This window comes from Methylobacillus gramineus (genome assembly GCF_020532675.1).
GTDB classification, from domain to species: Bacteria; Pseudomonadota; Gammaproteobacteria; order Burkholderiales; family Methylophilaceae; genus Methylobacillus; species Methylobacillus gramineus.
In genome coordinates this window covers 1-57,671 of sequence record NZ_JAJAVE010000001.1, presented here as the reverse complement: position 1 = coordinate 57,671, position 57,671 = coordinate 1, and the positions used below count along the sequence as shown (strand labels likewise).

At 47.9% G+C, this 57,671-nt stretch carries 48 protein-coding genes and 1 rRNA gene (1 of these 49 running past the window's edge); 17 read left to right on the top strand and 32 right to left on the bottom strand.

Going from position 1 to position 57,671, the window contains the following annotated elements:
• The 3 genes from arfB to LG201_RS00235 all read right to left on the bottom strand — a co-directional run.
• Positions 1 to 124: the 5' end (the start) of an alternative ribosome rescue aminoacyl-tRNA hydrolase ArfB gene (gene arfB / locus LG201_RS00245; RefSeq protein ID WP_449810936.1), read on the bottom strand. 272 nt of this gene lie to the left of the window's left edge; 124 of the gene's 396 nt are visible here — the first part of the coding sequence; it begins with the start codon at positions 122 to 124; its stop codon lies off the left edge, out of view.
• Positions 125 to 267: 143 nt separating this feature from the next.
• A complete protein-coding gene (locus LG201_RS00240) occupies positions 268 to 1,020 on the bottom strand; it encodes a PEP-CTERM sorting domain-containing protein (RefSeq protein WP_226770187.1) in 753 nt (250 codons plus the stop codon).
• 160 nt (positions 1,021 to 1,180) lie between these two features.
• The gene (locus tag LG201_RS00235; RefSeq protein WP_226770186.1) at positions 1,181 to 2,635 is read right to left on the bottom strand and encodes a M17 family metallopeptidase; all 1,455 of its coding nucleotides are present in this window, start codon (positions 2,633 to 2,635) and stop codon (positions 1,181 to 1,183) included.
• A gap of 197 nt (positions 2,636 to 2,832) precedes the next feature.
• On the opposite strand from LG201_RS00235, the gene aceE reads away from it, so the two are divergent.
• The 6 genes from aceE to LG201_RS00205 all read left to right on the top strand — a co-directional run bounded on the left by aceE (position 2,833) and on the right by LG201_RS00205 (position 11,606).
• Positions 2,833 to 5,487, top strand: a complete 2,655-nt coding sequence (gene aceE / locus LG201_RS00230) for a pyruvate dehydrogenase (acetyl-transferring), homodimeric type (protein WP_226770185.1) — start codon at positions 2,833 to 2,835, stop codon at positions 5,485 to 5,487.
• A 93-nt stretch (positions 5,488 to 5,580) separates the two neighbouring features.
• Positions 5,581 to 6,915, top strand: a complete 1,335-nt coding sequence (gene aceF, locus LG201_RS00225) for a dihydrolipoyllysine-residue acetyltransferase (RefSeq protein WP_226770184.1) — start codon at positions 5,581 to 5,583, stop codon at positions 6,913 to 6,915.
• A gap of 16 nt (positions 6,916 to 6,931) precedes the next feature.
• Positions 6,932 to 8,695 (top strand): dihydrolipoyl dehydrogenase, encoded by a 1,764-nt coding sequence (gene lpdA / locus LG201_RS00220; RefSeq protein ID WP_226770183.1) that lies wholly within the window; start codon positions 6,932 to 6,934, stop codon positions 8,693 to 8,695.
• A gap of 380 nt (positions 8,696 to 9,075) precedes the next feature.
• Positions 9,076 to 9,732, top strand: a complete 657-nt coding sequence (locus LG201_RS00215; RefSeq protein WP_226770182.1) for a cytochrome b/b6 domain-containing protein — start codon at positions 9,076 to 9,078, stop codon at positions 9,730 to 9,732.
• Between the two features lie 67 nt (positions 9,733 to 9,799).
• Positions 9,800 to 10,939: a DUF6607 family protein gene (locus LG201_RS00210; RefSeq protein ID WP_226770181.1), complete on the top strand. Its 1,140-nt coding sequence runs from the start codon at positions 9,800 to 9,802 to the stop codon at positions 10,937 to 10,939.
• Positions 10,940 to 11,132: 193 nt separating this feature from the next.
• The gene (locus tag LG201_RS00205; RefSeq protein ID WP_226770180.1) at positions 11,133 to 11,606 is read left to right on the top strand and encodes a cupin domain-containing protein; all 474 of its coding nucleotides are present in this window, start codon (positions 11,133 to 11,135) and stop codon (positions 11,604 to 11,606) included.
• Between the two features lie 66 nt (positions 11,607 to 11,672).
• Here the strand turns inward: LG201_RS00205 and LG201_RS00200 are convergent, their stop codons facing one another.
• The 11 genes from LG201_RS00200 to LG201_RS00150 form a co-directional block, all read right to left on the bottom strand.
• Positions 11,673 to 13,082 carry an aryl-sulfate sulfotransferase gene (locus tag LG201_RS00200; RefSeq protein WP_226770179.1) on the bottom strand — a complete coding sequence of 470 codons (1,410 nt, stop codon included), beginning with the start codon at positions 13,080 to 13,082 and terminating at the stop codon, positions 11,673 to 11,675.
• Between the two features lie 166 nt (positions 13,083 to 13,248).
• Positions 13,249 to 14,109 carry a c-type cytochrome biogenesis protein CcmI gene (ccmI, locus tag LG201_RS00195; RefSeq protein WP_226770178.1) on the bottom strand — a complete coding sequence of 287 codons (861 nt, stop codon included), beginning with the start codon at positions 14,107 to 14,109 and terminating at the stop codon, positions 13,249 to 13,251.
• On the bottom strand, positions 14,109 to 14,567 hold the full coding sequence (locus LG201_RS00190; RefSeq protein WP_226770177.1) for a cytochrome c-type biogenesis protein: 459 nt from the start codon (positions 14,565 to 14,567) through the stop codon (positions 14,109 to 14,111). Before LG201_RS00190 ends, ccmI begins: the two co-directional genes overlap by 1 nt.
• Positions 14,564 to 15,100, bottom strand: coding sequence for a DsbE family thiol:disulfide interchange protein (locus LG201_RS00185; protein WP_226770176.1), 537 nt, complete (start codon positions 15,098 to 15,100; stop codon positions 14,564 to 14,566). Before LG201_RS00185 ends, LG201_RS00190 begins: the two co-directional genes overlap by 4 nt.
• Positions 15,097 to 17,061 (bottom strand): heme lyase CcmF/NrfE family subunit, encoded by a 1,965-nt coding sequence (locus LG201_RS00180; RefSeq protein ID WP_226770175.1) that lies wholly within the window; start codon positions 17,059 to 17,061, stop codon positions 15,097 to 15,099. The genes LG201_RS00185 and LG201_RS00180 overlap by 4 nt, the downstream gene beginning before the upstream one ends.
• A complete protein-coding gene (gene ccmE, locus LG201_RS00175; RefSeq protein WP_226770174.1) occupies positions 17,058 to 17,525 on the bottom strand; it encodes a cytochrome c maturation protein CcmE in 468 nt (155 codons plus the stop codon). The genes LG201_RS00180 and ccmE overlap by 4 nt, the downstream gene beginning before the upstream one ends.
• Entirely contained in the window at positions 17,522 to 17,713 is a 192-nt protein-coding gene (ccmD, locus tag LG201_RS00170; protein ID WP_226770173.1) for a heme exporter protein CcmD, read from the bottom strand. Before ccmD ends, ccmE begins: the two co-directional genes overlap by 4 nt.
• Positions 17,713 to 18,456 carry a heme ABC transporter permease CcmC gene (ccmC, locus tag LG201_RS00165; protein ID WP_226770172.1) on the bottom strand — a complete coding sequence of 248 codons (744 nt, stop codon included), beginning with the start codon at positions 18,454 to 18,456 and terminating at the stop codon, positions 17,713 to 17,715. Before ccmC ends, ccmD begins: the two co-directional genes overlap by 1 nt.
• 8 nt (positions 18,457 to 18,464) lie before the next feature.
• Positions 18,465 to 19,133 (bottom strand): heme exporter protein CcmB, encoded by a 669-nt coding sequence (gene ccmB / locus LG201_RS00160; protein ID WP_226770171.1) that lies wholly within the window; start codon positions 19,131 to 19,133, stop codon positions 18,465 to 18,467.
• Positions 19,130 to 19,753: a cytochrome c biogenesis heme-transporting ATPase CcmA gene (gene ccmA, locus LG201_RS00155; RefSeq protein ID WP_226770170.1), complete on the bottom strand. Its 624-nt coding sequence runs from the start codon at positions 19,751 to 19,753 to the stop codon at positions 19,130 to 19,132. Before ccmA ends, ccmB begins: the two co-directional genes overlap by 4 nt.
• 147 nt (positions 19,754 to 19,900) lie before the next feature.
• Positions 19,901 to 20,365 carry a c-type cytochrome gene (locus LG201_RS00150; protein ID WP_226770169.1) on the bottom strand — a complete coding sequence of 155 codons (465 nt, stop codon included), beginning with the start codon at positions 20,363 to 20,365 and terminating at the stop codon, positions 19,901 to 19,903.
• Between the two features lie 612 nt (positions 20,366 to 20,977).
• Here LG201_RS00150 and LG201_RS00145 point away from each other — a divergent pair.
• From LG201_RS00145 to LG201_RS00135, 3 genes are all read left to right on the top strand, one after another.
• A complete protein-coding gene (locus LG201_RS00145) occupies positions 20,978 to 23,743 on the top strand; it encodes a TonB-dependent receptor (protein WP_226770168.1) in 2,766 nt (921 codons plus the stop codon).
• Positions 23,744 to 24,105: 362 nt separating this feature from the next.
• Positions 24,106 to 27,024, top strand: a complete 2,919-nt coding sequence (locus tag LG201_RS00140; RefSeq protein ID WP_226770167.1) for a TonB-dependent receptor domain-containing protein — start codon at positions 24,106 to 24,108, stop codon at positions 27,022 to 27,024.
• Between the two features lie 66 nt (positions 27,025 to 27,090).
• Complete coding sequence (locus LG201_RS00135; protein WP_226770166.1) at positions 27,091 to 27,474, top strand: hypothetical protein; 384 nt, start codon at positions 27,091 to 27,093, stop codon at positions 27,472 to 27,474.
• 203 nt (positions 27,475 to 27,677) lie between these two features.
• On the opposite strand, the gene LG201_RS14385 is transcribed toward LG201_RS00135, so the two are convergent.
• From LG201_RS14385 to LG201_RS00080, 11 genes are all read right to left on the bottom strand, one after another.
• On the bottom strand, positions 27,678 to 28,307 hold the full coding sequence (locus LG201_RS14385) for a 2OG-Fe(II) oxygenase family protein (RefSeq protein WP_226770165.1): 630 nt from the start codon (positions 28,305 to 28,307) through the stop codon (positions 27,678 to 27,680).
• Between the two features lie 94 nt (positions 28,308 to 28,401).
• A complete protein-coding gene (locus LG201_RS00125; RefSeq protein ID WP_226770164.1) occupies positions 28,402 to 29,889 on the bottom strand; it encodes an MBL fold metallo-hydrolase in 1,488 nt (495 codons plus the stop codon).
• A 291-nt stretch (positions 29,890 to 30,180) separates the two neighbouring features.
• The gene (locus tag LG201_RS00120; RefSeq protein WP_226770163.1) at positions 30,181 to 30,660 is read right to left on the bottom strand and encodes a c-type cytochrome; all 480 of its coding nucleotides are present in this window, start codon (positions 30,658 to 30,660) and stop codon (positions 30,181 to 30,183) included.
• Positions 30,661 to 30,758: 98 nt separating this feature from the next.
• The gene (locus LG201_RS00115) at positions 30,759 to 31,751 is read right to left on the bottom strand and encodes an SMP-30/gluconolactonase/LRE family protein (protein WP_226770162.1); all 993 of its coding nucleotides are present in this window, start codon (positions 31,749 to 31,751) and stop codon (positions 30,759 to 30,761) included.
• A gap of 79 nt (positions 31,752 to 31,830) precedes the next feature.
• Complete coding sequence (locus LG201_RS00110) at positions 31,831 to 32,493, bottom strand: c-type cytochrome (RefSeq protein ID WP_226770161.1); 663 nt, start codon at positions 32,491 to 32,493, stop codon at positions 31,831 to 31,833.
• A gap of 30 nt (positions 32,494 to 32,523) precedes the next feature.
• Positions 32,524 to 33,204 (bottom strand): peroxiredoxin, encoded by a 681-nt coding sequence (locus LG201_RS00105; RefSeq protein ID WP_226770160.1) that lies wholly within the window; start codon positions 33,202 to 33,204, stop codon positions 32,524 to 32,526.
• Positions 33,155 to 33,538, bottom strand: coding sequence for a hypothetical protein (locus LG201_RS00100; protein ID WP_226770159.1), 384 nt, complete (start codon positions 33,536 to 33,538; stop codon positions 33,155 to 33,157). Before LG201_RS00100 ends, LG201_RS00105 begins: the two co-directional genes overlap by 50 nt.
• 148 nt (positions 33,539 to 33,686) lie before the next feature.
• Positions 33,687 to 35,129 (bottom strand): DUF1501 domain-containing protein, encoded by a 1,443-nt coding sequence (locus LG201_RS00095; protein WP_226770158.1) that lies wholly within the window; start codon positions 35,127 to 35,129, stop codon positions 33,687 to 33,689.
• A 45-nt stretch (positions 35,130 to 35,174) separates the two neighbouring features.
• Complete coding sequence (locus tag LG201_RS00090) at positions 35,175 to 37,526, bottom strand: DUF1549 and DUF1553 domain-containing protein (RefSeq protein WP_226770157.1); 2,352 nt, start codon at positions 37,524 to 37,526, stop codon at positions 35,175 to 35,177.
• A 374-nt stretch (positions 37,527 to 37,900) separates the two neighbouring features.
• On the bottom strand, positions 37,901 to 39,346 hold the full coding sequence (locus LG201_RS00085) for a DUF1501 domain-containing protein (RefSeq protein ID WP_226770156.1): 1,446 nt from the start codon (positions 39,344 to 39,346) through the stop codon (positions 37,901 to 37,903).
• Between the two features lie 41 nt (positions 39,347 to 39,387).
• The gene (locus tag LG201_RS00080; protein ID WP_226770155.1) at positions 39,388 to 41,712 is read right to left on the bottom strand and encodes a DUF1549 and DUF1553 domain-containing protein; all 2,325 of its coding nucleotides are present in this window, start codon (positions 41,710 to 41,712) and stop codon (positions 39,388 to 39,390) included.
• A 487-nt stretch (positions 41,713 to 42,199) separates the two neighbouring features.
• On the opposite strand from LG201_RS00080, the gene LG201_RS00075 reads away from it, so the two are divergent.
• Genes LG201_RS00075 through LG201_RS00065 form a run of 3 tightly spaced genes read left to right on the top strand, consistent with a single transcriptional unit; the run spans position 42,200 to position 48,093 of the window.
• A complete protein-coding gene (locus tag LG201_RS00075; protein ID WP_226770154.1) occupies positions 42,200 to 45,379 on the top strand; it encodes an efflux RND transporter permease subunit in 3,180 nt (1,059 codons plus the stop codon).
• Positions 45,376 to 46,626 (top strand): efflux RND transporter periplasmic adaptor subunit, encoded by a 1,251-nt coding sequence (locus LG201_RS00070; RefSeq protein WP_226770153.1) that lies wholly within the window; start codon positions 45,376 to 45,378, stop codon positions 46,624 to 46,626. The genes LG201_RS00075 and LG201_RS00070 overlap by 4 nt, the downstream gene beginning before the upstream one ends.
• A 6-nt stretch (positions 46,627 to 46,632) precedes the next feature.
• The gene (locus LG201_RS00065; RefSeq protein WP_226770152.1) at positions 46,633 to 48,093 is read left to right on the top strand and encodes an efflux transporter outer membrane subunit; all 1,461 of its coding nucleotides are present in this window, start codon (positions 46,633 to 46,635) and stop codon (positions 48,091 to 48,093) included.
• 26 nt (positions 48,094 to 48,119) lie between these two features.
• On the opposite strand, the gene LG201_RS00060 is transcribed toward LG201_RS00065, so the two are convergent.
• Genes LG201_RS00060 through birA form a run of 4 tightly spaced genes read right to left on the bottom strand, consistent with a single transcriptional unit; the run spans position 48,120 to position 50,930 of the window.
• Positions 48,120 to 48,533 carry a hypothetical protein gene (locus LG201_RS00060; protein ID WP_226770151.1) on the bottom strand — a complete coding sequence of 138 codons (414 nt, stop codon included), beginning with the start codon at positions 48,531 to 48,533 and terminating at the stop codon, positions 48,120 to 48,122.
• An 8-nt stretch (positions 48,534 to 48,541) separates the two neighbouring features.
• Positions 48,542 to 49,201 (bottom strand): SPOR domain-containing protein, encoded by a 660-nt coding sequence (locus LG201_RS00055; protein ID WP_226770150.1) that lies wholly within the window; start codon positions 49,199 to 49,201, stop codon positions 48,542 to 48,544.
• Positions 49,198 to 49,953, bottom strand: a complete 756-nt coding sequence (locus LG201_RS00050) for a type III pantothenate kinase (RefSeq protein ID WP_226770149.1) — start codon at positions 49,951 to 49,953, stop codon at positions 49,198 to 49,200. Before LG201_RS00050 ends, LG201_RS00055 begins: the two co-directional genes overlap by 4 nt.
• The gene (gene birA / locus LG201_RS00045; RefSeq protein ID WP_226770148.1) at positions 49,953 to 50,930 is read right to left on the bottom strand and encodes a bifunctional biotin--[acetyl-CoA-carboxylase] ligase/biotin operon repressor BirA; all 978 of its coding nucleotides are present in this window, start codon (positions 50,928 to 50,930) and stop codon (positions 49,953 to 49,955) included. The genes LG201_RS00050 and birA overlap by 1 nt, the downstream gene beginning before the upstream one ends.
• A 116-nt stretch (positions 50,931 to 51,046) precedes the next feature.
• On the opposite strand from birA, the gene LG201_RS00040 reads away from it, so the two are divergent.
• Together LG201_RS00040 and LG201_RS00035 are read left to right on the top strand one after the other, a co-directional pair.
• On the top strand, positions 51,047 to 52,813 hold the full coding sequence (locus LG201_RS00040) for a glutamine--tRNA ligase/YqeY domain fusion protein (protein WP_226770147.1): 1,767 nt from the start codon (positions 51,047 to 51,049) through the stop codon (positions 52,811 to 52,813).
• Entirely contained in the window at positions 52,814 to 53,401 is a 588-nt protein-coding gene (locus tag LG201_RS00035) for a flavin reductase family protein (RefSeq protein WP_226770146.1), read from the top strand.
• Between the two features lie 33 nt (positions 53,402 to 53,434).
• Here LG201_RS00035 and LG201_RS00030 read toward each other — a convergent pair whose 3' ends face one another.
• Entirely contained in the window at positions 53,435 to 53,758 is a 324-nt protein-coding gene (locus LG201_RS00030; RefSeq protein WP_226770145.1) for a hypothetical protein, read from the bottom strand.
• A 102-nt stretch (positions 53,759 to 53,860) separates the two neighbouring features.
• Between LG201_RS00030 and cysK the strand changes: the two genes are divergently transcribed.
• Together cysK and corA are read left to right on the top strand one after the other, a co-directional pair.
• Positions 53,861 to 54,799, top strand: a complete 939-nt coding sequence (cysK, locus tag LG201_RS00025; protein WP_226770144.1) for a cysteine synthase A — start codon at positions 53,861 to 53,863, stop codon at positions 54,797 to 54,799.
• Between the two features lie 81 nt (positions 54,800 to 54,880).
• Entirely contained in the window at positions 54,881 to 55,957 is a 1,077-nt protein-coding gene (gene corA, locus LG201_RS00020; protein WP_226770143.1) for a magnesium/cobalt transporter CorA, read from the top strand.
• Positions 55,958 to 55,965: 8 nt separating this feature from the next.
• On the opposite strand, the gene msrA is transcribed toward corA, so the two are convergent.
• The gene (gene msrA, locus LG201_RS00015) at positions 55,966 to 56,508 is read right to left on the bottom strand and encodes a peptide-methionine (S)-S-oxide reductase MsrA (RefSeq protein ID WP_226770142.1); all 543 of its coding nucleotides are present in this window, start codon (positions 56,506 to 56,508) and stop codon (positions 55,966 to 55,968) included.
• Positions 56,509 to 56,649: 141 nt separating this feature from the next.
• Here msrA and LG201_RS00010 point away from each other — a divergent pair, with 141 nt between their 5' ends.
• Complete coding sequence (locus LG201_RS00010) at positions 56,650 to 57,417, top strand: ParA family protein (protein WP_226770141.1); 768 nt, start codon at positions 56,650 to 56,652, stop codon at positions 57,415 to 57,417.
• A gap of 142 nt (positions 57,418 to 57,559) precedes the next feature.
• Here the strand turns inward: LG201_RS00010 and rrf are convergent.
• Positions 57,560 to 57,671, bottom strand: a 5S ribosomal RNA gene (rrf, locus tag LG201_RS00005); the annotation flags it as partial.

Below are 57,671 nucleotides of genomic sequence, written 5' to 3'. Positions count from 1 at the left end.
GCAAGGATGACGCCTTCACGTCAAACCGCAGGTGAATAGCACTGGAGACCTTGTTGACGTTCTGGCCGCCCGCCCCTTGTGCGCGGATAGCGCTCAACTCAACTTCATGCAGCGGAATAACCAAATCAAAATAATCCATCATGCCACCGATAATATAAGAAGTCGGCGATAAAGAAAAAGGGCGACAATGCCGCCCTTTTTCTATTCCCCATCCGGTTTCATCTTAATGAAAGCAATTCTGCCGCAGAGGTTAACAAGCCCAGATGTTTAAACGCACTGTTGCATTTTTCTCCTGCGAGCCAGACCGAGGAGACTTAAGCCAGCAAACATCATGGCATAAGCACTAGGCTCAGGCACAGCAGTCACGCTGACCTGAAAATTATCGACACCAGTCCTAGCCAATGTTTGCCTGCATCCAAAAGCACCACTACAAGACAAATTCAACGAGAAGCGAAAACCAAACTGGATAGGAGCTCCTGATGCACTGAAATCTGGGTTAAATTCCACATCGTTATAAGGGTCACCCCAATTACTAGCCGATGTAAATGACCAAGTCAGGGTATTCCAATTGCCAACCGTGACTATAGTGTCAGACGAAGCGACTGAAAAACTGATCCCGTTTTGCAGGATCACTGGTCGCAAATAGGCTGAGACCTGGGTATTGATGTTACTGGAGAAGCCTTTGGCATCAAATGTGAAGCTAAGCGTATCTAACGCACCCGACACTGCAGGATTATAGGCAAACCCATCGTATATATTAGCTACCCTGATGGCACTTAAACCAGGTTGCGAAGTAGCGGCCTTATTGAAATCCAACAGGCTATAGCTGCCGGGATTACCTCCGGTATTATCCAGCGCACTCCAGTTCAAGACTTGTCCGCCAGTATTCTCAATACTATATTGCGTCCACTCTGCATCGGAAAAATCCCCGACACTAAATCCACTATCCGCAGCCATGGCCACGGGAAGCTGCCATACAAAACCAGACACCAGTAACAATCCGTACACTCTCTTGGACATTTTCATTTGGCTTTCCTTCCTGGGTTATGTGCCAATGAATATTTCATATCATCCATTGGATCGGTCAGTGTTTAGTGCCTTTATCTTTATAGTGTTTGCTCACTGACTAACTTCTTCATTAGATAGAAAATAGCGGCCAACTAAAATAGTCCTAACAGACTTATTCGCCAGCCGTTTTAATCAGTGTCAATCCCAGACTAACGCCAAAGCCATTCACATCACTGCCTACAGCCCCCAGCCCTCCCTTACGGTTGTATGAAGACAAGTCCACATGCACCCAGGGCACGTCATTCTCGATAAATCTGGCCAGGAAGCGAGCCGCCAAGACATGGTCAGCCCCTCCTTCCAAGGTACACTGCTTGATGTCCGCGATATGGCTTTCCAGATCCTCTTCATAATCTTCATCAAACGGCAGCTTGCATACCCGCTCGCCCACCGTCTCCCCAATGGCAACCGCTTTGTCCAGCCAATGTTGATGATTGCCAATTACGCCGCTGTATCGATCTCCCAAGGCCACATGCATGCTGCCGGTGAGCGTTGCAAAATCCAGAATAAACTCGGGCTTTTCACGTGAGGCCAGCGTCAGTGTATCTGCCAGTACCATGCGGCCCTCGGCATCGGTATGCACTATTTCAATCGTGGTGCCATTCAGTGCCGTCACCACGTCATTCTGCTTGTAGGCCTGTGGGCCAATATGGTTTTGTGCAATCGCCAGCCAGCAATCAATCCTGATCGGCAATGTAGATTGGCTGGCCGCGAGCAGTATCCCAAGCGCCACTGCAGAACCATTCATGTCCTCATGCATGCCGCTCATATAACGGGCAGGCTTGAGGTTATGGCCTCCGGTATCAAAGCAGATGCCCTTGCCCACCAGCGCCACATGCTGTTGTGCGCCTTTAGGCGCATAGCTCAGATGCACAATCGCCGCATCTTGCGGATCGGATCCCTGGGCCACGGCGACAAATGCCCCTGCCCCCAGTTTACGTAGCTTTTTGACGTCAAATGCTTCATGTTTCCAGCCATGTTGCTTGGCCAGTGCAGCAATCTGCTCCCGATACTGGGTTGGGGTCTGCTCATTCGGCGGGGTCATCGTCAATTGCCGCGCCAGCGCATTGCCTTGCACCAGGGCGGCGACATCGGCAAAACCCGCATCATCTTTCCATCCCAGGATGGAAATTTTCTTCAACGGATATTGTTTGGTTTTAGCCTTACGGGAAGGCAATGCAACCGCATTCACGCTCAATACATAAAACGCTTCTCGTGCAGCTTGCTCACGCTGCACATCATCCCCCAACACCACCACCGTCACAGCCTGTGGTTTATCCTCAAATAGGGCCTTGGCTGCTTTACGTAACAGCGTATGTCGTTGAAAACAATTTTGCTTGCCATCAAGCACCACCCAGCTGGCTACACCGCCGTTGGGGAGGTCTGCGAACAGTGGTGTTTTCGCCAGGTCGGTATATTTGCTACGCGCACGTCTGAGCCTGGCCTCTAGTATTGTCGCCAGTGGCAATGCGGATGGTTTGTTCTTGGGTAGAACAAACAGTATATGACTTGCATTGGCGAGGGATTTCTCATCAGCCAGGCTAGCGATTTGTTTCAATTGCACGGTCATTAAGATTCCTCTTGTTTTTAGCGGGTTAGCCTCTTGGATTCAAGCGCTGGCTGATACGGCAAAACTTGACCTGATGAGTCAAAAAAGCCAATATAGCGACTTCAAAACGGCCTCAAGCCATAACGACATTTCAAGCTTGATGCTGCATCAGGCTGATTATACCCAAGCGAATCATACAAGTTTCCCGGAGATCCTACATGGCATTGACCCCCGATATTGACCCTCAAGAAACCCAGGAATGGCTTGAAGCCATCTCATCGGTACTTGAGAGCGAGGGAACCGAGCGCGCGCACTTCCTGTTGGAAACGCTCATCGACAAGGCTCGCCGCTCAGGTGCATATTTACCGTATAACGCGACTACCGCTTACGTAAACACCATTCCGTCACACCTGCAAGCCAAGCATCCTGGCGATACCGCCATGGAGCGCAAGATTCGCGCACTGATCCGCTGGAATGCGATCATGACTGTACTACGCGCAAATGAAAAATCACCTGGCGTAGGTGGTCACATTGCCAGCTTCCAATCCGCGGCCACTTTGTATGACACAGGCTTTAACCACTTTTTCCGTGCTGCCAATGAAAACTTTGGCGGTGACCTGATTTACTTCCAGGGGCATTCCTCACCAGGTGTCTATGCCCGCGCTTTCCTGGAAGGTCGCTTGACTGAAGAACAAATGTCCAACTTCCGTATTGAAACGGAAGGCAATGGACTGTCCTCTTACCCTCACCCCTGGCTGATGCCTGATTTCTGGCAGTTCCCTACTGTGTCCATGGGTCTTGGCCCATTGCAAGGTATCTATCAGGCACGCTTCCTGAAATACCTGCATGACCGTGGCATTGCTGATACCTCAGACCGCAAGGTGTGGGTATTTTGTGGTGATGGCGAAATGGATGAGCCTGAATCATTGGGCGCCATTTCCCTGGCTGCGCGTGAAAAACTGGACAACCTGATTTTCGTCATCAACTGTAACCTGCAACGCCTGGATGGCCCGGTACGTGGCAACGGCAAAGTGATTCAGGAATTTGAAGCTGCGTTCCGCGGCTCAGGCTGGAACGTGCTGAAAGTGCTGTGGGGCTCTTATTGGGATCCATTGCTGGCAATGGACAAGGATGGTCTGCTCAAGAAGCGCATGGAAGAGTGCGTAGACGGCGAATACCAGAACTTCAAGGCCAAGGGTGGCGCCTACACGCGTGAGCACTTCTTCGGCAAGTATCCTGAACTGAAGGAAATGGTCGCCGCCATGTCCGATGAGGATATCTGGCGCTTGAATCGTGGCGGTCATGATCCGCACAAGGTGTATGCGGCTTATCACTCGGCTGTGAACCACAAGGGTCAGCCTACTGTAGTGTTGGCCAAGACGGTCAAGGGCTATGGCATGGGCCAGGAAGGCGAAGGCCAGAACACGACCCACCAGCAGAAGAGCATGGGCGTAGAAACGCTGAAGGCCTTCCGTACCCGTTTTGATCTGCCTCTGACCGATGAGCAGGTGGAAAACCTGTCCTTCTACCGTCCGGCAGAAGACAGCCCGGAAATGCAGTACCTGAAAGCGCGTCGTGAAGCCATGGGTGGTTTTGTGCCATCCCGTCGTCGTAAAGGTAACGAGCTGACCGTGCCAGAACTCTCTGCATTCGAGAACATGCTGGGTGCCACAGGCGAACGCGAAATTTCCACCACCATGGCGTTTGTACGCATACTTTCGACGCTGGTACGCGACAAGACCCTGGGCAAGTTTGTAGTGCCCATTGTGCCGGATGAAGCCCGTACCTTCGGCATGGAAGGCATGTTCCGCCAGCTCGGCATCTATTCTTCCGTCGGCCAATTGTACGAGCCGATGGATTCCGACCAGGTGATGTTCTATAAAGAGCAGAAAGACGGCCAGATCCTTGAAGAAGGCATCAACGAGGCAGGCTCATTCTCTTCATGGATCGCCGCCGCGACCTCCTACAGCGTCACCGGCGTACAGATGATTCCGTTCTACATCTTTTACTCCATGTTCGGCTTCCAGCGTATCGGCGACCTGGCATGGGCAGCGGGCGACTCGCGTGCGCGTGGTTTCCTGCTAGGTGCTACTGCTGGCCGTACCACGCTGAATGGCGAAGGCTTGCAGCATGAGGACGGTCACAGCCACCTGATGTCTGCCACCATCCCCAACTGCATTTCCTACGACCCGACCTTTGCCTATGAACTGGCCGTGATCATTCAGGAAGGGCTTCGTCGCATGGTGCAAAACCAGGAGGATGTCTACTACTACATCACCCTGATGAACGAGAACTACACTCACCCTGCCCTGCCAAAGGGTGCTGAAGAAGGCATACTCAAGGGTATCTACGCATTCAGCAAATCCAAGGCCAAGGGGCCCAAGGTTCAGCTACTTGGCAGCGGCGTGATCCTGCGCGAAGTGATTGCTGCAGCTGACTTACTGGAAAAAGACTGGGGTGTTGCTGCTGATATCTGGAGCGTGACCAGCTTTACCGAGCTGCGCCGTGAAGGCCTGGATGTTGAGCGCTGGAACCTGCTCAACCCAGAAAAGGCACAGAAAGAAAGCTTTGTTGCAAACAGCCTGAAAAAAGCAGAAGGGCCTGTGATTGCCTCGACCGATTACATGAAGTCCTATGCTGACCAGATCCGTAACTTTATTCCACAACGTTACGTCACCCTGGGCACAGATGGTTATGGACGTTCAGACTCCCGTGAAGCGCTGCGTAGCTTCTTTGAAGTTGATCGCTTCCACGTCGTCGTCGCGGCATTGAAAGCTCTGGCTGACGAAGGAAAACTGCCAGCAGCCAAGGCAGCTGAAGCCATCAAGAAATACAAACTCAACGCGAACAAGCCTAACCCTACTACGGTTTAACTTGTCGCATTCATCATGCATCACCTCTTGTTGATCTAGCTCAGGAGGTTGGGCATGATGATCTTGAAAAGATGAATTTTAAGGAACACAAGCATGGCAATTAAAGAGGTACTGGTTCCCGACATCGGTAATTTTGACAGCGTGGATGTGATCGACATCCTGGTCAAGGCTGGTGACACCGTCGCCAAAGATGACTCCTTGATCACTCTGGAGTCCGACAAGGCATCCATGGATATCCCCGCGCCTTTTGCCGGCACGGTCAAAGAAGTCAAAATCAAGGTCGGTGACAAGGCTGCCCAGGGTGGGCTGATCCTGCTTCTGGATGCAGAAGAGGGCGGTTCTACTGCGCAACCAGCAACTGAGGAAAAACCTGCGCCAGCCCCAGTGGCACAAGCCGCGCCTGCAGCCGCAGTACCTGAGCCCACTCGTCCGGCACCAGAGCCACCACCAACCATACAACCACAAGCTACTCCCAACCCGATTGCCGCCCATGTGGAAACTGCACCGGGCAAGCAGGCTCATGCCAGTCCATCGGTACGCAAGTTTGCAAGAGAACTTGGCGTTAACCTGTCGCTGGTCAGCGCAAGTGGCCCCAAGAACCGTATTGTCCAAAGCGACGTACAGGCCTTCGTCAAGGGTGAACTCAACAAACAACGCGGCGGCGGTATCGCTTCCGCCGGGGGCATTGCCGTAATACCAGCACCGGTCATCGACTTCAGCCAGTTTGGCGGCACAGAGATCAAGGCACTATCCCGTATCAAGAAGCTGTCTGGTGCCAACCTGCATCGCAACTGGGTCACCGCCCCCCACGTTACCCAGTTTGATGAAGCGGATATTACCGACCTTGAAGACTTCCGCAAGTCCATGCAGGCAGACGCCGAGAAGCGTGGCGTCAAGCTCACTATGCTGGCATTCCTGATCAAGGCCTCGGTCAATGCATTGCGTACCTATCCGAACTTCAATGCCTCGCTTTCCCCTGATGGTGAAGGCCTGATCCTGAAGCAGTACTATAACGTCGGCTTTGCCTGCGATACGCCTGATGGCCTGGTGGTACCGGTCATCCGTGACGTCAACCGCAAGGATGTACTGGAAATTGCCGCAGAACTGGGCGAGCTTTCAGCCAAGGCGCGAGAGCGCAAGTTGAAGGTTGAGGAAATGCAGGGTGGTTGCTTCACCATTTCCAGCCTGGGCGGCATCGGTGGCACTGCATTCACCCCTATCATCAATTGTCCGGAAGTCGCGATTCTTGGTGTTTCCCGTTCCAGCATTCAGCCTGTGTTCAATAGCAAGACCAAGGCTTTCGAGCCACGCCTGATCCTGCCACTTTCCCTGTCTTACGATCACCGCGTCATTGACGGTGCTGATGGTGCACGCTTCACCAGCCACCTGCGCATGATGTTGTCTGATGTACGTCGTTTGTTGCTGTAAGAATTAAGGGAAAGATATGAGCAAAATTACTGAAGTATTGGTTCCCGATATCGGCAACTTCGATAGCGTGGATGTGATTGAAGTCCTGGTCAAGGCTGGCGACACCATTGCCAAGGAGGACTCACTGATTACCCTTGAGTCTGACAAAGCCTCCATGGATATTCCCTCCTCCCACGCGGGCGTAGTGAAGGAAGTCAAGGTTAAAGTCGGTGACAAGATTGCCACGGGTGCATTGATCCTGCTGCTGGAAGAATCCGCCAGCGAAGTGACTGCGGCACCAGCAACCGAGACACCAGCAGCAAGTACTGCTGCTGTAACGCCAGCTGTAACGCCAGCTCCCACGCCATCCACTCCAAGCGGTGATCCAGATATCAACACTGAGGTGGTCGTCTTGGGCTCTGGCCCAGGCGGCTACACTGCGGCTTTCCGTGCAGCAGATCTTGGTAAGCAGGTGGTCTTGATCGAGCGTTACACCACACTTGGGGGCGTTTGCCTGAATGTGGGTTGCATCCCATCCAAGGCCCTGTTACATACGGCCAAAGTGATTACCGAAGCGGAAGACACCGCTCATCATGGCGTTAGCTTTGGCAAACCCAAGATCAACCTGGATGAGTTGCGCAATTGGAAAGCCAACGATGTCGTTGCCAAGCTGACTGGCGGTTTGGCGCAAATGGCCAAGCAACGCGGCGTCACTGTTGTCCAGGGCGTAGGTCAATTCACCAGCCCGCACCAGATCGCTGTCACTGCCGCAGATGGCAAGGTCACCACAGTCGGGTTCCAGAACGCCATCATTGCCGCCGGCTCACAAGCAACCAAATTCCCTGGCGCTCCTGAAGATGAGCGCATCATGGATTCTACCGGTGCGCTGGCGCTGGCTGATATCCCCAAACGCCTGCTGGTAATTGGCGGCGGTATTATCGGCCTGGAAATGGGGACGGTATATGACGCGCTGGGTACCAAAGTCAGCGTGGTTGAATTCATGGATGGCCTCATCACCGGTTGCGACCGTGACCTCGTCCGCCCATTGCAGAAACGCATGGAAAAGCGTTTCGAAAGCATCATGCTCTCGACCAAGGTTGCCAAGATTGAAGCCAAGAAAGACGGCATCCATGTCAGTTTTGAAGGTGAAAATGCGCCCAAGGAAACCCAAGTCTATGACCGCGTGCTGGTCTCCATCGGCCGCCGTCCCAATGGCAAGAATATAGGGGCAGAACACGCAGGTGTTGCAGTCGATGACAGAGGCTTTATCAATGTCGACAAGCAGATGCGTACCAACGTACCGCACATCTTTGCGATTGGTGACATCGTGGGACAACCCATGCTGGCGCACAAGGCCACGCATGAAGCCAAGGTAGCGGCAGAAGTCATTGCCGGACACAAGGTCGAGTTCCAGGCATTAGCCATTCCTTCAGTGGCGTACACTGATCCTGAAGTGGCTTGGGCTGGCGTGACCGAAACGGATGCCAAGGCCCGTGGACTGAACATTGAGAAAGCCTCATTCCCCTGGGCTGCCAGTGGCCGCGCATTATCTATCGCTCGCTCAGAGGGCGCCACCAAGCTGATTTTCGACAAGGAAACGCATAGACTGATTGGCGCAGGCATCGTCGGTGTCAATGCCGGTGAATTGTTGGCAGAAGCCGTGCTGGCCATAGAATTGGGCGCTGATGCCCATGACCTTGGCCTCACCATCCATGCCCACCCCACCTTGTCAGAGACGATATGCTTTGCTGCCGAGATGAAGGAAGGCACGATCACAGACTTATATATAAAAAAGAGATAATGAATCACTATAAAAAATCCCGTGTAATGCGGGATTTTTTATGTAACCGTGCGCATAAAACACTATTTTCCAATCCTAGCATCCTGACTCTCAGGTTATTCCGTCCTGCTTATATGCTCATCCCACTCATCAAAAGTACGTGAAGTTCATACAGACAATCCCTTCTTAAAACCCAATTCACTGCACTTACTGCTGATCCAGAAATATCCAACTGCTCAATTTTCAGCAACAACCTGCTTCAAAACAAACAGATTCATGCCCTTCACTCACAAAAAAACTCCTAACATATTGTATGTAAATAAATTTATACCCAGGTACATTATTTGCTATTAATCTCAGAATATCTTGTCACCCATGGTGGCAACGTTTTAGGAGCAAATATGAAACACATCAACACCTGGGATTTTCCCTTACGATTTTTTCACTGGTCCCTCGTGGCGCTTTTTGCTATTGCCATTATTACCGTCAAAATAGGTGGAAATGCTTTGGAGTGGCATGTCATTTCCGGAGAGGCCTTGCTGGCCCTATTGATTTTTCGTGTGCTGTGGGGGTTTGCAGGCGGCACTTATGCCAAGTTTTCGAATTTCATTCGCGGCCCACGCGCGATTATTGGCTACCTGAAAGGTACTGGAGATAAGACTATCGGACACAATCCTTTGGGTGGATGGTCGGTTATAGCCATGCTATTGCTGTTACTGGCACAAGCTGTTACCGGGCTTTTTTCTAACGACGATATTTTTACTGAAGGCCCGCTTTACTCACTGATTGATAAAGATACTAGCGACTATCTAACCTATCTACATACGATCAACCAATACATACTATATGGCCTCATAGGATTACACATTGCAGCTATCATCTATTATCGATTGTTCAAACGTGAAAACCTAGTCAAGGCGATGATTACTGGCCGCAAGCAGGTACATCATTCATTACCTGATACTCATGCAAGCCAAGGTGGGCATGTAATTTTAGGTTCAATATTACTCGCAGTAAGCGCGGGTATCGTCTGGTTTATCGCCACACACTGGGCATAATACAATTTTGCAATAATCCCACTTACTTTAAAATCACCTATTTACACACCATGACCGCTCACAACTCATGACATCCAGGCTAGTCCTTGTACTGATTCTTTTTTCCCATCTCGCTTTGGTTTACGCTGACACCGTGACGCCTGTCACTGAGCGTCAATATACATTCTCATGGCAATTCCAAGACGAATCCAGCTTATCTCCCCGAGGTGGCACAACAACAGGTACAGCAGTCAAACTAGTCACGGAACCAACTGCAGACTGGAAAGCCTTGCAGTCACCCGGCTTGAACAGCTTTGAACGAGACCGGCGCGCCATTTTAGCCATGGCCGGGGAATATCGGGCCACTTTTGACTTCATCGAAACTACTGGGTTTATTGCTGCTTATAAACCCACTCGCCCTTATCGTAGCTGGGGCACAGAAAAGGTATATGTTGTAGAAGACAAAGGCACCTCCATCGTCCTGCAACACTTGTTGGTCATGTCCTTTGTCGATGATAACGGCAAGATTGAAGGCCCATTCGTCACCAAGCATTGGCGCCAGGACTGGCAATATGAAGCGCGGGAACAGCTTGTGTTCCAAGGAAACAACACCTGGCAACGGATCAAGGTACCAGCACATCAACAAAATGGGACCTGGCGCCAGACAGTTTATCAAGTTGATGACAGTCCTAGATATTCTGGGGTGGCCAAATGGCAGCACCTTGGCAATTACTCTAGCTGGGCAGATGAAGATGGCTGGCGGCCACTTCCTCGCCGCGAATACAGCATACGCAGCGACTATGATGTGCTGATAGGCAATAACCGTCATATTATCACCCCAACAGGTTGGGTACATGAACAACAAAACCTAAAGGTCAGGCTCGATAAGACTGGCAAAATTGCAGCCAGCAGTCCGGTGATTGGCCGCGAGTCAGGCTTTAATCGTTATGAGCGTATAGAGGATTTTGACTGGAGCGAAGGAGACCGTTATATTCAGGCGAGCAAGCCCGTATGGGATGCTGTACGCAATAAATGGCAGCAACTTATCGCCGATAATAACCTTCTAGTACTACGTGGGGCTCCAGATAAGGACAATCTGTTTATTCCGCTCTATCAATATGCGCAGGACATTGCCAAAGCAAGCACCCCTATACCCTCTACGCAAATCACCGACAAGGTCAATGCAGCGGTACAAGCTTACCTGGCGGATGAGACAAAAACCAAATAACGCTGTTTTACTCCTCTAGCACCAAGTGTTGGTCGATTGTTGTTCAGACAACTCTACCCTGCATCAATAAAACTAAAATCCCTTATTATTCATACAAGTAAATCCATCCCTCCATTGGCATGACGATTGCTATTACAAGACATGGCTATTTTAAAGGCGCAGTAATACGTCGCATACCAACCGGAGAATCGTAATGAGCACACTGTACAAATCCCTCACCACTTTGACCTTGGCAGGCATACTAGGACTGGTTGTATTAACAGCCAGCATCAGCATTGCAAGTGCAGGAGAAGAGTTGGATCCCAAAGCCATTTCAATCAAGCTGCCTAAAGACATTAAGTGGATAGCTAACCCTAGCGGGTCAGAATCTGCAGTCTTGGTAGGAGATCCTAGCAAACCAGGCTTGTATGTCGTCCTGAACAAATGGAAGGCGAATCACCATAGCCGTCCCCATTCACATCCTAATGATAGGTTCATCACTGTGCTTTCAGGTACTTGGTGGGTCGCAACAGGGGCAGACTATAATCCTGCTCACTTTAAACCGGTGCCAGCCGGCAGCTTTGTCACTCACTATGGCAATGAAATCCACTACGATGGCGCCAAAGATGAAGACACGGTTCTGCAGATTGTCGGGATAGGCCCAGCTACCTCAAAGCGAGTGGAATAAAAGAAATAAGCTTAACTGCCTGCCTGGAAAGTCACGACTGCCAGGCAGGCTGACGACTTAATCAATTTAAGGTTGAGCAGGAATATGAAAATCGCCTGGCAAAGGTGGCTTGACCACTTTTTCACTGCGTAAAGTATTTGTCGGCACCCAGGAATAAGGGATGGGCTGGCCTCTATAAAGCTGGCTGTTGCTGGTTGGCTTGCCAGTGCTGGCATCCTTCCCTATTCGAGGATAAGGATTCACATATTCCCAGACAATATCGCCATCCCAGGTCACCTGGAACAAACGACCTTTTTGTCCTTCATTGATGAAAGTATTGCCGTTAGGCAGCCGACGAGCATTGCTGATGTGCGTACTGCGAAAAGACCATCCGGGGCCACCAGAATCCTCTCCCGTATATTGCCAAACTACTTCCTTTTTGATTGGGTCAATTTCCAACACACGCGACCCACCAGTTACCGATAGCGGCACTGGTGGATATCCTGCCTCGCCCTGGTTATCGAAGACCAAGAGATTACCGGCACCAGGCAACCCTTCCGGAATCAAGTGTGCATCATGTTGACCACTGATCTGATCTACAGGCCTGGGGACATTCCGTGGCTTTGGCCCACTGCCTACAGAGACATAATGTGGCCCCAGCAGCCACACAACCTTTCCACTCTTGCGATCTATAATGGCAATAAAGTTGGCATTACGGGCATCCACCAGCAAGTTGTCAGGATGAAATCGTTGATCTCCTGACTTGTACCAGCGATTGGGGCCCAGTACTTTTAAATTATTGAAATGTAGATAGTCTGCATTTTCTGAGTTTTTCACCAGTTTCAACTCATCCGCACTGAAGCCAAACTCATGCAAATGATCTGCAGCGACCCATTTCCACACGACTTCCCCCGCTGGATTAACTTCATATATCACGTCATCTAGGAGTTGCGGCTGTTTGAAACCAGGTACCTGATGGGCAAGATTAGCCAATAGCAGCGTATTGCCATTAGCCAGCCTCGTCCAATCGTGATGCTGTTGAGCAAGGCCACCTGGAGCTTTTTCACCAAACGACCAGACCGGCTTGCCTTGCCAATCCAACTCGGCCACTGTCTTGGATATCCTGGTCCGATTAAGCCCTGGCACCAGACCTGTGCCCTTGCCATCCACTGTCAACACAGTCACCAGCACATGCCCCAATTTTCCCGCATTCAGCGCTGGATCAATCAGGGTGCTATGCCCGCCAGCATCGGGCCAGGTATTAACAACATTACCATTCAGATCAATAAGCCTGGCAACATTATCCCCGCTTGAGAACAACACGTAGGAGTTAAAAGCCCGGCTCGGATCGTAGATTGTCGTGCCTGTGGGATACACACTTGGGCTGGCCAATGTGAGCGGTAACTGGCACAAGGTTAATAGGCTGATTAGACCCACCTTAAGACAAAACTTGAGTTCTGGATGATAGCGAGACAAGATAGGGGTATTTTCTGGCATGGATAAATTCCGGGTTTAATCACCCCGTACTTTTAGCAGCTACCGTGCCAGCTTAATGCCTCATTCAACCCATTGATTTTGTATTAAATTTCTATTCACACCAATACATCACTGCTGGACTGTAAACAATCAACACACTCTCACAGTTGCGGCTACAACAGTGATATTACCGTGCTCCACTATCAAGTCTACGTGCCTCTTCCAACGCTGTGCTGACTGACACCGCAGCCTCAGAATCTGCAGGTAACTTTTGTAACAAGCGCTCCCACAAAGTGATGGCTCGAGGATAATCTTGACGCTCAAATGCAGCAGATGCTGAGAGCATCAATGCTTTTACCTGCTCAGGATCTAGTTCCAATGCTCGATTCACCAGTGCCTCTGGTTTACCTGTCATATTGTGCTGATTGATAAATGCCAGAGTAATCGCATAATCTACCAGTAGTTGTGGATCATCAGGAATAATGCGGATGGCATGCTCAAATGCTTCTACAGCCTCATCATAGCGCTGAAGTTTGGCATCAGCCCGCGCGAGCAATGCCCAACCTGCACCATCGCTCGGATCCTGCTTTAATTGCTGCCTGAGTGATTGCAATATCTGCTCTATGTTCGCTGGCACATCTTGACCATTGAACTGTTGACTGACAGGGGCTACCTTCAATGCGCTAATTGCATGTGGATTACCAGTGGTAAGATAAATCAAAATGCTAGACACTGGCACTATCAGCAACAGAATAATCGCCAATAACCGGTCTGGCTTCGCAAGCTTTACCTCGTGCTCAATAGGCACAATCAATTGAGCCTCATCCAACAACCGCTGTTCAAGCTCGTGTTTTGCTTCCTGATATTGCGCTGTATTGAGTACATCGCTAACCCTGTCTTGCTCAAGCTCGGCAAACTGCTCACGATAAATTGTCACTGTCTGATTACCGCTATCAGCAATCTCAGCCTGACGACTCAACAAAGGCCGCAAAAGCACAATTAGTGTTATCAACACCAACAGTGCGGCCACTCCCCCAAATATCAGCATTATTGATCCTGCCTTAACAACTCAGCCACCTTGCGCGCTTGTTCAATGTTCGATGACACAGGCGCCATATGACTTTCACGCCTTCGCACAAACACTGAGACAAAAATTACTCCAAGAAGCAATAAGGCAAATGGTCCAACCCACAAAACCGCAGTGCTGGCTTTGAAAGGAGGACGGTAGCGGACAAAATCCCCATAGCGAGCCACAAGGTAATCAACGATTTGCTGATCGCTCATGTTCTTGGCTGCCATTGCACGGATTTCATTCCGCAAATCTTCTGCCAGCGGCGCTGTAGAATCTGCCAAAGTCTGGTTCTGGCATACTAGGCACCTCAGCTCCTCTGCCAGGCGAGAAACCTGAGCTTCTATCTGTGGATGATTGGCCATAGGAGCGGCCTCCTGGGCAAACGAAAGTTGTCCGAAAAAAAACAAGCCTATGATGATCAAGCAATATTTCATTCCGCATTTAACTCCATAATGAGCGGTAATAATCGCTCTGCAACAACCTGTTCGGTCAATTGACCAATATGTTTGTACCTGATGATTCCAGCCTTATCGATCACATAAGTTTCCGGCACTCCGTAAACTCCGTAATCGATACCAGTACGGCCCTCTTGGTCAATTACAGAGGTCAAATAAGGATCGCCCCCACCCTGCCTTAACCAAGCAATTGCTTTATCCCGCTCATCTTTGTAGTTCATGCCGATAATCGGCACAATCTGGCTGGCAGCAAGCTTCAACAATACTGGATGCTCTTCACGGCATGGCGCGCACCATGATGCCCAGACATTGAATAACCAAACCTGCCCTTGCATCTCTGCCGCGGATAAAGTCAGTTGTGGATCATTTAAGCGAGGTAAATTAAATAAGGGAGCTGGCTTGCCAACCAATGGAGATGGAACCTCATGGGGATCATGACGCAGTCCAGCAGCTAAAAATCCCACCAAGATTAAAAAAGCAGCCAAAGGAATCAGAATAAAAAGACGTTTCATACCGTTGCCACCTTTTGCTGACCAGGCCGCTTGTGTCTAATGCGATAGCGTTTATCGCTCAAAGCAAGTACGCCACCAGCGGCCATCAACAGGCAACCTCCCCATATCCAGTTCACCATGGGTTTGTGGTAAATCCTCACACTCCAGCTTCCATCCCCTAGCGACTCGCCCAGCGAGGCATACTGATCACTCCATAGACCGGCAGCAATGCCTGCCTCGGTCATCGGCATATTCTGTACGGTATACAGCCGCTTTTGCGGATGCAGACTAGCCACTTCGCGCTGGTTGCAACTTACGCGCAAATTGCCTTGAGTCGCGATGTAATTGGGGCCCTGAACTTCAGCTACTCCATCAAACGTAAAGTCGTAGCCTGACAGGTGAGCCACATCGCCTGGATGCATACGCACCGCCGTTTCGGTTTCAAACCCTTTGACGATCGTCACACCCAGAATGAAAACCCCTATCCCTATATGAGCCAGCCACATACCCCACCATGAGCGCGTCAGGCTACGCAGGCGTTCACTGATAGGTAAGCCTGCTAGCCTCAGGCGTCCCCATAGCGTTTGCAACGAAGAAAAAAATACCCAGAAAGCCAAAAATAAGCCAAGCCCAACCATCGGTGTCCATCGCCCTAAGATCAATGGCAGCAATATCGCCGTTACAACGCTAACCAAAAAAGCCCAGCGCAGACGCACAATCAGCTCGGGCAATTCAGCTTTCTTCCAGCGTGCTAACGGGCCAATACCCATCAGAAAGACGGCTGGCGCCATGAGTGGTGCAAACACGGTGTCAAAGTACGGAGGACCGACTGATATCTTGCCTAAATTCAGGGTGTCAAGGAACAAGGGATACAGTGTCCCCAGCATGACTGAGGCAGCCGCGACAACTAACAACACATTATTAGAAAGGAGCAGACTTTCTCGGGAAAATGCACTGAAACTACCTCCTTTTGCAATAGAAGTAGCACGCCATGCAAACAGGCCGAGCGACCCGCCTATCACAATGACAAGAAACGCAAGAATGAACAGGCCACGCTCAGGATCGGTGGCGAAGGCATGAACAGAAGTCAATACACCAGATCGCACCAAAAATGTCCCAAGCAAGCTCAATGAGAACGCAGTAATCGCAAGCAACACGGTCCACGCCTTGAAGCTTCCACGCTTTTCCGTCACGGCAAGCGAATGGATCAGTGCAGTGCCCACCAACCAAGGCATGAAAGAGGCATTTTCCACGGCATCCCAGAACCACCAGCCACCCCAGCCCAATTCATAATAGGCCCAATTGCTCCCTGCCATGATGCCTACCGTGAGGAACAACCACGCTAAGGTTGTCCATGGACGTGACCACCGTGCCCAGGCTGCATCAAGCTCACCACCTAACAATGCCGCAATAGCAAAAGCAAAAGCAACTGAAAAACCGACATACCCCATGTAGAGCATAGGAGGATGAAACACCATCCCGGGATCTTGCAGTAAGGGGTTAAGATCGCGTCCGTCAATGGCCGCTGGTATGAGACGCTCGAACGGATTGGACACAGTGAGCATGAACAGGAGAAATCCAATACTGATCAGCCCCATTACGCCCAGAATACGTGCGCGCGTCAGTTCAGGTAGTGCTTTTGAGAAAAAACTGACCGCTAGCGTCCACAGGTTGAGAATGAAGACCCAAAGCAGTAGTGAGCCCTCATGCCCTCCCCAAAGTGCAGCTACCCGATAGTGCAGAGGCAATTTGGAGTTGGAATTGGAAGCCACATAGAGTACTGAGTAATCTTTAATGGCAAATGTATAAGCTAGACAAAGCATTGCCAGCGTGACCAGCAAAAATTGCAGCCTGGCACTGGGCTTTGCCAACGCTATCCAGGCAGGCTTGTTCAAAGCAGCCCCAGCAATCGGAAAAACGCCCTGTACTACCGCCACCAGCAAAGCCAGAATCAAGGCAAAATGACCAATCTCAGGAATCATGACTTGCTCCCTGCTGTGCCGGGAGTCTGCGTAGCCTCTGCCGCTTTGGCGCGCTTAAGCGCCTCGGCAGCTTCCGGTGGCATATAATTTTCATCATGTTTAGCCAGTACATTACTGGCAATAAAACGACCTTCCAGATCCAGCACCCCTTGTGCAACCACGCCCTTACCCTCTTTGAACAAGTCTGGGAGTATTCCCTGGTAACTCACGGGGATATGCTTGACCGTATCTGTGACCACAAAATGAACGGTGAGGCCGTCAGGCTGACGCTCAAGACTATGTTCCACCACCATGCCCCCAATGCGGAAACTAGCATCTTTAGGTACTTCACCATTAGCCACCTGGGTCGGTGTATAAAAAAATACTATATTGCTGCGAAAAGCACTCAGTATAAGTGTCACTGCGAGGGCAACTGCCACAATAGCCGCACCGATCAAGGACGCGCGCTTATATCTCAACTTCATTCTTGATACTCCAACCCTTGATCTGACCATGACTGCAGCTGCTTCACGCGGGCAATCGCCTTGCGTCGACGTAAGCGCAAAGCAAACACCTCACAAATGATGACCAATAGAGTCAAACCAAATGAGCCCCAAACATATCCGGCGTAACCGCCCATCGCGAGAAATTCGCTCCATGAATTCCATTGCATTACGACTTTACCTCTTCTAGTTGCCTTACCCAGCCAGCATGCCGCTCACGCTCAAGAATAATGCATCGTACCCGCACAAAAGTGACAGCTATGCTGTAAACCCAGCTCGCCAACGCCATGATCAACATACCAGTAAGCATGGTCACAGCCATTTTGGGTGCGGATGACATATTGATAGAAGCGCCCTGATGCAAGGTATTCCACCAACGCACGGAAAAATAAATGATAGGCACATTCACTGCACCCACAATCGCAAGTACCGCTGTTGCCCGATCGGCACGTTGAGGGCTATCAATCGAAGCACGAAGCGCGATAAATCCGATATACAGAAATAAAAGAATCAGCTCAGAAGTAAGGCGCGCATCCCAGACCCACCAAGTGCCCCAGGTTGGCCTCCCCCAAAGAGAGCCAGTAACGAGCGCCAGCAAAGTAAACAAGGCACCTGTGGGCGCAAGTGCCTGTGCCATCATGGAAGATAATCGTGTATTAAATACCAAACCAATAGCAGCCCAGAAAGCCATGGCTAAATAAATCACCATGGACATCCACGCTGCGGGGACATGAACAAAAATGATACGGTAGGCTTCCCCCTGCTGGAAATCAGTAGGGGCTATGACAAAACTGATATAAATTCCGGCTAACGCCAATAGCGTGGCAATAACATACAACCAAGGAATCAATCGACCCGCCAGAGGATAAAACGTCTGTGGTGCCGCATATTTGAACCAGTTAATCGCTGACATGTGACTCACTATTCCAACGCAATTCGTAAAGCAATACTGGTAGCCCAAGGGGCAACAACCAACGATAGTAAAAAACAAGCAACAAGCAACATCACATATGCTTGAACCTCAAGTCCTGCCTGGCTAGCGACTACAGCACCGGCTCCAAAAATCAGAACAGGGATATATAACGGTAGCACCAGTACGGAAACCAACACCCCACCACCACGGCTACCTAACGTTAACGCAGCTCCAATGGCGCCTATCAAGCTTAAAGTAGGGGTACCTAGCAACAAGCTAAGCACTAATACAAACAAGGGCTCGCCTTGAAGGCCATATTGCAACCCTAGCACTGGCGCCAACAACACCAAAGGCAATGCCGATATCAACCAATGCACTACGATCTTGCCAAGTACCAGCACGCTCAAGGGTTGCGGTGCAATCACCATTTGCTCAAGGGAGCCGTCAGCATAATCCCCAGAAAAAATGCGGGGTAGTGACAGGAGGCAAGCCAGCAAGGCCGACACCCACAACACACCTGGTGCGATATTACCCAGCACTACTGGGTCAGGATTTCCTGCCAATGGAAATAAACTTGCTACCACTACAAAGAAAATGAGAACTGTGCCAGCATCTGCAGGCCTTCGCACTGCCAGTAATAAATCTCGGCGTACCACTTCAATTAAAAAAGCAATCATCGAGCGATCTTGAGTTCATGCACCACAGCAGCCTGGATATCCACGTGCTGATGGGTTGTCAGAATGGCCATACCGCCATCCTGTAAATGTTGTTGCAAGCGTTTCGCCAGAAGATCAACAGATGCTACATCTAGGGCGGAAAAAGGCTCATCCAGCAACCATAACCGTGCGCGACTTAACCAAAGCCTTGCCAGACTGATACGACGACGCTGCCCTTGAGACAAACTGCCAACACGCTCATGGGCATAAGCCTCAAGCTTAACTGCTCCCAATGCATCACTAATTTGGGATGCTTGGCTACTTTGCGTTGCTAAATACGAACTAAAGCGTAAATTCTCAACTAGAGTCAAATCATCTTTCAATCCATTTAAATGGCTAATAAAAAGCGAGTCCAGGCGATATTGCTCATTACCGTTGATCACATCTCGCCCATCCCACAGCACTGATCCCTGCTCAGGGATCAGCATGCCACTCAATATACGTAACAGACTGCTCTTCCCTGCACCATTCTCACCCCGCACATAAAGCAACTCGCCTGCACTCAGTGCAAAACTCATATTTTTAAACAACAGCCTATCCCCGCGTACGCAAGCAAGATTATTGACCGTGAGCTGACTCATTCCTGTGTGCGCCTTACTTTCATATCAATTTGCAGATCAAGCCTTCATTAAAAAAACAGGGTCGGCTGAGTGAACCGACCCACGATCGCACAACACTTTGAGTTGGCTGTTTACTTCACATGCCATCCTCTGACTTGCATCATTGCTTTATTGGCGCGCTTCTTTCAAACGGAAGTCATCATGGCAACCCTTGCAGGTCTTACCAATTGCACCGACCTGTGCTTTAAGTGACTCCAAATCTTTAGCAGATGCAGATAGCTTTGCAATTTCAATCTGGAACTTGTCAGCAGCTTCCTTGTATTTGGCCTGTTCAGTCCAAATTTTAGGGTCGGCTTTAGTTAAGGCCCCTTTATCAGTGCCAGGACCAAATGAGCCAAATGGCAATGGTGCTAGCAATTCCAGCAAAGTAGCAGTCTTGACTGCAAACGCCTGATCATAGGGACGCTCACCTTTGGCAATCGCAGCCAGAGCATTAAAGTTACGGCCTATGACATTAAATGCAGACTGGCGATAACGGATTTCCTCTTCCGGTTTTGGATCTGCCGCATATGCAGCATGAACACTTCCAGTCATGGCAATAACAAGCACAAGTTTTTGAAATACTTTTTTCACGTTGATTCCTCTGTTTAATTTGGAGAGCTTGGTGTTTGGATTTTTTGTACTGCTACGTCGGCAAATCCGAGCCGACTCATTCGGTGGCTACGTTTGATCTTCATCACTCAAACGTACGAACAGATAAATCAACCTTTGCATTATGGTTTTTATGCAATATCCATACCATCAATACAAATCAAACACTTACTCTAAATTCACAAAAGAATCAGCACTAACCCTGCTTCAAAACAAACAGTCATTGTTGCCTGGATAACAATTAGAATTTTCTTTCATTATCAACATGAAAAATCCAGACAAGAAAACTCTCAAAAAAAACGTAAGGCATGTCAATTTTTAAAACCTAAACTGCTTGGAATACATCAGCAACAGAGCAATTAACACCACAACAAATGATCAGAATTCAACAGCAATACCTTTACTTTCAATACAAAAAGTGAATGTTTTTTTACATGCCAATTCTTTGAATGGAGCCAATAATAACAAGGCCTCCATAGGTTAATAAGTAATATTTAAACCTATACAAAGACCGATTGCTTATAAATTGGCACACTCCTTGCGCTAGCTGATGCGCTAATTTTTTATTTGTATGTTTAGGGAGTGGGTAAAACAATGAACTTTTCATCTCGCCATCACCGACCACGGAGGATGCCGTTTAGACTATCTAGAGTCGCAACTGCTGTTGGTGCAACAATCAGCATTCTGAGTGCCAATCCAATCTATGCAGCAGATGACGCTATCGTGAATGAACTACAGGCTGAAATCGCAAAACTCAAACAGGCGCTGGAGAAAAGCCAGCAAGAACTGGCTGCAAAAAAAGGCGATCAACCACAAACATCATCCGAGGGTCAAGCTACTCAACCTGCAGCGCAACCTCAACAGGTAGCTCAGGAAGAAGAACCTGCAGAGTTAGGCAGAGTAGTCGTTCGCAGTCGCAACAAACTTGAAGCACTGCAAGATGTGCCTATTTCCATATCCGTGGTTAGCGGACAAGAGCTTGAACGCTTTCAGGCGCGAGATCTTGGCTCTATTACGCAACGAGTTGGTAATATCCAATGGAATCAGGGTAATGCGCGAACCAGTAGTATTTCTATTCGAGGTTTGGGCCAACAAGCTCAAACAGACGCTATGGATCCTAGCGTTGGCGTAACGGTTGACGATGTTTCCTATGGCTATAACCCCCTATCAAGCTTTGACTTCTATGATATAGAGGCCGTTGAAGTGGCTCGCGGGCCCCAAGGCACGTTAAGGGGCAAGAATTCAAGCATGGGAGCTATTACCCTTACAACCAAACGTCCTACATTTGAATCTCAATCTAGTTATGCATTGACCCTGGGAGAGAATAATCGCGTTATTGGCAGTGCTGCAATTGGAGGTACTGTTATTGACAATGTTCTCGCTTGGCGCGGAGCATTTATGGTAGATAAAGGGGAGGGTAATTACCCCAACGAATATAACCGCGACTTTCGCTTCATGAATAAAGACAACGTTTCGGGCAGAGTACAGTTTTTACTCACACCTACCGAAAACTTTAATGCCCTAGTCAAGCTAGAGCTTACTCCTAAGCATGAGGAGTATTACAACGGATGGAACTTCTATACACCAACCCCAAGCACTTATACCGATGGAACAGCCACAAGAATGGGCTCAGACCCATCTAGACGCTTGGCAAGAAGTTGGTTTCGTCAGCGCAGCGATTACTCTTACACTGGAAATTACCTAGGTGAGAATGTCAATATGAATGACCAAAGGCCATTAGTCACTTCAACATGGGGAAGTTCTGCTGTACTTAACTGGAATGTAGGCGATTTCACTGTAAGTTCAATTACAGCTTATAAAAACTTTACATTCCAGGCACGTAATGATGAAGGCACTCCTTTTGATATCACTAAAAATGGTGGTGGGTTAGTTACTCGCCATGATCAACTTAGCCAAGAGTTCAGACTAAGTTCCAGCATCACTGATTTAGTTGATTATCAGGCTGGATTATATTTCCTAAGCTCACGTAACAACTATAGTTCCAGAACTGGGTTTGGATCAGATGCTGGAGCATGGTTTGCTAGTGCAGATCAATATACAACACTTAATCGAGCAATTAACCTAGATGGAACTGCTAGCGCGGGCAGCCTGTTAATGCAAAATTCTTTGAGCGGGCTCGAACATAATACTCCTCAAGACATTCATAGCACCAGTACAGCTATATACAGCCAGGCTAATTGGCATATAAATGAGCCACTTACATTTACAACTGGTCTAAGATTAACATTAGAAAATAGGAAAAACTCTTCTGAAAAAAGTATAGTTCAACAAGGCACAGGTGCGGAATTAAACCCTTACTCTGTTAATGGAGTTTTGTTAGGTGGATACGATGCAACAAATTTAGCTGACCCCACTCAGCTAGCCTTAGCAAATGGCGTAGCACAAAAATATTTTGGTGAAGATTATAATGATTTGTCACCAGCACAAATAGCTCAAATCAATGCAGCTAGAGCAATTCGTGCACAAAACATTGGTATTGTTTACAACAAAACAGAAGCCGAAACCTTCAGAAAGCTACAGCCAACTCTATTATTAAGTCCTAGTTATAAATTTAACGACAATCTAACTGGATATGTAACTTTACAGTATGGAGAAAAAGCAGGTCTTGCCCAAGTAGTCAATGGGTATGATGCCAAGGTGAAACCTGAAAAAACAATTTCTTATGAGGCTGGCATTAAATCACTTCTTCTTGATAATACCCTAACACTCAACACAAACCTGTACCTAACAGATATCAAGGATTATCAACAAAGGGTACTGATTTTTGATGCTTATGGAACAGCAGGAGATCCTAATGGAGATATTCAATATACTGAAGCTACAGGGAATGCTGCAAAAGTTCGCTCTTATGGCTTAGAAATTGATGGTGTATATACAGGCATTAAGCATACTACGCTGCGCTTTGCTGGAGCTTACAACAATGCGTATTACAGAGAGTTCAAAAATAGCCCTTTACCTCCCGAGGTAAATTCCAATACTTATGCAGATCCATATCGTGATGTATCAGGTGAAAATCTGCCCGGTGCATCTAAATTCTCATTCAATATTGGAGGAGACTTCCGTTACCCTGTATTCTCAAACGCAGAGTTTCACTCGAGCGTGAATATCGCCTACAGGAGTAGATTCAATTCAGCAGTAAACCTCTCAGATTATGGTTGGGTTGATGCTAATACTCGGGTTGACTTCTCTATTGGTCTTGGCAGGCGAGATCGTAAGTTTGATGCAAGTATTATTGTAAAAAATCTGTTTGATGATGACACTTCAGTAGTGCGCACATGGAACAGTTATGTACCCGCAGTTCCTCGCTGGATAGGCATTATGTTTACTAGTGATTTGTAAAATTTACTAGTCATAGCTTTCTTATTATCATCTCCTCATAACAACACACATTTTTTGCACCATATTTAACGGACTCTTCTCAAGAGTCCGTTTTTTTATGTTTACCGCCATAGATTAACAAGCCTCTCTTAGTGCTTATTCCTTAACACACGAGTGCACTTACTCTGCTCTCACAAAATCACTTGAGCATAGTTTCTAGAAGGGAATATTCATTCCCTCACAATACATCTTCGCAAATACCACACAACGCCATGATTTGTTTAATAAACTCAATAATTCACCCCTCATAAAAACTATTGGCATGATCCCTGCTAAGCTTTCTTTATAATTTTTCAATTAAATTAATCAGGGGCTTTATTCAAATGAATCATAAGGAAACTGTTTCGTATTCTACTGTTATACCCACGCGCCCTCCCCTCCCATCGCATTTGAAATTGAGTAAGTTTGCTTCAGCAATCGGTGCTATTTTTTTTCTTAGCTCAGGTGCCTTTGCTGCTGATGAAAGCTCTCTCTCACAACTACAAGCTGAAAACGCACGGATACAAGCTGAGAACGCCAAGTTAAAAGAAGAGCTTGAGAAAAGCCGGCAAGAACTTGCAGCTCAAAAAGGAGAACCCCTCTCTACGCAAATTAATACCAACCCTGCCATCTCCTCCCCCGAACAGGTGGCTCAAGAAGAACCTTCAGAGCTTGGAAAAATTGTGGTTAAAGCACAGAGCCAACTAGAACTTGTACATGACGAACCCAAATCTATTTCTGTCATTTCAGGTGCAGAGCTCGACAGAGAATTGGCTTTAGATCTTGGTGCAATTACAAGACGGACTGCTGGGATCCAATTTAATCAAAACAACACGCGCGGTGCCTCTCTGTCTATCCGAGGACTTGGCAAACGTTCATTTACTGAAACTCAGGACCCTAGTGTTGGGTTAGTCGTTGATGGTGTCCCGTACGGGCTTACACAATTAGGCAATTTTGACTTTTTTGATATTGATAATGTAGAAGTGCAACGCGGCCCATCAGGCACGCAAGGTGGCTTGGCTTCTAGTGCAGGCGTAGTAAATATTAAAACCAAACGCCCATCTTTCACACCAAGCGCTGATTACCAACTGGTATATGGACAGCGGGATGCAGTAATTGCAAAAGCCAACCTTGGTGGCGCTGTAGTTGATGATGTCTTGGCATGGCGTGGCTCTTTCATTGCCGATCGAGGCCGTGGATTTTATGACAGTGAGTATGACTCAAACTACAGCTTCTACAATCGTAATCGCTTAGCTGGCCGAATACAGTTTCTACTTACGCCAACAGAAAATCTTTCGGCTCGCTTTAGTTTCGATTTGGAACCTAAAGCCGCTCAAGTAGAGAATGGCCTGACTTTCCGTAAAGATCAGCCTCTTCGCTATGTCAATGGATCATTAACTGATGCGAGTGGCATCACTGCCAGAGCTAAACTTGTAGGTTTTCTTAATAATGCAGGAACATTTACTTCTGGACGAGCATGGTTTGCAAATCGTAGTTTTAGCTCAAATGGTACGGTGAATCCGAACTATACATATGATGATTATATTAACAATAAGCTTCTTCAGAATGAAAACCAAGGCCAATCAGTCACAAACAAAGGGGCATCAGCCGAAGTTAATTATCTGATTCCTAACCATACTCTAACCTCCATTACTGCATGGAGAAGTTACAGCTTTGACGCTCATAATGATGAAGGAACACCATTTGACATTAATCGAAATGGGGGAGGCGGTGTTGATTACCGACAATATAGTCAGGAGTTCCGCATTGTCTCTGATCCTGGAGAAAAAATTGATTACAGTGGCGGCGTATTCTTGATGAAAACCGAGGATACGATTTCATCAAAAACTGGCTGGGGCTCAGATGCAGGAGCATGGCTGGGTACAAATGCACAATATAACGCATTAGAAAGAAATGCCGGGATTAATCGAGGATCTGGCTTAGCTTTGCTTAAAGACTCTCTTGATGATGCTTATACCGTGGCAGATACCAAGGTTGATACAACTCAAGGTGCTGTTTATGGCCAAGTCAATTGGCATTTAACTGAAAAGCTAGATTTATTAACTGGCCTCCGAATTACGCGTGAAGACCGAAGCACGGAAGACACTAAAATTCTGTCTGCAAATGGCGTTGGAGCTGCTCTAAATCCTGAATCTATTAGAGGAGTACCCCTTGGAGGATTTAACTCGGTAGCATTCGGCAGTACCGGTGCCGGTGACGCACCTACGAGTGAAAACTCAAGCGCACAACTACAGCTCGCAGATAGCGTAGCTGCTAAGTTCTTTGGCGCCACTATCACATCTACGCCAGGCCAAGCATACAACGGCTTAAGTGTAGAGCAGAAAAACATGATTGCAGCGGCAAAAGCAATACGGGCTAATGCCATAGGAGCATTAAGCAATGGAGTAAAAAGTAGTTACCGCGATGTACTATTTACTGCGGTAGTGTCACCCAGCTATAAAGTTAATGACAACTTCACAGCTTACACCTCATGGCAATATGGAGAAAAATCCGGCTCTGCCCTTAATATCAATTTTGTGTCATCTACTGTAAAACCTGAAAAAACCAATGCTTACGAGATTGGATTTAAATCGAACTGGCTGGAGAATACCCTGACACTGAATGCTGATATTTTCTATATGGACATTCGTGATTATCAATCAGCAATCCGCGTAGTAGATGAATTTACCACAGCTACCAATATCGCAAATCTACAACCCAATCCAATTGCCTATGTTACAGCTCAGGGGAATGTAAAACGAGCGAAATCCCAAGGCGTAGAAATTGATGCATTCTATTCTGGAATTCCATATACAACTGTTCGCTTTGCAGGAGCTTATAACGATGCAAAATATGTAGATTTCAAAAATGCAGCATTCCCAGAAGAGTTAGCTTATTTATCTACCGCAACTGCTCCTTATACTGATCAAAGTGGGATGACCTTACCTGGTGTTTCCAAATGGACATTCAATGTAGGAGCAGAATATCGTCGACCAGTACTAGGAGATAAACTGTTCCACACCAGCTTTAACACTAGCTATAACAGCAAATACAACAACACAGACAATCTCTCTAGCTATGGACACATCAGCCCTTTCAGTCGGACTGATTTATCTATCGGTTTACAAATCAATAAAACGTTCGATTTAAGCCTGATTGCAAGAAATGTATTTGACAACCGTTCGCACGAGGAAGGGTGGACACAATATTCTCCTTACCCTTATCCACGTTGGGTTGGCATAAGCTTCAGCGGGAAAATGTAATTTTTCCTACTCGATAACCTTGGTGTATTACACCAAGGTTATTTTTATTTAAAATTGGAGTCCATCATGAATAGAACAAATCATCCCATGCATACCCTGATCAATAACTTGTGCAAGGTCATAGCCATTACTGCCATTTCTATCTATAGCTTTCATCATGTTGCGGAGGCTGGGACGTTAACAGATGGAAAATGGTCCTCTTCCAAATGTGGTTCTCGCCCAGTGGCGCCTGCATTGGATTTAAAGAATGAGGATGCTTACAATAAAAGCGTTAATGCAATCAACACATATAGGCAACAAGTAGCACCATACTTAGAATGCGTAGTATCGGATGCCAATGCAGATATTCAAACCATCAATACCCAAGCAAAAAATGAGCAACTAGCAATCCAAGAAGCAAACAACAAAATTTCTGAAGACGTGAAAATTGCTACTGAAAAGTTTAAGTGACTATCAGGTATGTAGATAATATCAATTACATTACCCCCGCATTGCTAATTAAATGTAATGCATATATATCGCTGCGGGGAATGTTTCTAATCACTCCAGAGACCATAGATAACTTATCGAGCAAATTTAATAGTAAGATACCCTGGCGAGAAAACCTCTTGCCAAGGTATTCTACTTAGTACTGATCTTGGTTAAAAAATGGCTTATTGCTTTACTTTTATAAACATAGAAATAATATATTTATTGTCCGAAACAGGCATATGTCCACAATGCATATAATTCCACCCGGATGGAAATAACACTAGATTGCCAATCTTGGGTGCAATTTTTATACCTTGATGGAAAAATTCTGTTTCACCTCCTGTTTCTACATCGTTCAAATATAACACCATCGCAACAACGCGATCACCCGTATTCCCTCCAACAGAATCAGCATGCCAACGAAAATAACCTTGATTCTTGGGATACATTTGAATTTTATATCCTGTTGCTATCAAATCAAATGCTTGGAGAATCGGACTTCTAGCTAAATAGTGATTAATGCAAGACTGTATTTTTGGATGGATTCTATGAAAAGTATCCTGCCAGATACCTTCATTTACTATTTCCAGATCCCAAGAGTTTTTGGTTTTTCCTTCATAGAGCACACCTTCAGATCTGTCTATCTTGCCTCTCCACTTACTTGAGTCACTATCAAAAAGTCTGACAATAGAGTTACATACCTCTTGATCCAAGCCCTGATAAACCACAATAAAATCTTGATCGTAAATAATTTCTACCTGCGAGTGATTATTCGTATTTATCAATTGCTGCTTTCTCCCGTCTGACTTCACAAGCATCTTTTAGAATGAAAATGCCGCTCATGAAATACTGAGCGGCATTAATTTTTAGAGGTTAAGTATTGGCTACTTTACTAAATACCCAACCTTATTTTCCAATAAAGGCTTCCAAGTCTGCTAGCTTAACAACTTGAGGGCCATGCAAAGCTGCAATCTTGTCTACATTCAGTTTCAAACGTTTGATATTGTCATAAAGATTTGCTGAGTATGGATTGATACTTGCAGGAGCTGGAACCCCAGCAGCCAATGGTGTGTAAGCATCAGCCTCAATCAGGATCTTCTCTGCTGGCAGGTAGATCAATGCAAAAGCATCGTTATGGCCACTATGCTTGATTGAGTGAACCTCGATCACACGTTGACCATCTGTTAGCACATGCTTGTCAGAGAATGCAGCGAACTTAGCTGATTTCTTTGAGTTCGCCAAACGATCAGGATTGATCGTATGTTTATTCGACCAGATCTTCTGAAAATATGGCTTGTTGTCTTGATGAGTTACGATGGTTGCGCCCTCATCAACAAAGGTACGCACACCACCTGAATGATCAAAGTGGTGATGAGTATTGACCAAATAGCGAATCGGTTTATTAGGTACCAGCTCTTTTGACTTGGCAATGACAGCCTCTGAGCGGGCTTCATTCAGTGGCCCTTCAACCAGCACCAAATGATCTTTCTGGTCAATCAGGACACTATGGTGAGTGCCCCCCTTGAGGTAATACACACCAGGTGCCAGCTCTTCAGAGGTCACTGTAATAGCAGGAACATTGGCCGCGTCTGCTGGCACTTCAATTTGCACAGCTGGGTTTACTGTCACCGATGAAATCTTGAGATCAAGCACAGGATAACCACCCTGTTTACGCGCTATTTGGGCTGGGAAAGAAATGCCATTGAAATCTTTGTAATCTGAATAGGTATAATCAATTTCTGTATCGCCCAATACAGGATTATCAATCCAGGTTTGTACACGCTCAACTTGATTCTTCGCATTGATAATACCAACATAGCGATTCTTACCCGCTGTAAATGTCAGCTTGGTGCCTCCATTATGGGCTTGCGAAGTGGCATTGTTAGCTGCAGCCGCCTTCAGAAAGCCTTGAGGCGTTGTCCAAATTTCAGTGACTCTCTCTTCCACTTGTGCCGGTTGCGGCTGTACGGTTGGAGTAGCTGAGCCAGGAGCTGCAGCAAGATTCCAGGCCGTGTTACCACTGACGTATTGATCCGGCTTTTGCTCAACAGGAGCAGGCCTATCGCGACCCGCTTCCACTACTTGCTTACGCGTAATTTGTACGCGCGCAGCCGGATGGTCGTAATTGATAGTGGCGCTATAACTGCTAACGTCAAATGGCGGCCACGGAGATTTTGGATTTGGTGCCTGACCAAACTGGTACCAGCGTCCTGTACCACTAAAAGCAATGGATTGTAATTTGGCTGCACCAAGCGCCTCGGTAGCGTCTTGCAGAGTGCCTGCTGCCATACTATAAGTGGGGATCAAGCCTAGAGAAAAAAGAATGGTTGGCACTGCCACTACGCGTGTACGCCAGTTAACTAGATGGAAATAACTGGAATTACTTACAGACATATTTTGCTCCCTTGTAGGTTAAAAAGTGTAATCAATTAACCCAGAGTACTCAGCAAATTACGCGCCAGTGCCAACAATATCCGATATAAATACATTATTAATCACATAAAAATTCAAGATGTTGTTTTATATGAAAAATAATCATTAAATTAAAATAAAAAAGGGTAAAAAATCTCGCAAGCCTAAAATTTTGCTCCATCCGTTGTTGCAGGTGAAACCAAACAAAACATCGCTGCTGTATTTACATCAACAAACTGTTTCTTTCCGCTCACCTGCGGCTATGCGTCCAGCTTATTCCTTACCCTTAAAATCGTCGTGGCAAGCCTTGCAAGTTCGCGTTACCTTGCCAAACTGTGCCTTCACAGCCGCAGCATCCGCTGTAGGTGCAATTTTTGCCAGCTCTGCAGCTTCTTTGCTAAAACTGAGTGAAAGCTCTGTAAACCGTTTTCGATCTTTAAAAGCTTCAGGTTTAACACTGGTTTCGTGCCAGCCTTTGCCCTGCTCTGTTCCTGGAACAAATAAGTCATCAATGCCGGAGCTCGCAACACTCGCAATTGTATTGGCAGCGATGGTGACTTCGCTTTTGTCATACTGCCCCTCAAGCACGGCTTTAATCCTTGCGATATTCCACTCCACCACACGATAGGCAGACTGACGCCACTGGATAAGTTTTTCCGGCTTAGCTGCAGGTGCTGCCAGCACAGCAAGTGGTGACAATGCAAGATAAGCGAGTAATAAAGGTAGCAATATCAATTTAGAAAAGATTTTCATTCATATTTCCATTAGGTAACTACCCTGCTTCAGCAGGGTGGTTGATGACAAATGACCGCTCATCATGACCATAAATCAAGATATTTAGAGCAACAAGCCTACTTTGCTCGACCGGTATAGCCTTGTGCCAAAGTCGGGAATTTGTATGCAGCGCCACGACCTACAATGTAAAACGTACGCTTGTCTTTACCAGCGAATGCAATATTCTGGGCTTTCTTTGGCAGCACAATATTGCCAAGAAACTCACCTTTGGCACTGAATATCTGTATGCCGGTATTCGCGGCAACATACAATCTGCCATCAGCATCTACCGCTAAACCATCGGCACCGCTGGAAACACCCCCTGTTTCAGTTTTTTGTAAGGCGTCTTCAAGCTTGGCGAAATTACGCTTGTTACTCACAGACCCATCCGCAGCAATGTCGTATGCAATGATGTACTCGCCTGCGGTGTTAGCCACATACAAGACTTTTTCATCGGGGCTCAATTGAATACCATTTGGACGCTCAATCTCATTGGTGATCAACACTAGCTCACCATTAGGCTTGGTGTAGTAAACCGCTGGCTTGGTAGGTACCTGATCAGGCTTCACCGGCCCATTGGCTCCTGGATCTGTAAAATACACACCACCCTTTTTATCCAGCACCAGATCATTGGGTCGATTTAATGGCTTACCTGCATATTGCTCCGCTAATACCTTGGCTTTATTCGCAGGGTGAATAATACCGACACGAGGTTTAAGCGTCTGTGCAGCGTATAGCTCACCATTTGCACTTAATGCCAATCCATTAGCGCCATTGCTATCTGCAATGTAGGTAGTGATATTGTCATTTTCATCAATTCTCGTAATTCGGTTGGCCTGGGTTTCTGTAAAAATTAAGCTGCCATCGGGCAAACCTAAGGGGCCTTCCGTGCCAGTAAACCCGTCCTTAATCAAGCGGATCTTAACGCCACCAGCCACTACGCCTGCAATGGCAGGTGTTACGGGATCCTCCTCAGCCTGAACAGGGGCTGTCGTGACGACACTTATGGTCACACCAGCGATTAACATTTTCTTTAGCCAAGACTCACGTTTAACAGTATTCACTTGCATACTTATAATCCTCCTTAATTTTAACTTTCCTCATGCAGACACCTGCATTCAGCACTCATCAGTGTTTATCTACCAGGCATCACATTCCAGATATGTAATCCGCCAGGGCTTCTATTTCCTCATCTCTGAGCGACTTAGCTACTAAGTTCATGACGCCACCAGGACTATTTTTGCGTTCCAGTGACCGCCATTTAAGTAGCTGCTCCCGTAAGTAAAGCTTGTGTTGGCCAGCTATGGCAGGAAAGCTCTCACTGCCCACATAGCTTCCCTGACCAACAGTGCCATGGCAGCTTGCACAAGCCATGATGGTTCGTTTCATATCACCATTAACAAATAGCTTCTCTGCGATTTCATTAGATTTCTTTTGTTGGCTACGCACACGCTCACGGCTGGCAAAATAAGCCGCAATATCAGCTAAGTCTTCATCCTTGATGCTTTCTGCAACGGCATTCATCAAATGATGCTGGCGCGCGCCCGAACGAAAATCCCTGAACTGCTTCATGATGTAATCAGCATATTGACCAGCAAGGCGTGGATACTCTCCTCCACTACTATTGCCTTGATCACCATGACATCCTTGACATAACTCCGCCTTGGACTTGACTTCACCCGCTACAGGATCACCATTGCCAATCCGATCTGCAATCCCATCATGCTCATCGGCACGCACATATGGACTCGACACAAGTGCTAGAAACAATCCACTTCCGACACACAACCTTGCCAAAAACTTAACTGCCACGACCTACCTATCCTTCCCCTGCCAGGCCCATCAAGGCTTCTTGGCAAGGCCTTTAGCAACGGCCAAACGCTGAACAGACTCAAGCGCCTTATCAACATTCAACGCAGGAGTCACACCACCAACTGTTTCACTTATCTTGCCATCAGTGGTAATAATGAAAGTCGTACGCTCAGCAAAGCCGTGATCAATTTCCTTACCTTTGGTATCTTTCTTACCAGAGGTAGCATCCCTTACCACCAAATCGTAGGATTTGGCAATTTTTCCCCCAATATCAGAGGCCACCGGAAACTTGCCTGCGCAATAATCAGGATCTGCCGAAAACTCATTCAAGCGTTCAATGCTATCCAGCGATACACCAATAATGGTGGCGCCTGCAGCAGCGAACTTTTCATGGTTCTCTGCAAACGTATGGGCTTGTACGTTACATCCACCGGTATAAGCAGATGGATAAAAATACACAACAACAGGGCCTTTTTTCAGTGCATCTTTCAACGAAAAATTAAAACTTTTCCCATCCAGGGATGCTTGCGTCTTAAAGTCAGGAGCAACATCACCATCCTTAAGCGCAGCCAATGCTGATAAGGTGAATACACCAAGTAATACACTACTGATCACGATAAATCTTTTCATTGGGAACTCCGATATTGAGTCTTGAGGATATTTAATCTTTGGATTTATAAATCTTGTGGCAAGCCTTGCAAGTCTTCGCAAGTGAGACTGCAGATTGGGATGCAGCATCAAAGTTTTTGGCCTCTAACGCCTTGGAAATTGCTACAAGATAAGTGCGACTTTCTTTTGACCAATCCACGGCATCCGCAGCATCGCCTTTCTTCACATAGAACTCTTCAACATCCTTGAACATTGCTTCAAGCTCAACTGCTTCTGACTTCGCTGTGGCTGCATCCTGCAAAGAAATATTCGATGTCATGCTTTTCTGTATGTCTTCGATGTCTTGCATGAAATCTTCTTCAATTTCAGTCAGCGCTGCTACTACAGATCCTGTTAATGCAAGATAAACAAATAGTGAAACTAAAAACTTACTCATTTAACCCTTTTTATTTCTGCCTATCTCGGGGCGATATACCACTCCCTTGAAGCGCTTTACTCAGCATTAAATAAATTGCGCGATGAAAATCCCTGAAATTCATATTCAGGGATTTTCATCGCGCAGTGCTTGATGCAAGAACCCAGTGTTAAGCCAACAATTCCTTGACGACTTCACCATAGACCACGGTAGGGCGCTCAGAGCGGCCATTGTGCAAGAAGGTGGTTTTTAGGTGATCAAGGCCCATGAGCTGTAAGACCGTGGCATGAAGGTCATAAGTATCCATAGTCTTGCCAACCGCTTGAAGACCAACTTCATCTGTCTGCCCGAATGTAGTCCCTGCCTTGATGCCACCACCCGCCAACCATTGGGTGTAGCCCCAAGGATTGTGATCACGGCCCGTACCGCTCTGACCATAAGAGGTACGACCAAACTCAGAGGTCCACACAATCAATGTGGAATCCAGCAAGCCCCGAGACTCTAGATCCGCCAGCAAACCAGCAATCGGCTTATCAACAACTTTTGAGTGAGTACGATGATTTTCTTCAATATCGTTGTGACCATCCCAGTTACGGCTATCTCCAGCAATATCCTGTGGTCCGGAAACAACCTGAATAAAGCGAACTCCGCGCTCTACCAACCTACGTGCACGCAACAAGGTTTGCCCATAACTCTTGGTAATGTCTTCATCCAGGCCATACAACGCCTTGGTCGCATCTGACTCTTTACTCAAATCTACAGCTTCAGGAGCAGATACTTCCATTCGTGCAGCCAACTCGTAAGAGCGGATACGTGCCTGCAATTCGGTGTCTTCTGGGTAATGAGCACCACGTACGCGATTGAGCTTGGTCAACAAATCCAGACTGCCTTGCTGCTGGCCTGCTGCAATCAGCTCAGGCCTGTCCAAATGCAAGATAGGCGATGCACCGGGACGGAAAGCCGTACCTTGATAAACCGCTGGCAAGAAACCTGAGCTCCAATTGATGGAGCCTCCGGTCGGCTCTTTCTTGTCGTTATATAGCACTACATAGGCAGGAAGATCCGGGTTAGCAGATCCCAGCGCATACTGTATCCAGGCACCCAGAGATGGGCGACCAGGATTAAGATCGCCTGTGTTCAATTTAAGAATGGAAATATCGTGCGTAGCGCCAATGGTCACACTGGATTTCACAAAAGCCAACTTATCGGCTTGCTTGGCCAGATTGGGCAACAGGTCTGAGAACCAGGCACCACTCTCACCATGCTGCTTCCAGGTACGATCAGTGACAAACAATTTACCGTCCCCACCACGAATACCCGCTTTCAAACCTTTCAAGAAAGAGTCAGGAATCTGCTGGCCTGCCATCTTGATCAAATCAGGTTTGTAATCAAATAATTCTAACGTGCTGGGTGCACCATCCATATGTAACCAGATAACCGATTTCACCTTGGCCGGAAAGTGCGGGCCTTTTGCCGCCAATGGGTCGATCAGTGAGGCTGCATTCGCAAAGGTCGTAAATAATCCGCCACCAGGCATCAGCCCGCTAAGAGCCACCCCCCCCACTCCGTAACTGGCTTTAAACAAAAAATCACGCCGTGAATTATTGCTCATGATGCTATTTCCTTTTATTTGTATTCAATGTCTTATAAACGCTGTTTAGAAGCGATAGCTGAATTCGTTAGAGTTAGCTACGGTGTGGACTAGGTCGACAAACGCAGAGGCACGCACCGGATCAAGTTGCTGTGTATCCTTCAACCCCACAGGTACTGCTAATCCAAGTTTGCCGTCCGCATCTTTGATTTTGGCCTTGATCAGCCTTTCCTGGCTTCCAAGGAAAGCAATCAGAGCTGTTTTCTCTTCCTTGTCAGGATTTCGCGCAAACAATATCTGGAAGAGCTTATCCACTTGAGCTGATTCATTACTTCCCGCCTCACTGATCACTTTTCCGGCCAAAGCTTGAGACCAGCCAAAGATGACATCACTATTGAACAAAGTCAGTGCCTGCAATGGCGTAGTGGTAACGTCGCGCTTACTGTGTACCTGCTGGGCATTCGCCATATCAAAAGTATCTAACAATGGATAAGGCACACTACGACGGGTAAAGATATACAGACTGCGGCGATTCCAGTCGCTAGTGTCCTTAGAAACCTCCCAGAAACGGCCTGCATTCAGGTTAGAAGGCACAGGAGGCATCACGCTAGGTCCGCCTACTTTATCTTCAAGCTTGCCTGAGGCCACCAGCAAGGAGTCACGGATCTGTTCTGCATCCAGTCGCTTACGGGGGAACACTGCCAGCAGTTTGTTTTCAGGGTCTGCCTTGTATGCATCTTCTCGATAATCGGACGATTGGCGATACACGCTGGATAGCAGGATTTCCTTATGCAGCTTCTTGACGCTCCAACCTTGTTTCACAAAGTTGCTTGCCAGGTATTCCAGCAGCTCGGGGTTGCTAGGTTTGTCTCCAGCTCGACCAAAGTCGCTGACGGTGCGGACTATGCCAGTGCCAAAGTATTGATCCCACACTCGATTGACAAAGACACGAGCTGTCAGCGGGTTCTGCGGGCTGGCAATCCAGTTAGCCAAGGCCGTACGGCGACCTGAGGAGATCGATGTCGGAATGATCTGCGGTTTCTCGCTCGTCAACGCCGCAGGGAAGGCAGGCTGTACTTCGTCAAGGGGATGGTCAAAAGCACCGGTGAACAACACATGGGTTGGCGGCGTATCGGCATACCCAAGCTCAGTCATGGCTGAAATAGTGTTTGAACCTTTGGCAGGCTTGAGCTTGTCGAACTTCTTCAGCTCATCATCCAGCTTTTTGTATTCAGCATACTTCTCTGCATACTCAGGCTTATAGTCCTTGGCATCCTTGCTCGCGTTATCCCTAAAGAAATTCGCCAGAATGTCATCGGTCTGATAATTGCCGTAACGATGATTAATCCAGCGGTCACGAGCCGTCCATTGACTACCTGGCACATAGACTTTTTTCAACGCATCCTGTGTGTCAGCAGTGTAGCGCTCAAATAGATAAGCAACGGCTTCAGGGCGATAAGCATCCACGATGGCTTTTTTCTTTTCGCGGATTTCCTTAGTTGCCTCTTCCCACTTAGCCTGGGATTTTTCAAACTGGACTTCCTGAGGGCCTTTTGGCGCAGGAATGTTATCCACGGCACTTACATTGGCAAAAAATGCCTGCAAGGCAAAATAATCTTTTTGGCTAATCTTGTCTGACTTGTGGTTGTGGCATCGTGCACATTCAAAGGTAGTACCCAAAACCGCGGTACCTACAGTATCGGTAATATCAGTGGTGATCTGGTATTTACGCTGCACTAAATCCCGAGAATTACTATTGTCTGGAAAGCCCCGCAGAAAACCTGTCGCCACCAGCGCATTGGTATCACCCGGATAAAGCTCATCCCCTGCAAGCTGCTCTTTAACGAAGCGATCATAAGGCTTGTCTTCATTAAAGGAGTTGATCACGTAATCGCGATAACGCCACATATTAGGTCTTGTCTGATCCCCCTGAAAACCTGAGCTGTCTGCGTATCGAGCAAGATCCAGCCATTTACGCGCTTGACGTTCTCCATAATGCGGCGATGCCAATAGCCTTTCGACCAACTTCTCGTAAGCATCGGGAGATTTATCATTAACAAAAGCATTCACCTCTGAAGTAGAAGGAATCAGACCCCATGCATCCAAGGTGGCACGGCGAATAAACGCTGCACGACTGGCCTCAGCAGATGGCTTAACACTTTTCTCTTCCAGCTTGGACAGCACAAAAGCATCAATAGGGCTACGTACCCATTTCTTTTGCTGCACAGATGGCACTTGCGGGCTGGCTATAGGCTGCCAAGACCAATCCTTATTGGCCGTGGAGGCTTTACTGGTTGCAGCCTTAGACGCTTTATCAGCCTCTCCATCGGCTGCCATTGCGACAGCACTAGCCAGCAATAATGCGACCCCTACGTAACCACTGCGTTTTATTAACTGATGCCCCAACCGAATTTTCATAAATTACCCTTAGAATCGATCACCAAATATCTGAACCAACAAAATGTGCTATTCATTGGTCATGGAAATGCAACTACAATGAAAGACCTTGAATGCAGCATGGATAGGCAACTATCATGCCAATCAAAAATCAAGCCAAAAATTAAAACTAACCAATTGATAATTAATAATTTTTACATTTCATTAAAAAAAACTATCACCACGAGATGTTTTGTTAAAAGCAAATTTGTTCCACAGCAACACATACCGTGTTGCAATACCAACATCAAAATATAGAACCATTAGATATATAGAAAAAAACATCAAATAAAAAAGCCCGCTTTAAATTGCGGGCTTTTCCACTTCTAAAAATGCTGATGAGAACTATTGTTGATTTAAGCTAACAGCTCTTTGATTACCTGCCCATACACCACGGTCGGACGCTCCGAGCGACCATTGTGTAAGAACGTGGTTTTTAGGTGATCAAGGCCCATTAGCTGCAACACGGTGGCATGGAGATCATAGGTGTCCATGGTCTGATCACCCACGGCCTGCAAGCCAACCTCATCCGTCTGCCCGAATGTACTCCCTGCCTTGATGCCACCACCCGCCAACCATTGGGTGTAGCCCCAAGGATTGTGATCACGGCCCGTACCGCTCTGACCATAAGAGGTACGACCAAACTCAGAGGTCCACACAATCAATGTGGAATCCAGCAAGCCCCGAGACTCTAGATCCGCCAGCAAACCAGCAATCGGCTTATCAACAGCCTTGGCATGAGCACCGTGATTCTTTTCCAAATCCTGGTGGGCATCCCAGTTGCGACTATCCCCAGATATATCCAATGGCCCAGTCACTACCTGAATAAATCGAACTCCGCGCTCGACCAAGCGACGCGCACGCAACATATTAGTCCCGTAATCCTTGGTAATTTCATCGTTAAGCCCATACAACTCTTTTGTCGCATCGCTTTCTTTGCTTAAATCCACAGCCTCGGGAGCTGAAGACTCCATCCGATAAGCTAGCTCATAAGCATTCAGTCGGGCGCGAAGTTCAGTATCTTCTGGATAGAGCGCACCACGTTGTTCATTCAGGCGTTTCAGCAAATCCAGATTGTCGCGTTGCTGTGCAGCAGCAATCAGCTCCGGACGTTCCAAGTGCAAGATAGGCGATGATCCGGGACGGAAAGCCGTGCCTTGATAAACCGCTGGCAAGAAACCTGAGCTCCAGTTAACAGAACCACCAGTAGGCTCTTTCTTACCAGCATAAAGCACGACATAAGCGGGTAAGTCTGGGTTGGCAGAGCCCAAGGCATACTGCACCCAGGCACCCAAGGATGGGCGCCCAGGATTAAGATCACCGGTATTCAACTTAAGAATGGAAATATCGTGCGTAGCGCCAATGGTCACGCTGGATTTCACAAAGGCCAGTTTATCGGCTTGCTTGGCCAGGTTGGGTAACAGGTCTGAGAACCAGGCACCACTTTCACCATGTTGTTTCCAGGTGCGATTTGATGCATACAACTTACCAACACCACCCTGAGTACTGGTCTTAATACCTTTGAGGAAAGAGGCTGGAATATCCTGGCCAGCCAGTTTGATCAAATCTGGCTTGTAGTCATACAAATCTATGGTGCTGGGTGCACCATCCATGTGTAACCAGATAACCGATTTCACCTTGGCTGGAAAATGAGTGCCTTTAGCCGCCAATGGATCGACTAATGAAGCTGCATTGGCAACTGTCGCAAAAATACCGCCGCCAGGCATAAGGCCACTCAGGGTAATACCACCTAGTCCGTACCCTGCTTTTACTAGAAAATCACGCCGTGAATTATTGCTCATGATGTTGTTTCCTTTTATTTATATTCAATTTTTGAGCGCTATTAAAAGCGATAGCTGAATTCGTTAGAGTTAGCCACGGTGTGGACTAGGTCGACAAAAGCAGAGGCACGGACTGGATCAAGTTGTTGTGTATCCTTCAACCCCACAGGCACTGCCAATGCGAGCCTGCCATCGGCATCCTTCAGTTTGGCCTTGATAATTTTTTCGTGGTTAGCAAGGAAAGCCGTCAAGGTCGCCTTTTCAGCTTTGTCAGGACTACGTGCAAACAAGATCTGATAGAGTTTTTCGATTTGTGCAGTCTCGTTACCCCCTGCCTCACTAATTACCTTGCCGGCAAGCGATTGCGACCATTCAAAAACAATATCGCTATTCACTAAAGCAAGTGCCTGCAATGGCGTAGTCGTGACGTCGCGCTTACTATGCACTTGCTGTGCAGATGCCATATCAAAGGTTGCAAGCAATGGATAAGGCACACTACGACGGGTAAAGACATACAAACTGCGACGGTTGTAATCCTGTTTATCACCAGACACTTGCCACAGCGCACCTGCATTCAGGTTAGAAGGCACAGGAGGCATCACGCTAGGTCCGCCTACTTTATCTTCAAGCTTGCCTGAGGCCACCAGCAAGGAGTCACGGATCTGTTCTGCATCCAGTCGCTTACGGGGGAACACTGCCAGCAGTTTGTTTTCAGGGTCTGCCTTGTATGCATCTTCTCGATAATCGGACGATTGGCGATACACGCTGGATAGCAGGATTTCCTTATGCAGCTTCTTGACGCTCCAACCTTGTTTCACAAAGTTGCTTGCCAGGTATTCCAGCAGCTCGGGGTTGCTAGGTTTGTCTCCAGCTCGACCAAAGTCGCTGACGGTGCGGACTATGCCAGTGCCAAAGTATTGATCCCACACTCGATTGACAAAGACACGAGCTGTCAGCGGGTTCTGCGGGCTGGCAATCCAGTTAGCCAAGGCCGTACGGCGACCTGAGGAGATCGATGTCGGAATGATCTGCGGTTTCTCGCTCGTCAACGCCGCAGGGAAGGCAGGCTGTACTTCGTCAAGGGGACGCTCGTGATTGCCGCCAAAGAAAACGAAGCTAGATGGCGCATCAGCATACCCAAGCTCAGTCATGGCTGAAATAGTGTTTGAACCTTTGGCAGGCTTGAGCTTGTCGAACTTCTTCAGATCATCAGTAAGCTTTTTATATTCCAGCCACTTTGATTCATTTTCAGCTACGTATTCAGGATTTTCCTTGCTTTCACCGCTCACTCGCAGATAGGCACCCAGATCTTCATCCGTAGTCACATTGGCCAAACGATGGTGTACCCAACGGTCTGTGGCATTCCACTCATTCTTGGGCTTAAAGATAGAATCGCGACTATCTGAGAGATAGCGCTCTTTGTGATACTGTTCTGCTGCTGCACGTAACGGCTCTATAATGGCAGCACGTTTAGCGCGAATTTCCTTGGTTGCCTCCTCCCACTTAGCTTTGTCTTGTTCATACCTAGCTTCAATTGAGCCACGTGGCGCGGGAATATTATCCACTGCACTCACATTGGAGAAGAATGCTTGCAAGGCAAAGTAGTCCTTCTGACTAATCTTGTCTGCCTTGTGGTTGTGGCATCGCGCGCATTCAAAAGTAGTACCTAATATCGCAGTACCCACTGTATCGGTAATATCAGTTGTGATCTGGTATTTACGCTGGATCAAATCCCGTGAGTTCTTGTTGTCCGGAAAACCTGCCATAAAACCTGTTGCCACCAGCGCATTGGTATCACCAGGATATAACTCATCTCCCGCCAACTGCTCTTTGACGAAGCGATCATAGGGTTTGTCTTCGTTAAAAGAATTGATCACGTAATCACGATACCGCCACATGCTCGGACGGGTTTGATCCCCTTGAAAGCCAGTACTGTCTGCGTATCGAGCAAGATCCAGCCATTTACGCGCCTGACGCTCACCATATCGCGGAGAAGAAAGTAAACGATCCACCAGCTTTTCATAAGCATCCGGCGATTTATCATTCACAAATGCATTGACTTCTTCAGTGGATGGAATCAAACCCCATGCATCCAGAGTGGCACGACGAATAAAAGCTGCACGGCTAGCCTCAGCAGATGGCTTAACACTACTTTCTTCAAGCTTCGCGAGTACAAATGCATCTATCGGGCTACGCACCCATTTTTTTTGTTGAACTGATGGTACCTGCGGAGTAGCCACAGGTTGCCAAGACCAATCTTTATTAGCTGATGAGGTCTTACTGGCGGCTGGCTTTGCTGTTTTCTCAGCATCAGCCTCCGCCGCAAGAGTGGCAGTCGCGCCACTCAACAACACAGCTAAAATCAAGTATCTAAAATTATGCTTCATTGGACGATCCCTTAATAAACGGATAATCAGCATTTCGAAATTGTTCGAAACCACTAGAATTAAATCGCCCACCACCTCTGCATTTATTGTGCCAAGACAAAACCCTCTCGACAAAAACACACAACCAGTTGATTTAGTTATAAATAATATTAAATTGTTTTTTCTCCTTCTGAATACTTCTAATCATTAATGCTGATGCAACAACAGAGGAAATCAGTCCCGCTGTTTATGGCAAAACAGAAGATATATTTCCATGCCAATCTGGCAACTGCACCACATTCAGACAACTGCGCACAACCAAACAGATCAGCACCCTTAAAGTGTTTAAATTCAAACACCAAATCCACTATAAAGCCCCATTAACGCCAGCCAGCAGTGAATATTAGCGGGTACGATTTTTGCTATTCACATCCGTCCTTCATATAGAAGGACTGGGAATCATTTCATTGCAGATATTCACCAAGAAATATCGGAGCTAAATTCAGTCATGTGGATAGTCAATATTGCACTTCGCCGCCCCTATACTTTTATAGTAGCGGCGCTCCTCATTGTGTTATCTACACCTTATGTACTGCGCAATATGCCCACAGATATCTTCCCGGATATCAACATTCCAGTGATTGCAATCAGCTGGTCCTATAACGGCTTATCAGCACGTGAGATCGCGGATCGAATTACCAACCCAACGCTGCGCGGGCTCAATCAGACTGTAGAAGATGTGGAACATACAGAATCTGTTTCGCTAGCGGGCCTATCCATTAGCAAGATTTTCTTTCAGCAAGGGACAGATATACGCTCGGCAATGACCCAAGTGCTATCCAATGTCACGACAGCACAACGCTCAATGCCGCAGGGGATGCAACCTGCACAGGTAGTGCAGTATTCTGCGACCGACCTGCCACTAATACAGCTCGGTCTTTCAAGCGATACCGTGTCTGATATTGAGATTGGCGATGCAGTAAATAACTCTCTTCGTCCCAGCCTGCTCAAAATCAAAGGCGTTACCATGACCTTCCCTTACGGCAATCGTGGGCGTCAGGTGGCAGTCAATCTAAATAATGCAGCACTTATAGCCAAGGGCCTGACGCCGGCTGATGTCAGTAGCGCTATTGCTTCACAAACATTGATTCTCCCAACGGGCACAATCAAGCTCGGAGAGAGCCAATATGATGTCAGCCTCAATGGTGCCATTTCCAGCATACCCAAACTCGGTGATATCCCCATTCGGACTATCAACGGCAATACTATTTACGTGAGGGATGTCGCACAGGTACGTGATGGATCTACACCAGCCACTAATATCGTACGACAGAACGGTGAACGTGGCATTCTGGTCTCAGTATTGAAAACCGGTGGCGCCTCATCCCTGGAGGTAGTCAACAATGTCAAAGCTGCGCTACCCAAGGCAATGGAAGCACTTGAAGGCATCAAGCTCAAGGCCATGTTTGACCAATCATTATTCGTCAAGGCCGCGATCAGCAATGTGGTATTTGAAGCGCTGATTGCTGCGGCACTGACCGCAGCATTAATCCTGCTATTTCTCGGCAGCTGGCAAACCACCGCAATTATTGCGGTATCTATCCCCTTGTCCATCATGTCTTCACTGATTGTGCTGCATTTGATAGGTGAAACCATCAATCTAATGACCCTAGGAGGCCTCGCTCTTGCGATCGGGATTCTGGTTGATGATGCGACAGTGGAAATCGAAAACGTAGAGCGACACATGCATATGGGCAAACCTCCCCATCAAGCCATCCTGGACGGCGCTGCTGAAATCGCGGTACCCGCTTTTGTTTCCACGCTTTGCATTTGCATTGTGTTTGCGCCCATGTTTTTTCTGGAAGGCATCACACGATATCTTTTTGTACCCATGGCGGAAGCCGTGATATTTGCCATGCTAGCTTCATACATTATCTCCCGCACACTAGTACCGACATTGGTGATGTTCATGATGACGGCAAACAGGACAGGCAAGCCATCTGGCAACTTATGGCTATTTCAAGGCCTGCATCATAAATTCAACCAAGGCTTTGAAACTTTTCGCCGCTACTACATCAGCCTGTTAGGAGCACTACTCAATAGGCGCCGTCATTTCAGTCTGCTCTTTATTCTTTTCAGTTTGCTCTCATTAGGCATCTACCCTCTATTAGGGCAAGACCTTTTCCCAGAAGTCGATGCGGGCCAGATTCGCCTGCATATCCGTGCTGCCTCTGGCACGCGTCTGGAGGAGATGCCGAAACTGGTAGAAAAAATAGAGCATCATATCAAGAGCGTGATTCCTGCGACTGAAATCGGCAATGTGCTGGATATTGTCGGAGGGCCATACTCCCCTCGCAACACCTTGTTTGGCAATGCAGGCACGGTAGAGTCCTCTGATTCTGAAATCATGCTTTCCTTGATCAACTACAAGAATAAACCAACCGCAGATTACATTGCTGAGCTTCGCAAACAGCTGCCACGCGCATTTCCTGGTGTGGAGTTTTTCTTCCAACCGGCTGACCAGGTCAGCCAAACTCTGAATTTCGGCATTCCAGCTCCCATTGACATTCTGTTCAAGGGCAACAAGATTGAGGAAAATACGGCTCTGGCCAACAGCTTCAGCAATAAGTTACGAGAGATCCCCGGTGTAGTAGATGCCCATGTCCACCAACGCTGGAGTAAGCCTGTGCTGAGATTGGAAATGGATAGGGCACGCTTACACCAGCAGGGTCTAACCGCAACAGATGTTGCACAGAACCTCATGATATCCCTCAGCGGCAGCATGCAAACCGCTCCTCTATATTGGCTCAACCCGACAAACGGGAACACTTATAACATTGGCGTCAACTCCTTGGAGTCAGATCTGTCCAGTATAGATGCACTGCTCAGAACTCCAGTGAAAAGCAGCAACAGTGAGCCGCAACTGTTAGGTAACCTGGTCAAGATATCCCGCTCCGCGCAGCAGCCAGTTGTTTCGCATTACGATGTCAATCAAGTGGTCAATGTCTATGCCAGCGTTCAAGGACGTGATCTTGGTAGCGCAAGCCGTGCCATCCAGAAATTGGTGGATGAAACTCGCGAACAGTTGCCCAAGGGCTCGGAAATTGAAATCCGCGGCCAGAGTCTGACACTGGACAATGCCTTTATCGGTCTAGGCACTGGCTTGATTGTAGCCATCGTCTTGGTCTACTTGCTCATCGTAGTCAACTTCCAGTCGTGGCTGGATGCTGCCATCATCATCACTGCACTCCCAGCGGCACTGGCAGGGATCGCCTGGACCTTGTTCTTGAGCGGCACTACGCTCAGCGTACCGGCACTCACCGGAATGATCATGAGTATCGGCGTAGTCACTGCCAATAGCATATTGGTTATCTCCTTTGCCCGCACACAACTAGCCCTTGGCGTTCCACCAATTACAGCAGCACTTGATGCCGGTGCTACACGTTTACGGCCCGTTTTAATGACCGCTTCCGCCATGATAGTCGGAATGCTACCAATGGCACTGGGACTCGGTGAAGGCGGAGAACAGAATGCACCGCTCGGTCGAGCAGTAATTGGCGGCTTATTGTTTGCCACGGTCTCCACCTTACTGTTCGTACCAGTTGTATTTGCAAGTCTCCATCGTAGACGTCAATCCACAAGACATCCTCACTTTAACCAAACTCAACCCGAGCCAACCACGCCATGACCAATATCGACAATCACTTGCTGGCCCCCTCTGCTCCAGACTCAGCGCTGACTCTGAAACGTTTCAGCTGGATATGCCTGTTGCTGGTAGCTATCCTGCTAATTGGCGGCTTGTTGCGCTTTACTCTGAATACAACAGAAGCTTTCGCGCTGGAGTCTCGCACCAAAGAAAACCTACAACGCTCAGTCAACTTTACTTACGCCAAGCCTGGTAATCTGGTTAACAATGTTACGCTTCCCGCTACGCTACGTGGCTATAGCGAAGCCGTCCTTTACGCACGAAGTAACGGATATCTGTCAGCTTGGTACAAGACGCTGGGTGACAAAGTCAAAAAAGGGGAGTTGCTGGCGCAGATTGAAACTCCTGAGCAAACCCAAGAGTTGGCTCAGGCACAAGCCTCTCTTGATTTAGTACAAGCCCGGCAAGCACTTGCTAAACTGACTCAAGAGCGATGGGAGTTGCTGCGCCAGCGTGAATCCGTTACCCAGCAGGACCTTGAAGAGAAGCGTAGTCTGCTCGCGCAAGCCAATGCTGAACTCGAAGTGGCAAAAACCACAGTCAAACGTCTACAGCAACTGGAAGACTATCGAAGCATCACCGCTCCTTTTTCCGGCACCATTATCAGCCGGCATGTAGATTTGGGAACTCTGGTTACCTCAGGTAGCAATGCACTATTTACGCTTGCACAAACCGAAAAATTGAGAATCTCACTGTGGATACCACAGGTCTATGCCACCAGCATTAAGCAAGGACAACAGGTTCAAATCACTCTGAATGAAATTCAGGATAAATCATTTACTGGCACCATTGCACATGTCTCAGGAGCCATTGATCCAGCCACACGTTCACGCCAAGTTGAAATTCTGCTACCCAACCCCCTTGGAGAACTTATTCCAGGGGCATTTGTTGATGTCAACTTAGATCTGGTCAGCTCATTAAAAACACTGATAGTGCCTGCAGGGGTGCTCATCTTGGGTAAAAATGAACCTAGCATTGCGATATTAAATGCGGATAACAAAATTGAGTTTCAGCCAGTACGATTAGGGCGCGATCTGGGTAAAACTGTAGAAATTCTTAGCGGTATTACCAACAAGGACAGGCTTGTTATTAATCCATCAGACTCATTGCAGGAAAATGAGCAGGTATTAGCACAAGAAGCGCCACCGCAAGAAGACAAGAAACAGGAAAAATCCACAAATAAAAACAATAAAGCCACTACGCCCAACACAGAGAAACCCAGGAGTTAGCAAAGCATGAAGCGTACGACTCAAGCATTATCCCTGGTATGGCTGCTGGCCGGATGTGCTGCGGTAGGCCCTGACTACCATAAACCAGCCTTAGAAGTCCCTGTCAGTTGGCAGGAAGAATGGCGCTCAGCAGCTCCTAGTGATGGACTGAGTAAAGGTGCATGGTGGGAGATATTTGAGGACGCTGAGCTGAATCGACTGGAACAACAGGCTCTAAGTCGCAATCAATCTCTTAAGGCTAGCATCGCCAGACTAGAACAGGCCAGAGCCCTTACAAGAATTTCTCGGGCATCTTACTTGCCGACATTAGAAGTTGGGGTAAACGCTACGCGAACTCAACCTTCAGCCAACAGACCCAACAATGCCCGTAATGCCAGCGTTTCCACCAACATCCAGACAAACCTGAATCCAGTATTTAGTGCAGCTTATGAAGTTGATCTGTTTGGTCGTATTTCCAGGGAGGTGGAATCTAGCTCGGCAAGCCAACAACAAATAGCAGCTGACCTTGAAAATATCAAGTTAATTCTAGCGGCAGATATTGCTGCCAATTATTTCAATTTATGTGCTCAAAATGCGGAAATAGAAGCGTTAGCACAAATTATCGCGATACAAAAAGGCACAGTAGAGCTTATCCATTTCAGACAGGAGACTGGTGTAGCTTCAAAACTGGACAGTCTGCAACAAGAATCCCTGCTCAACAGCACTCAGGCACAACACAACCTATTAACAAGTCAGCGTGATCAGACACGGCATGCGCTCGCAACTTTAACCGGGGTTCCAGTCTCCGAATTCACGATTGCTGATAGACAACTGCCAGCAAGCATTCCCAGTGTTCCTCTGGATTTGCCGGCGTATATCCTTGAAAGAAGGCCAGATGTAGCGTCTGCCGAACGTGCTGTTGCTGCTGCCAATGCGCAAATCGGAGTGGCAACAGCAGCCCGATTCCCAAATTTAAGATTAACTGCCAGCAGAGGTTGGCAAAGTAGTGAGCTCAATAACTTGCTTGATGCACCTAGTATTGTCTGGTCATTAGGCCTAGCGCTTAGCCAGACCATATTTGATGGCAACCGTAATCGTGCGCGGGTAGATTTCGCCAAGGCAGGGCATGAGCTGGCTGCAGCGAATTATAGGCAGACGGTATTGCTTGCCCTACAAGAAGTCGAGGATGGCTTGAGTATAGACAAAGCTCTGGCAGATGCCGCCGAAAATAACCTAGCGGCAGAGCATGCCTCCACACAGGCTGTAGATATTATTGAGCATCAATACAAAAATGGTCTTGCTACGTCTTTTGAGTTATTTATCGCAAGAAAGGTACAGCTCGAAAATCGCAGACTAGTACAGCAGATTACAGGCCAGCAACTAATTAATACGGTATATCTGATCAAGACTCTAGGCGGAGGATGGCAAGGAAACTTACCTTCGGTTAATGCTAAAGATTCTTCCGCCCCATCATTCAACTCTATGTAAATAATGAGGCAGGAGTGCCCACAGTATTAAGTTTTGTTTTCACTGGCAGCTGGTTCTGATTTTACTTCTGTACTTGCTGCTTTTGTATTGTCACTATTTTTGCTGCTCGTGCCACTACTGTGTGACACTGCCTTATCGGCAGTTTTAGCCCGAGGCTTACGTGGTGCCTTTGGCTTGGTAAGCGTTTTTTTGTCTTCCGTAGCAGCAACTTTAGGTTTTCTGGTGCTAACAGTTTTGGCATCAGCAGATTTAGGCTTAGCAGTCGGTTTTTTTCTGCTATTAGCAGGCTTGGGCTTGACGGGTGTACTTGTCTGGGCGTTGACAGGTGTAGTTTTATCACCATCAATCACATCGGTGACCACCTTGCTCAATATACGCTTACCAGCAACAACGGCAGCAGCCAACGCAATTTTCTTGACGATATCTTTGAGAATTCCCATACAGACTCCTATTGACAAATAACCTGTTTAAGTTCGCTGCCAGGGAAGCTAGCTCCCAGCTTGTTCAACTCTATCGCCATTTCTGAGGACATGTTGTTAATCAACAAGCTGGATCGGCCTTTTTCCTGGTTACGTATCCCTTTTTGTGCGGATACCACCCCGCGTTGCTTTAACTGCTCTAGCAGTTTAGTCGCTAATCGCTCATCCTTAAAGACTCCCAGCGAAATTGCGTTACGCCAGGGTGCTTCTTGAATAATAAAACTGACATCTACGCCTAGCGCTTTCAACTCCACCACTTTATCCTGCGCAGCTTGTGCAGATGGCAGTGGCGGGATATACACCCAGTAGCGCATGGTTTCTCTAGACGTTTTCTGCTCCACAGTGGCAATCAATGAGTTTTGCACCAGAATGTTTTGCGCCTGCTTCAGACTCTGCTCTGCAAAACTACCCCACTCATAGCAACCATAGACCTCGTCTGGCTTCGGGCTTCCCTCAACCTCACCGATTTTAGGTAAGGCTTCCACCTCTTCCGGGATCAGCAGTTTGATTTTCTCTGGCTGCAAAGGTTGATGTAAAGGCTGCTGAGGTTGTTCAGGTGCCTTGCTCAGAGCAAACCAGCTAAAAAACCCAATATTCAACACCAGCAGCGCACCCATTAACCACTTCATAACGCATCTCTTTCCAAATGCCACAAGCCTTGCAACACAAGGTTTTCTTCCAGCACATGCTCTCTTGCGAGCGCATGTCTCTGCAATAAAGGCAGCAGTGTTTCTGCATCCCCGCCACTCACGATACAGGGTACCACCTGACCGCAATGCTCGCTCAAGCGCTGCAGCATATTATCCACAGCACCACACATGGCATTTAATATGCCACTGTAGACGGCATCAGCGGTATTCACAGGGAAATCCTGCAAATCCCCTGCCTGATCGGCAATATTTGCCGTTGCCAAGCCCAAGCTTGATTGCATCAAACGCAACCCCGGCACAATGATGCCGCCGACAAATCGGCCTTGCTCCGGCCCGGTTCGTTCCAATAAATCCACGGTCAATGCGGTACCTGCATTGACCACGACACAACTCTTTTTATAGTGCTGCCACGCGGCCACCATGGCGGCCCAGCGGTCTATCCCGAGCTGTGTGCTATCTTCATAACCATTTGTCAGTCCGCAGGCTTGAGCACTTGCAGTGATCCAGTTCAAAGGTATGCCCAGCGGCACCAGGCGCTGCATCAACGCCTCACGACGACTCTCTCCTGCCACATTGGCCACCACGGCACGACTACACGCCTGCCAGCAATCAGGCGTGAGCTGTGCATGACCATGCGCCAGACTACCGCGTTGCGCTATGTCACCTTGACGTGTAAACACAGCCCATTTAATCCGCGTATTCCCGGCATCGATAGCCAATAACTTATCCATCAGGCGGCACCTCGCAAGCTGATTTCACCTGAGGAGAAACGTTGCACACCATGATCGGTATTGACCAGGAGCACACCATCCTGCGCCACGCCATTCACCGTACCGTGTAACTCGCGTCCATCAGGGAATAACAGGCGTACCGCTTGCTGATGGTAAGCATGATATTGCTCCCACTCATTTCGCAGACTTTCAAAACCCTGGCTTTCAAATTGCTCAAGCACACAGGCTAACTGATTCAGTAACGCCCCCAATAGTTCATTGGGATTGATATTCTGCTTGCTTAAACGGGCTAGATCCGTAACCGGCTGATCAATTTGTGCCCGCACAGCGGCCGGTAATTTTAAATTGAGACCTATCCCAATCACAGCGGCACTGGGACCATCCATATCGCCCTGTAACTCAATGAGGATACCTGCCAACTTGTCACGCCCAACCAATATGTCGTTGGGCCATTTCAACTGCACGTTATCAATGCCAAGCGCACGCAAGGTGCGAATCAAGGCAATGCCAACGCCCAGGCTCAGGCCTGACAACGCAGCCGCTCCTGCCTGAAAGCGCCAGAGCAAGGAAAAGGTCAGGCTCGCACCCAATGCGGCCTGCCAGCTTCGACCACGTCGACCCCGGCCTTTGGTTTGCAACAAGGCAGCGATGCAACTGGCATGCGGTGCACCATTGGCCGCCTGTTGCATCAAGTACGTATTGGTAGAGTCTATTTCATCATGCAGTTCCAGCCGAAATTGCTTGCGACGTTCACCCAAGGCAGTCAGCACGGGTTCATAATCGAGCAACTGCACTGGCTCCGGTAGACGGTAACCACGTCCTCGCACGGAAAAGACCTCCACACCCAGGGCTTCAGCTGCCTGCATGGCATTCCATACAGATGCACGCGTCACAGAGAACTGACGCGCAATATCCTCACCTGAGTGAAAACGGCCATCCGCCAGCAACCTAAGTATAGGGAAAACGAGATTATTCATAGAATAAGGCGAGTATATCAGCAGCCTAATCCGTGAGCACGCGAGCCAAGTGAACACCAAGCGCCTAACCAATGTAAAATAGCGCCATATTCACAGCAATGTATATTCCATACCCCATGTCTTCTGATAAAACTCCCGTTGCCCCTGCCGCCAATTTCATTCGCAATATCGTTGAACGCGATCTTGAACAAGGCACTTATGCCAGCCGTCGCTGGAGCGGTGCACCCGGAGATGCTAGCCAACAAGCATCAGGCGAACCCGACCCGGCCAAAATTCGCACGCGCTTTCCGCCTGAACCCAATGGCTATCTGCATATTGGTCATGCAAAATCCATCTGTCTGAATTTTGGCCTGGCACGGGATTATGGTGGCGTATGCCACATGCGTTTTGACGATACCAATCCGGAAAAAGAAGAGCAGGAATATGTAGACTCCATCAAGGACACGGTGAAATGGCTGGGATTTGGCTGGGATGCGTTTGATCAATCCCACCTTTACTTTGCCAGCAATTATTTCGACTTCATGTACCGCGCTGCTGAAGCACTGATCAACAATGGCTACGCGTATGTAGACCAGCAGTCGGCAGAAGACATGCGCGCAAACCGTGGCACCCTGACAGAGTCTGGCAAAGACTCTCCATGGCGCAACCGCCCGGTTGAAGAGTCGCTACACCTATTCCATGAAATGCGTGATGGTCAACATGCCGATGGCAGCATGGTGTTACGCGCCAAGATTGATATGGCCTCACCCAACATCAACCTGCGTGACCCGGCTATTTACCGCATCAAGCGCGCCCATCACCACAATACGGGGGACAAGTGGTGCATTTACCCGATGTATACCTTTGCCCACCCTCTGGAAGACGCGCTGGAACAAATCACCCATTCCATCTGTACGCTTGAGTTCGAAGATCAGCGTCCATTCTACGACTGGGTGCTGGAGCGCCTAGCGGAAGCGGGTCTGCTTGCCAACCCATTGCCCAAGCAATATGAATTCTCACGTCTTAACCTGACCTATGTCGTATTGTCCAAGCGCAAGCTGATTGAACTGGTAGAGAACAAGCATGTCAGCGGCTGGGATGATCCCCGCCTGCCAACCCTGGCCGGTGCGCGCCGCCGAGGCTACACGCCAGAAGGCTTCCGTTTGTTTGCGGATCGTATCGGCGTTTCCAAATCAGACTCCTGGATTGAATACACGATTCTTGAAGACTGCATGCGCGAAACGCTCAATGAATCGGCAGAACGCCGCATTGCTGTACTGGATCCGATCAGGCTGGTAATTGATAACTATCCTGAAGGCCAAAGCGAGGACTGCTTTGCCCCCAACCACCCGCTGAAACCAGAACTGGGCAAGCGTACCGTGCAATTGTCCAAAGAATTATGGATAGAACGCGAAGACTTTATGGAGGCCCCCACCAAAGGCTATTTCCGCCTGTTCCCGGATGGAATGGTGCGATTGCGCTACGGTTACGTGGTGAAGTGCACAGGGTTTGAGAAAGACGCGGATGGCAAGGTCACTACCGTGCATTGCGACTACCTGCCTGACACCAAGTCCGGTACTCCTGGTGCAGACAGTATCAAAGTAAAGGGCAACATTCACTGGGTTTCCGTCAATCACGCCTATGCAGCTGAAATCCGACTGTATGACAGACTATTCAAGGAGGCACACCCTGGTGCCGCAGACCGCAACTATCTTGATGATATCAACCCTGATTCTGTCCACACCATTACCGCGCAACTGGAACCAGCCCTGAAAGAGGCGCAGGCAGAAGAGCGCTTCCAATTTGAACGTCACGGCTACTTTGTCGCAGACAAGAGAGAGTCCAAAGCAGGCAACCCAGTATTCAACCGCACCGTTACCCTACGCGATCACTGGCATAAATAAATGGCTATTACCGCAGTAGAACTCAAGCATGCTTACCGCTTGCTCAATCATGGGCCTGTCGTGCTGGTATCTGCAACACATGCTGGCAAGCAGAACATCATGGCAGCCGCCTGGAATATGCCTCTAGACTTTGATCCAGCCAAGATCGCGGTTGTCATCGATAAAAATACTTATACCCGTGGACTGATCGAAGGTGCAGGAACCTTTGCTATCAACGTCCCATGCATACAGCAAAGTGAGATCGTGATGCAGGTCGGCTCATCCAGTGGCAAAGAAGAACGGTTTATTGAGACTGATAAATTTGCTGCTTATCACTTGCCCACTTTTCCTGCAGCAAGCATAGAAGCCCCTTTGCTAGAGGGCTGTGTAGCATGGCTTGAGTGTAGGCTATTGCAGGAAGTAGAAAACCAGCAAAAATATGATTTATTTATTGGTGAGGTCGTCGCTGCCTATGCCGATACCCGAGTGTTTTCCAACGGGCGCTGGCATTTTGAAGGCCAGGATCAACTTCGCACATTGCATTACATCGCAGGAGGCGCTTTCTTTGCCACCGGCGATAGTTTGTCTATTCCACCGGCTACGCTATAGGTACTAGCGATAGCGGGTCGTGAGTCTGCAAGCTTATTGCTCCTGCACACTAGCAATCGTCCACACTTGTTGATCTTTATCTCGCGTCTTTGAGCATCCCAGTGCAATCGGTTCCTGCCCTGGCTGCAATACATGCTTGGTGTGATCTGCGGTTTGCACGCCCATAAACCATCTATCCAGCCAAACAACCAAAGGCTTATCTGCATTGATTTGCAGCAGAATCAGCTTTCCGTCATTGGACAAACACTCTGAGCTCTCATCCTCAATCAAGGCCACCCTGGGGTCTTGGATATCAGCAGCATGGACATTGAATGTCAGCAAACCCGTTAGCCAAAATAGCGAAAAATACTTAGACATCCTATCTCCAATCAAATAAGCCAGACCGGCTAGCTGTGGGCTCTGGTTGTGGGCTTGAGTACAGTGTATTACTCTATGGCCTATCCATTCAGCAGGTGCCTTATGCGTATTGCCAATAACACTGCCGAGCTCATCGGCAACACCCCTTTAGTTCGCCTCAACAGAACCGCCACTGGCATAGACTCCACGACGACCATCGCCTGTAAGCTTGAGTATTTTAACCCAGCTCATAGTGTAAAAGACCGCATTGCGGTATCTATTATGGATGCCTTGACGCAAGCAGGCCGCATCAAGCCTGACAGCATTATCATAGAAGCCACAAGTGGCAATACCGGCATAGGGTTGGCCATGGTATGTGCCTCACGCGGCATCCGCTGTGCCTTTGTAATGCCTGAAACCATGAGTCGAGAACGCAGGCTAATACTCAAGGCTTATGGTGCGGAACTCATCCTGACACCCGGTCCTGAAGGCATGCCTGGGGCGATTAAAAAAGTAGAGGAGCTGGCAGCAGCAGATTCACGCTATATCATTGCACAGCAATTTGATAACCCTGCCAATCCTGACATTCACAGAAGAACCACTGCGGAAGAAATCTGGCGCGATACGGATGGCCAAGTCGACATTATTGTCTCGGGCATAGGAACGGGTGGCACGATCACCGGCATCGGAGAAGCGCTTAAACCACGAAAACCAGGCCTGCAGATGATTGCTGTAGAACCGGATGCCAGTCCGGTGCTATCTGGTGGTCAACGCGGCCCCCACCCCTTGCAGGGAATAGGGGCTGGCTTTATTCCAACTATCCTGAATACAGATATTTATGATGAAATCGTCCGGGTCAAAAATGAAGATGCCATGAATACGGCAAGGCGTATGGCCACTGAAGATGGATTATTAGTCGGCATTTCATCGGGTGCCGCTACCTGGGCAGCCCTTGAAGTTGCCAGACGTCCAGAAAATCATGGCAAACTGATTGTCGTCATCATCCCTTCTTTTGGCGAACGCTACCTTTCTACCCCCTTATTCAGCGACCTGGAAGTGTAATTCATACCCTGGTCTGGACATCGCCCATGTCGGATATGCCCGGCACAACACCATCCATGCCGTAGCAGGAGTGTAGTATTCATGAAAAAAAGACGTCACTCACACAGCAAAAAAATCGGGCTGCCGCCAGGCACGCTGATGCACACTGGTGATATCAAAACCTCACATATACAACTGACCTTGTTCAGTTACACAGCGGATTTCATCGAAGAAAAAACCATCAGCTCCCTGGATGAAATCCACAATACCCAGTTGCCGGACAATACCATTCTCTGGCTAAATATACACGGCTTGCATGACCCAGCACTGATTGCCGCCATTGGCCAAAAATTCAAACTCCATCCACTGGTGCTGGAAGATATCCTGAATACCGACCAACGTCCCAAAACAGATGCCTATGAGGACTATCTGTATCTGGTGACACGATTCTTCAGTTATGACTCCGAGCAAATGGCGATCAATTCAGAACAAATCAGCCTGATTCTTGGGGATAAGTTCGTCCTGTCATTTCAAGAGCGCCCAACCGGTTCATTTGATCCTGTGCGGGAAAGGTTGCGTGCCAATAAGGGTTTGCTCAGAAAGTCCGGTGCAGATGTATTGGCTTATGCCCTACTGGATATGATAGTTGACCAATATTTCGCCATGCTGGAGCAAATGAGCGACGATTGCGAAAAACTCGAAGAGCAGTTGTTACGTAAACCTTCAGATGCGGTATTACAAAGCATCCATAGACTCAAACGTGAAACCATGGATTTACGCCGAGCCGTCTGGCCATTACGCGAGATCATCAATAGCTTGATCCGTAACGAATTTGGCTTTTTTCAGGAAAGCACCATTCTTTACTTGCGTGACGTCTATGATCACAGTATTCATTTCATCGAATCACTGGAATCACTACGTGACCTGCTCGCAGGCATGCTGGATATTTACCTTTCCAGTATCAGCAACCAGGTCAATAAAGAAGTCCGCATACTCACGGTGGTCACCATGCTGTTTATGCCAGCAACATTGATCTCAGGCATATTCGGCATGAATTTTGAGCATATGCCGTTATTGAATGACGACTGGGGTTTTTGGTTTGCAATAGGGCTAATGCTGTTGGTTGCTGGCGGTATGGCATTGCATTTCTGGCGCAGGCAATGGCTGAGCAGGCATTGATACCAGACTTATCGAGTACCCTTTAACTTATCCGCATATTTGGCACGAATTTTTGCTACTTTAGGTGCAGCCACTGCCAGGCAATAGGACTGTTGTGGATTTTTGGCAAAATATTGCTGGTGATAATCCTCGGCAGGATAAAAGTGTTCATCATCATTAATTTGGGTCACTATCGGTGCACCAAATACATGATGCAGGTTAAAACTTTCAATTATCTGCTCTGCACTGGCCCGTTGCTGCTCATTTTGACAAAATATGGCAGAGCGATACTGAGTGCCTACATCATGTCCCTGGCGATTAAGCGTCGTAGGATCATGGATTAAAAAGAATATCTCCAACAGCACCTCAAAACTGATGAGTGAAGCATCGAAAGTGATCCTGATCGCCTCTGCATGACCAGTCTCCCCAGTACATATGTCTTTGTAACTCGGATTCAGTGTCTGACCACCGATATAGCCAGACACCACAGACTCAACACCATTCAGTTGGCTGAATACTGGTTCAGTACACCAGAAACAACCACCTGCAAGCACCGCAATAGACTTGGTCACAACAGCTCCTTTGAGGGGCAATAAAGTTTAACTGGCAAAAAGTACGGTATTAATGCTTCAAATCTGCAGATTAAGCTACAGGCTTATGCGGGATAATGCAGCTTCCGATCCTGCAGACTATTTGGATGATCAAAGAGTATTATGGCGCGTATTGCAGTTTTTAACCAGAAAGGCGGGGTGGCCAAAACCACCACGGCCCTGAATCTTGCCGGTGCATTGCAACGTACGGGTAAGCAAACGCTATTGATCGACATGGACCCACAAGCGCATCTGACGCAGATTCATGGCCATGTTCCTGAAAGTGCAAAGCAAAGCCTGTTTGGCTTCTATCAAGATGACAAACCACTGTACCATCTGGAGGTCGAGTGGACAGGCCTGGGCCATCTCATCCCATCCCACAAGGAACTGATTAAAGTCGATTCAGCCTTTGGCAAAGGGCAAGCGATACTGAATAAATTGCGCCATGGCCTCGATGTAGCAGACAAACTGTATATGGGGCGTCATACCTTGATTGATTGCTGCCCTTATCTGGGTACGCTCTCACTGAATGCTATCTTTGCTGCAGATCTCATTATTATCCCAATTTCATCCGACTTTCTTTCGCTCAAAGGCGCAAAAAAAGTCGCAGACACATTAGCAGCCATAGAACCTGTATTAAAACGGCGTATAGAGCGACGTTATCTGCTTACACGCTTTGACCGCAGGCGCGGCATGACATTTCAAGTACAAAACAAAGCTAAGCAACTATTTGGCAATGATCTGCTTGAAACCGTCATTTCAGAGAATGTCTCAGTGGCGGAGAGTCCGGAATATGGGATCGATATATTCCGTCATCAACCGAATAGTACCGGTGCACAGAACTACCTTGCCCTTCTTATTGAATTAGCCCAGAAGTGGCGTAATGAATAGTAAAAGCGACTTGTGATATCAACAAAAGCAATCAAAAGCAATAAAGGTGTAATACTTTAATATATGTCCAATACGTGCCACAAGCATAGAAACGGAACATGAAAAAAGCCCACTAGTTTCCTAGCGGGCTTTCTGAATAAAAGCCTGGCGGTGACCTACTTTCGCATACGAGAAGTATACTATCATTGGCGCAGAATCGTTTCACGGCCCTGTTCGAGATGGGAAGGGGTGGGTCCAATTCGCTATGGCCGCCA

Coding starts and splice junctions, on each gene's coding strand:
- LG201_RS00145 (WP_226770168.1), top strand. CDS start 20,978: ATGAACTTTTCATCTCGCCATCACCGACCACGGAGGATGCCGTTTAGA.
- LG201_RS00040 (WP_226770147.1), top strand. CDS start 51,047: ATGTCTTCTGATAAAACTCCCGTTGCCCCTGCCGCCAATTTCATTCGC.
- LG201_RS00135 (WP_226770166.1), top strand. CDS start 27,091: ATGAATAGAACAAATCATCCCATGCATACCCTGATCAATAACTTGTGC.
- LG201_RS00080 (WP_226770155.1), bottom strand. CDS start 41,712: ATGAAGCATAATTTTAGATACTTGATTTTAGCTGTGTTGTTGAGTGGC.
- ccmI (WP_226770178.1), bottom strand. CDS start 14,109: ATGCTGATATTTGGGGGAGTGGCCGCACTGTTGGTGTTGATAACACTA.
- LG201_RS00035 (WP_226770146.1), top strand. CDS start 52,814: ATGGCTATTACCGCAGTAGAACTCAAGCATGCTTACCGCTTGCTCAAT.
- aceF (WP_226770184.1), top strand. CDS start 5,581: ATGGCAATTAAAGAGGTACTGGTTCCCGACATCGGTAATTTTGACAGC.
- ccmE (WP_226770174.1), bottom strand. CDS start 17,525: ATGAAGTTGAGATATAAGCGCGCGTCCTTGATCGGTGCGGCTATTGTG.
- LG201_RS00095 (WP_226770158.1), bottom strand. CDS start 35,129: ATGAGCAATAATTCACGGCGTGATTTTTTGTTTAAAGCCAGTTACGGA.
- LG201_RS00055 (WP_226770150.1), bottom strand. CDS start 49,201: ATGAAGTGGTTAATGGGTGCGCTGCTGGTGTTGAATATTGGGTTTTTT.
- LG201_RS00060 (WP_226770151.1), bottom strand. CDS start 48,533: ATGGGAATTCTCAAAGATATCGTCAAGAAAATTGCGTTGGCTGCTGCC.
- LG201_RS00070 (WP_226770153.1), top strand. CDS start 45,376: ATGACCAATATCGACAATCACTTGCTGGCCCCCTCTGCTCCAGACTCA.
- LG201_RS00185 (WP_226770176.1), bottom strand. CDS start 15,100: ATGAAACGTCTTTTTATTCTGATTCCTTTGGCTGCTTTTTTAATCTTG.
- birA (WP_226770148.1), bottom strand. CDS start 50,930: ATGAATAATCTCGTTTTCCCTATACTTAGGTTGCTGGCGGATGGCCGT.
- ccmD (WP_226770173.1), bottom strand. CDS start 17,713: ATGCAATGGAATTCATGGAGCGAATTTCTCGCGATGGGCGGTTACGCC.
- LG201_RS00075 (WP_226770154.1), top strand. CDS start 42,200: ATGTGGATAGTCAATATTGCACTTCGCCGCCCCTATACTTTTATAGTA.
- LG201_RS00030 (WP_226770145.1), bottom strand. CDS start 53,758: ATGTCTAAGTATTTTTCGCTATTTTGGCTAACGGGTTTGCTGACATTC.
- LG201_RS00120 (WP_226770163.1), bottom strand. CDS start 30,660: ATGAAAATCTTTTCTAAATTGATATTGCTACCTTTATTACTCGCTTAT.
- lpdA (WP_226770183.1), top strand. CDS start 6,932: ATGAGCAAAATTACTGAAGTATTGGTTCCCGATATCGGCAACTTCGAT.
- cysK (WP_226770144.1), top strand. CDS start 53,861: ATGCGTATTGCCAATAACACTGCCGAGCTCATCGGCAACACCCCTTTA.
- LG201_RS00235 (WP_226770186.1), bottom strand. CDS start 2,635: ATGACCGTGCAATTGAAACAAATCGCTAGCCTGGCTGATGAGAAATCC.
- ccmB (WP_226770171.1), bottom strand. CDS start 19,133: ATGATTGCTTTTTTAATTGAAGTGGTACGCCGAGATTTATTACTGGCA.
- LG201_RS00115 (WP_226770162.1), bottom strand. CDS start 31,751: ATGCAAGTGAATACTGTTAAACGTGAGTCTTGGCTAAAGAAAATGTTA.
- LG201_RS00090 (WP_226770157.1), bottom strand. CDS start 37,526: ATGAAAATTCGGTTGGGGCATCAGTTAATAAAACGCAGTGGTTACGTA.
- LG201_RS00180 (WP_226770175.1), bottom strand. CDS start 17,061: ATGATTCCTGAGATTGGTCATTTTGCCTTGATTCTGGCTTTGCTGGTG.
- LG201_RS00100 (WP_226770159.1), bottom strand. CDS start 33,538: ATGAGTAAGTTTTTAGTTTCACTATTTGTTTATCTTGCATTAACAGGA.
- LG201_RS00140 (WP_226770167.1), top strand. CDS start 24,106: ATGAATCATAAGGAAACTGTTTCGTATTCTACTGTTATACCCACGCGC.
- LG201_RS00210 (WP_226770181.1), top strand. CDS start 9,800: ATGACATCCAGGCTAGTCCTTGTACTGATTCTTTTTTCCCATCTCGCT.
- corA (WP_226770143.1), top strand. CDS start 54,881: ATGAAAAAAAGACGTCACTCACACAGCAAAAAAATCGGGCTGCCGCCA.
- LG201_RS00050 (WP_226770149.1), bottom strand. CDS start 49,953: ATGGATAAGTTATTGGCTATCGATGCCGGGAATACGCGGATTAAATGG.
- LG201_RS00215 (WP_226770182.1), top strand. CDS start 9,076: ATGAAACACATCAACACCTGGGATTTTCCCTTACGATTTTTTCACTGG.
- LG201_RS00240 (WP_226770187.1), bottom strand. CDS start 1,020: ATGTCCAAGAGAGTGTACGGATTGTTACTGGTGTCTGGTTTTGTATGG.
- LG201_RS00085 (WP_226770156.1), bottom strand. CDS start 39,346: ATGAGCAATAATTCACGGCGTGATTTTCTAGTAAAAGCAGGGTACGGA.
- LG201_RS00010 (WP_226770141.1), top strand. CDS start 56,650: ATGGCGCGTATTGCAGTTTTTAACCAGAAAGGCGGGGTGGCCAAAACC.
- LG201_RS00200 (WP_226770179.1), bottom strand. CDS start 13,082: ATGCCAGAAAATACCCCTATCTTGTCTCGCTATCATCCAGAACTCAAG.
- LG201_RS00065 (WP_226770152.1), top strand. CDS start 46,633: ATGAAGCGTACGACTCAAGCATTATCCCTGGTATGGCTGCTGGCCGGA.
- aceE (WP_226770185.1), top strand. CDS start 2,833: ATGGCATTGACCCCCGATATTGACCCTCAAGAAACCCAGGAATGGCTT.
- LG201_RS00190 (WP_226770177.1), bottom strand. CDS start 14,567: ATGAAATATTGCTTGATCATCATAGGCTTGTTTTTTTTCGGACAACTT.
- ccmC (WP_226770172.1), bottom strand. CDS start 18,456: ATGTCAGCGATTAACTGGTTCAAATATGCGGCACCACAGACGTTTTAT.
- LG201_RS00125 (WP_226770164.1), bottom strand. CDS start 29,889: ATGTCTGTAAGTAATTCCAGTTATTTCCATCTAGTTAACTGGCGTACA.
- LG201_RS00205 (WP_226770180.1), top strand. CDS start 11,133: ATGAGCACACTGTACAAATCCCTCACCACTTTGACCTTGGCAGGCATA.
- ccmA (WP_226770170.1), bottom strand. CDS start 19,753: ATGAGTCAGCTCACGGTCAATAATCTTGCTTGCGTACGCGGGGATAGG.